At 69.4% G+C, this 56,157-nt stretch carries 24 protein-coding genes, 1 tRNA gene and 3 pseudogenes; 12 read left to right on the plus strand and 16 right to left on the minus strand.

Annotated features, from left to right (window positions below; all coding sequences use genetic code 11):
- Window positions 1-39 precede the first annotated feature (39 nt).
- Window positions 40-768 carry a polyprenol monophosphomannose synthase gene (locus U3653_RS28240; protein ID WP_195082944.1) on the plus strand — a complete coding sequence of 243 codons (729 nt, stop codon included), beginning with the start codon at window positions 40-42 and terminating at the stop codon, window positions 766-768.
- On the opposite strand, the gene U3653_RS28245 is transcribed toward U3653_RS28240, so the two are convergent.
- The 6 genes from U3653_RS28245 to U3653_RS28270 all read right to left on the minus strand — a co-directional run bounded on the left by U3653_RS28245 (window position 746) and on the right by U3653_RS28270 (window position 38,113).
- The gene (locus tag U3653_RS28245) at window positions 746-1,471 is read right to left on the minus strand and encodes an NAD(P)-dependent oxidoreductase (protein WP_195082945.1); all 726 of its coding nucleotides are present in this window, start codon (window positions 1,469-1,471) and stop codon (window positions 746-748) included. The genes U3653_RS28240 and U3653_RS28245 overlap by 23 nt on opposite strands.
- Window positions 1,472-1,583: 112 nt before the next feature.
- Window positions 1,584-2,000, minus strand: coding sequence for a cupin domain-containing protein (locus U3653_RS28250; protein WP_195082946.1), 417 nt, complete (start codon window positions 1,998-2,000; stop codon window positions 1,584-1,586).
- A gap of 16 nt (window positions 2,001-2,016) precedes the next feature.
- Window positions 2,017-3,762 (minus strand): thioesterase domain-containing protein, encoded by a 1,746-nt coding sequence (locus U3653_RS28255; protein ID WP_195082947.1) that lies wholly within the window; start codon window positions 3,760-3,762, stop codon window positions 2,017-2,019.
- A complete protein-coding gene (locus U3653_RS28260) occupies window positions 3,759-15,812 on the minus strand; it encodes an SDR family NAD(P)-dependent oxidoreductase (RefSeq protein WP_195082948.1) in 12,054 nt (4,017 codons plus the stop codon). Before U3653_RS28260 ends, U3653_RS28255 begins: the two co-directional genes overlap by 4 nt.
- A complete protein-coding gene (locus U3653_RS28265; RefSeq protein ID WP_195082949.1) occupies window positions 15,809-37,585 on the minus strand; it encodes a type I polyketide synthase in 21,777 nt (7,258 codons plus the stop codon). Before U3653_RS28265 ends, U3653_RS28260 begins: the two co-directional genes overlap by 4 nt.
- A 177-nt stretch (window positions 37,586-37,762) precedes the next feature.
- The gene (locus U3653_RS28270; RefSeq protein WP_195082950.1) at window positions 37,763-38,113 is read right to left on the minus strand and encodes a winged helix-turn-helix transcriptional regulator; all 351 of its coding nucleotides are present in this window, start codon (window positions 38,111-38,113) and stop codon (window positions 37,763-37,765) included.
- A gap of 144 nt (window positions 38,114-38,257) precedes the next feature.
- Here U3653_RS28270 and U3653_RS28275 point away from each other — a divergent pair, with 144 nt between their 5' ends.
- Together U3653_RS28275 and U3653_RS28280 are read left to right on the plus strand one after the other, a co-directional pair.
- Window positions 38,258-39,127 (plus strand): NAD(P)-dependent oxidoreductase, encoded by an 870-nt coding sequence (locus U3653_RS28275; protein ID WP_195082951.1) that lies wholly within the window; start codon window positions 38,258-38,260, stop codon window positions 39,125-39,127.
- 133 nt (window positions 39,128-39,260) lie between these two features.
- A tRNA-Leu gene (locus U3653_RS28280) sits at window positions 39,261-39,348 on the plus strand.
- Here U3653_RS28280 and U3653_RS28285 read toward each other — a convergent pair.
- Window positions 39,327-39,731 (minus strand): hypothetical protein, encoded by a 405-nt coding sequence (locus U3653_RS28285; protein WP_195082952.1) that lies wholly within the window; start codon window positions 39,729-39,731, stop codon window positions 39,327-39,329. The two genes, U3653_RS28280 and U3653_RS28285, sit on opposite strands and share 22 nt — an antisense overlap.
- Before the next feature lie 101 nt (window positions 39,732-39,832).
- On the opposite strand from U3653_RS28285, the gene U3653_RS28290 reads away from it, so the two are divergent.
- The 3 genes and pseudogenes from U3653_RS28290 to U3653_RS28300 all read left to right on the plus strand — a co-directional run bounded on the left by U3653_RS28290 (window position 39,833) and on the right by U3653_RS28300 (window position 43,601).
- On the plus strand, window positions 39,833-40,162 hold the full coding sequence (locus tag U3653_RS28290) for an LLM class flavin-dependent oxidoreductase (protein ID WP_195082953.1): 330 nt from the start codon (window positions 39,833-39,835) through the stop codon (window positions 40,160-40,162).
- A gap of 765 nt (window positions 40,163-40,927) precedes the next feature.
- Window positions 40,928-42,047 (plus strand): annotated as a pseudogene (locus tag U3653_RS28295) (IS701 family transposase); the annotation flags it as partial.
- Between the two features lie 363 nt (window positions 42,048-42,410).
- Window positions 42,411-43,601: a DUF3558 family protein gene (locus U3653_RS28300; RefSeq protein ID WP_324722485.1), complete on the plus strand. Its 1,191-nt coding sequence runs from the start codon at window positions 42,411-42,413 to the stop codon at window positions 43,599-43,601.
- 191 nt (window positions 43,602-43,792) lie between these two features.
- On the opposite strand, the pseudogene U3653_RS28305 reads toward U3653_RS28300, so the two are convergent.
- The 3 genes and pseudogenes from U3653_RS28305 to U3653_RS28315 all read right to left on the minus strand — a co-directional run bounded on the left by U3653_RS28305 (window position 43,793) and on the right by U3653_RS28315 (window position 45,482).
- Window positions 43,793-44,283, minus strand: a pseudogene (locus tag U3653_RS28305) (IS701 family transposase).
- A 21-nt stretch (window positions 44,284-44,304) separates the two neighbouring features.
- Window positions 44,305-44,592 carry a hypothetical protein gene (locus U3653_RS28310; protein WP_195082976.1) on the minus strand — a complete coding sequence of 96 codons (288 nt, stop codon included), beginning with the start codon at window positions 44,590-44,592 and terminating at the stop codon, window positions 44,305-44,307.
- A gap of 272 nt (window positions 44,593-44,864) precedes the next feature.
- Window positions 44,865-45,482: a TetR/AcrR family transcriptional regulator gene (locus U3653_RS28315; RefSeq protein WP_195082955.1), complete on the minus strand. Its 618-nt coding sequence runs from the start codon at window positions 45,480-45,482 to the stop codon at window positions 44,865-44,867.
- Window positions 45,483-45,605: 123 nt separating this feature from the next.
- On the opposite strand from U3653_RS28315, the gene U3653_RS28320 reads away from it, so the two are divergent.
- The 5 genes from U3653_RS28320 to U3653_RS28340 all read left to right on the plus strand — a co-directional run bounded on the left by U3653_RS28320 (window position 45,606) and on the right by U3653_RS28340 (window position 50,957).
- Window positions 45,606-47,018 (plus strand): FAD-binding oxidoreductase, encoded by a 1,413-nt coding sequence (locus U3653_RS28320; protein ID WP_195082956.1) that lies wholly within the window; start codon window positions 45,606-45,608, stop codon window positions 47,016-47,018.
- A gap of 34 nt (window positions 47,019-47,052) precedes the next feature.
- Window positions 47,053-48,207: a glycosyltransferase gene (locus U3653_RS28325; protein WP_195082957.1), complete on the plus strand. Its 1,155-nt coding sequence runs from the start codon at window positions 47,053-47,055 to the stop codon at window positions 48,205-48,207.
- Window positions 48,208-48,240: 33 nt separating this feature from the next.
- The gene (locus tag U3653_RS28330; protein ID WP_195082958.1) at window positions 48,241-49,665 is read left to right on the plus strand and encodes a transposase; all 1,425 of its coding nucleotides are present in this window, start codon (window positions 48,241-48,243) and stop codon (window positions 49,663-49,665) included.
- 212 nt (window positions 49,666-49,877) lie between these two features.
- Entirely contained in the window at window positions 49,878-50,189 is a 312-nt protein-coding gene (locus U3653_RS28335; protein WP_195082959.1) for a hypothetical protein, read from the plus strand.
- Between the two features lie 519 nt (window positions 50,190-50,708).
- Window positions 50,709-50,957, plus strand: a complete 249-nt coding sequence (locus U3653_RS28340; RefSeq protein ID WP_195082960.1) for a hypothetical protein — start codon at window positions 50,709-50,711, stop codon at window positions 50,955-50,957.
- Between the two features lie 65 nt (window positions 50,958-51,022).
- On the opposite strand, the gene U3653_RS28345 is transcribed toward U3653_RS28340, so the two are convergent.
- A complete protein-coding gene (locus U3653_RS28345) occupies window positions 51,023-51,853 on the minus strand; it encodes a phosphotransferase family protein (protein WP_195082961.1) in 831 nt (276 codons plus the stop codon).
- Between the two features lie 318 nt (window positions 51,854-52,171).
- Entirely contained in the window at window positions 52,172-52,372 is a 201-nt protein-coding gene (locus U3653_RS28350) for a hypothetical protein (protein WP_195082962.1), read from the minus strand.
- 902 nt (window positions 52,373-53,274) lie between these two features.
- Here U3653_RS28350 and U3653_RS28355 point away from each other — a divergent pair.
- Window positions 53,275-54,165, plus strand: coding sequence for an NAD(P)-dependent alcohol dehydrogenase (locus U3653_RS28355; protein WP_323124562.1), 891 nt, complete (start codon window positions 53,275-53,277; stop codon window positions 54,163-54,165).
- Between the two features lie 120 nt (window positions 54,166-54,285).
- Here the strand turns inward: U3653_RS28355 and U3653_RS28360 are convergent.
- The 4 genes and pseudogenes from U3653_RS28360 to U3653_RS28375 form a co-directional block, all read right to left on the minus strand.
- A pseudogene (locus U3653_RS28360) lies at window positions 54,286-54,411 on the minus strand (arsenate reductase/protein-tyrosine-phosphatase family protein); the annotation flags it as partial.
- A gap of 15 nt (window positions 54,412-54,426) precedes the next feature.
- On the minus strand, window positions 54,427-55,173 hold the full coding sequence (locus tag U3653_RS28365) for an aquaporin (protein ID WP_195082965.1): 747 nt from the start codon (window positions 55,171-55,173) through the stop codon (window positions 54,427-54,429).
- The gene (locus tag U3653_RS28370; RefSeq protein ID WP_195082966.1) at window positions 55,170-55,547 is read right to left on the minus strand and encodes an ArsR/SmtB family transcription factor; all 378 of its coding nucleotides are present in this window, start codon (window positions 55,545-55,547) and stop codon (window positions 55,170-55,172) included. Before U3653_RS28370 ends, U3653_RS28365 begins: the two co-directional genes overlap by 4 nt.
- A 77-nt stretch (window positions 55,548-55,624) precedes the next feature.
- Window positions 55,625-56,155 carry an ArsI/CadI family heavy metal resistance metalloenzyme gene (locus U3653_RS28375; RefSeq protein WP_195082967.1) on the minus strand — a complete coding sequence of 177 codons (531 nt, stop codon included), beginning with the start codon at window positions 56,153-56,155 and terminating at the stop codon, window positions 55,625-55,627.
- Window positions 56,156-56,157 lie beyond the last annotated feature (2 nt).

Here is a 56,157-nt window from a genome sequence, read left to right on the forward strand (position 1 = left end):
TTCGATTGCATGAGCGCGGCCTCCGAAAAAACTCTGGTAATGATTCCGACGTACAACGAGCGTCGCAACGTGGGCCCGTTGCTCGCTCAGATCCTGGAACAGGGCTCCGATTTCGATGTCCTGTTCGTCGACGACAATTCCCCGGACGGAACCGGAGATCTGCTCGATGAGCTGGCACGACAGCATTCCCCCCGCATCCATGTGCTGCACAGGGCCGGGCGCCAAGGCGTCGGCTCCGCGCACCAGGCCGGTATCCGCTGGGCGTACGAGCAGGGATATGCCCACCTCATCACGATGGATTCCGATTTCGCGCATCCGCCGTCGTATCTTCCGGCGTTGCGCGCCGCTTCCGACGGTTTCGACATCGTGGTCGGATCGCGTTATCTGAAAGAGGACAGCCTCGCCGACTGGACTCCCTTCCGCAAGGTCCTCACCCGGGTCGGGCATTTTCTCACCGTGACATTGCTGCGGATGCCCTACGATGCCACCGGCGCGTTCCGATACTACCGGTTGGGCACGGTTCCGGTGGCGGCTTTCGATCGCGTCCGTTCGACCGGTTACTCCTTCTTCTTCGAAAGTCTCTACATCCTCGCGGCCAATGGCTTCCGGATCGAGCAGGTGCCGATCCACGTCCTCAACCGCACGGCGGGCGCATCCAAGATGCGCACCCGCGACGTGGCGACCAGCGTGCGTTTCCTGCTGGTGCTGTGCGCGGAGAAGTACCTGCGCCCGCGCAGGCACCGGATCAGCTCGCCCGCGCACCGGTGACCCTCCGCTCGGCCAGCCAGTCGATCACCGCCGCCGCCTCCGGCCAGTCCGGCGCGGTGGCGGTGATCGGGAACTGGTCGTCGACAAGGTCTTTGGCGAACTGCGAGGCCGAACCCACCGCGTCACGCACCTCGGCCAGTGTCACGGTGGTGCGTGCGCCGACCTCGCGCAGGCCGGTCTCCTCGAGGTGGGTGGCGATCCAATCGGCGCACCAGTCCACCGGGGCGAAGCTCTGCCGGGAACGGCCGCTGGCGTACACCGGACGGTCGGCGGCCATGTCCGCCAGCACGCCCTTGCGGTAGTCGCCGCCGTACATCGGGCCGAGCCGGACGACGAACGTGTTTGCTCCCGAACACATCCGCTCGGCCTCCGCGCGATGGCGGCCGTAGACGGTGTCCAGCTGGGTTCGCGCGGAGATGCTGCTGATCTGCACGAACCGGTCCCAGCGCCAGTGCTCGCGCAGCATGCGCGTCTTGTCCACCGTCTCGCGCCGGTCGTCGCCGGGATGCTGCTCGGCCCAGAACCGCTTCGACGGGCAGGCGGCGTTGATCAGCACGTCGTAACGACCTGCCGTGCGCTGGGTTTCGTGATCGGCCCGCCCTACCGGCACCACATCCCACCGTCGGCTCCTGCCGAGCGCTTCGACGAGCGCGGCGCCGACGTAGCCGGTCGCGCCGACTACGGCCACACGTGATCGGTTCATCGCGCGCCCTTTCCGACGTGGACGGCGCCAGAAGACTTCCGCGCCGGGCCGCACGCAACGTGCGCGGCCCGGCAGACGGGTCGCACGGCGTGGGGCCTTCGGGTCGCATCGCTCACGCGCCGTTTCCTTCCAACGTGTGCGGCAGCGGCGCCACCTGCACGATCGGCGGATCGCACTCGTCCCACGGCTTGGTCAGCATGGCGACGAACGTCAGCGGGGTGATCGAGTACACCGTGTGCATCACCCCGATCGGCGTGCGGGTGCAGATGCCCTTGCCCACGTGGATGAACTCCTCCGGGCACTCCGGATCCTCGTGGTCGTCCTTGGTCACCAGCACACCGTTGCCCTCCACGAACAGCAGGTACTCGACGAAATGCGGGTGGTAGTGCAGGCCGCGCACCTTCCCGGGGTGCATGTAGATCAGGTTGAACTCGAGCAGGGGTTCCGGCGGGACCCAGGTGAAAATGCCGCCGCGCCCGTCGCGGACGGTGTCGAGGTTGCACGACGGGGTGAGGACTTCGACCTTCATTTACTGCATCCCTTCATCAGGCGGGTACCGCGTCGGGGCGGACAGCGGCGAGCTTGTCCGCGAGTGAGCCGAGCAGCGCGCCCCGCTGCTCGACGAGGAAGAAGTGGCCGCCGCGCAGCAGCTCGGTGGAGCGCAGTCCCGGCAGCAGGTCACGCCATGCCTCCAGCTGCGTGGCCGCGACCTGGCGGTCGTCCCGACCGCCGAACAGGTAGGCCGGGCACGACGGCGCGGCGGCGGGGGTGAACCGGTAGTCGTCGAAGATCTCGAAATCGCTGCGCAACGCGGGCAGGAACAGCGCCATCACCTCCGGGGTCTCGCGCACCTCCGGCGGTATGCCGCCGTAATGTCCCACTGCCGCGACGAACTCGTCATCCGGCAGCTCGGACAACCGTCCCGGTCTGGGCAGATGCGGCGCCACCGCGCCGCAGAGGAACAACGCCCGCGGCGCGTTCGTCTCGGGCAGGCGGCGGGCGACCTCGTAGGCGGCCAGCGCGCCGAGGCTGTGGCCGAAGAACGCGAACGGAAGATCGGTCAGCGGCAGCACCTGCGCCAGCGCGGCTTCCACCAGGTCGGTGAAACGGCGGATCGGTGTCTGCGCCAGATGCCGCTGCCGGGCAGGCAGTTCCAGCACGCACAGCTCCACCCACTCGGGCAGCTGGGCGCGCCACGGCGTGTAGGCCGCCGCTTTGCCGCCGGCGAAGGGGTAACAGAACAACCGCAGTCTCGGTGTGCCCGCGCTCTTGCGGTGGATGGTCAGGCGCTCCGGCTCGCGGCCCGAGTGTGCCGATGCGGCTGTCGAGGATGTCACCGCGACCGGAACAGTCGTAGCGGGTGCCGGTGTGTCTTCCGGAGCGGGCAGCGCGCGCAGATCGGCTACCGTCGCGATCCGGGTCACCGGGGCATCCAGCGTCGCGAAGAACTTCGACAGCGGAGCCGAGGGGCCCACCTCGTAACGCGGTGTGCCCGAGCGGAGCAACGCGCGCATGTTCGCCGTCCAGCGCACCGGGGCGGAGATCTGGCGGACCAGATGCTCGGCGAGGGTGTCGGGCCGATGGAACTCACCGGTGTAATTCGAGGTCACCGCGGCCGCGCGCTCGGCCCGCATGCGTGGGGCGCATTCGGCCAGATGTCCGGCGAACTCGGCCTCGATACCGCGCATCCACCGGGAGTGGAACGGCGCGCTCACCCGCAACGGGACGAACCGCAGCTCCGGAAACCGCTCGCCGAGCGCCACCCGTGCCGCCGCGACGGCATCACTGTGGCCGCTGATGACCAGCTGGTCGGTCGAATTGTCGTTGGCCACCTCGGCGCCCGCCTCGGCCACCAGTTCGGCCACCCCCGCCTCGGCGATGCCGGGCAGGATCAGCGCGGCCATCGCGCCCGCACCTTCGGGCACCGCGCGCTGCATCAGCGCGCCGCGCGTACGCACCAGCCGCACCCCGTCGGCGAGGTCGAAGACGCCCGCCGCCACCAGCGCGGCGTACTCGCCGAGACTGTGGCCGCCGAAAGCCACCGGTTGCCAACCCAGTTCGCGCGCCAGCACCCGGTAGACGGCGATCTCCATCGTCAGCACGCAGGGCTGGGTGTACTCCGTGCGATGCAGCCGCGGGTCCCGCTCGACGCAGATCCGCAGCAGGTCCTCGCCCACCGCGTCGCTCGCCTCGGCGAAAGTGTCGCGGGCGAGGGGGAATTCGTCGCAGAAGTCCGCCCCCATCCCGGTGCGCTGCGCACCCTGTCCTGGGAAGACGATCGTGCACCTCACCGCAGCACCTCCGCGGCCGGTTCCGCCCCGCGCGGTGCGGGGATGTAGCCCACCTCGGCGCAGTGCGCCAGATACACCCGCACCAGTTCCTCCGTCGGCGGACAGTCGATGCCCGCCGCGCCGAGCACCCGCCGGGTGTAGGCGCAATCGGCGTAGGAACTCTCCTCGTAGTGGATCGTGCCGAACAGCTCGATGCCGTACTTGAACATCTCCAGGGTCTGGCTGTCGTAGACCTCGTCGGTGCCGAGCCGGTAGATCTGCCGCTCGGTGGCCCTGCGGTGGAATTCCTCCAGCGGCACCAGCGCCACCTCGTACCCGGCGCGCTGCACGTAGCGGACCACGTCGTAGTAACGCCGGATGTCCGGGTTGGTCAGGTGGTAGGTCTCCCGGTAGGTGGCCCGGCGCAGGGCGATGTGCACGATCCCGGCGCTGACGTAGTCCACCGGGCTGATGTCCCAGTGCACCGGCGTCAGCATCGTCTCGCCGGTCTCGATCATCGTCTTGAGGATGTCGTAGTACGCGCCTTTGACGCTGACCTCGGAGAACGGGTACCGGCCGGTGCGGCTGTCGCCCATGATGTTGCCGGGGCGCACGATGTCCCACAGCAGTCCGCGTTCGCTCGCCGCCCGGATCAGCTTCTCGGACTCGTATTTCGTCTGCTGGTAGGGCAGATGGTCATAGCCCTGGCCCAGCTCGAGATCGCGCTCGGTGAACGGCGGATTGTTGAAGTTCAGCCGATCGCCCAGCGCGCTGAAACTCGACACGTACACCAGGTACTTGCCGCGGGAGCGCAGCGCGAATTCCACCGCGCGCCGGGTGCCTTCGACGTTGATCGGGGCCAGCGCGTCGTAGAAGGTGACCAGCGTGGTCCGGCCAGCGGCATGGATGGTCAGGTCCACATCGTCGGCGAGCCGCCGCCAGGTGACCTCGTCCAAGCCGAAACGGTCGACCGAGACGTCGCCGAGCACCGTGCTGACGCGCTCGGCGAACGCCTCGTCGAGGGTCGCCTCCGGGTCGTAGGTGCTCAGGAAGTGCTTGATCCTGCGTTCGGCCGCGGCCACGGTCTTGCCGCGCACCAGGCAGGTCACCCGCACGTCGCTCTTGGTGAGCAGATCGTGCAGCAGTTTGCCGCCCAGCACGCCGGTCACGCCGGTGATGAAGACCGACCGCACCGGAATCGGGGCGTCCATCGTCACCACGGGTATGTCCTGCTGGGTCGTCGAGGCCGAGGCGACCGCGGTGGGGCGCGGGGCATCGTGCGCCGCACCGCTGATGATGCCTTCGGCCACCAGGTAGCGCGACAGGGACGCGATCGTCGGATGCAGTTCGGTCGATTCCGCCGGAATCTTCACGTCGTAGTGCTTCATCAGCCGGTTGAGCATCCGCACCGTGGCCACCGAGTCGAACCCGAAATCGGCGAACTCCGCGTCGAGATCGAGCTCGGCCGGGTCGGACTTGGTCAGATCGGCGAAGATGTCGCGGATGTGCTCGGCGAGCCGGTCGCACAGCTCGCTGTCGAATTCTCCGTCGGCGGGCGCGATGGTGGCCGGTGCGGCGACGTCGGCGGGCGGTGTGGTGGCGTCGGTGGTGATGGCGGCCGGTCCGGCGACATCGGCGGTGTGCGCTTGGGCCGGTTCCGATGAGGTCGGAACGGTCTGATGCGCTGAGCCGTTCGGCGAGTGCCCGTTGCGCTGCTCTGATCGCGGTGGCTCGTTCTCCAGCGCGACCACGGTTTTCGCGACCACGTGGGCGCGTCTGCGGTAGTCCTCCGGCACGATCCAGTACCTGCGCCGGGCGAACGGATAACCGGGCAGGCCGACGATCCGCCCGAACGGGCGTTCGTAGCCCTGCTCCCAGTCCACGGTCCATCCGCCCGCCCACAGTTCGGCGACGCGCGGCAGATTGCCCGACCGCAGCAACGCGCGCACTTCGGCGCGGTCGACGTCCGACTCGCCGGGCAACTCGTCGAGATCGCGGTGGGTGCGGGCCACGCCGCGGAAGACCAGCAGCCCCTCGGCCGGCGCGGGTGCGCCGGCATCGGCCGCGCTGTCGAGCAGTTCGACCAGTTCGGCCGTCGAGGTGGCCACCACGGCAAGGCGATGCTCGAACGCGGCCCGGCCCACGGCCAGCGTCCACGCGACATCGGGCAGCGACAGCGGATGATCGCGCAGGTGGTCGGCGGTGCGGGCGGCCAGCTCCGCCAGCCGGTCGGCGTCGCGGGCCGACAACACCACGATCCTCGGCCGCCCGTCTTCCGGCGTCGCCTCGACGGCCTCGGCGTCGGTGAGGATCATGTGCGCGTTCGAGCCTCCCGCGCCGAACGAACTCACGGCGGTGACGCGCGGTGTGCCGTCATCGGGTCGCGGCCATGCAGTGGGCCGGTCGACGACGTGGAACGGTGTCGTCGCGAAATCGATTCCCGGGTTCGGCGGATCGCTGTGCAGGTTCGGCGCGATCGTGTCGTGACGCAGTTGCAGCAGCGCCTTCACCACGCCCGCCGCGCCCGCCGCCGCTTCCAGATGGCCGACACTGGATTTCGCCGAGCCGATGCCGCAGTAGCCACGCTCGGACGTCGAGCGCCGATAGGCCTTGGTGAGCGCCGCGATCTCGATCGGATCGCCCAGCGCGGTACCGGTGCCGTGGGCTTCCACATAGCCGATGTCGGCCGCGTCGACGCGGGCCGCGGTGAGGGCCCGGCCGATGAGGTCGGCCTGGGCGGCAGGGTTGGGGACGGTGAATCCGTTGGTGCGTCCGCCGTGGTTGACCGTGCTGCCCCGGATCACGCCGTAGACGCGGTCACCGTCGGCGCGCGCGTGCCGCAGTGGTTTGAGCACCAGGGTGACCACGCCCTCGCCCGGCACGTAGCCGTCGCCGCCCGCGCCGAACGACCGGCAGCGGCCGTCGGTGGAGGCCCAGCGGCCGTAGCCGAGCAGCAAATACTTGCCGGGGTGGATCGACACGTTCACCCCGCCGGCCAGCGCGTAGGCCGCTTCGCCGCGGCGCAGGCTCTCGCAGGCCAGATGCAGCGCGGTCAGCGACGCAGAGCAGGCGGTGTCGACCGCGAGCGAGGGGCCGGTGAAGCCGAAGTGGTAGGAGACCCGGTTCGGCACCGCGAAATACCCCGAGATCGGGACGCCGACGAACGCCTGGTACTCGGCGTAGCCGACTCCGGCGAAGACGCCGGCGTCGGGCAGACCGCGGGCCGCGGCGCTGCGGCGCACCCGATCGGGTGAGTAGCCCGCGTCTTCCAGGGCCGCCCATGAGGTTTCCAGGAACAGCCGCTGCTGCGGATCCATCTCCTCGGCGTCTTTGGGGGTGATGCCGAAGAAGCGGGCGTCGAACTTGTCCACGTCATCGATGAATCCGCCCCAGCGCGCGTAGGTGGTGCCCGGCTCGTCGGGGTCGTCGGACAGGTATTCGCGGTGGTCCCAGCGTTGCGGCGGAACTTCCACGATGCAGTCTCGGCCTGCGACCAGGTTGGCCCAGAACTCCTCGATGTCCCCCGCCATCGGGAACTTGCCCGCCATGCCGATGACGGCGATGTCGTCGGCATCGTGCGCGTCGCCGGAAGGTTCGGCGGGAACGGGTGCGGGCGCTACGTCGGCCGGGCGCGCCGTCGCGGGCGCGCCGGTTGGTGACGTCGCCGGATCGCCTGGTGCGGTCGTCGGAGCGCCTTGCGCAATCGCCGCGTCGCCGGGTGCGGTTGCCGAGTCCGCGGTGACGTCGGCCAGGCGCGCCCCGTGCTCGTCGGCGAGATAGCCCGCCAGGTCGCGCACGGTCTGGTACTCGAACAACAGCGTGCTGGGCAGCGGGCCGAAATCGGTTTCCAGCCGGTCGTTCATCTTGCTGATCAGCACCGAGTCGATGCCGTAGTCCTGCAGGGGGATTCGAGTGCGGATCCGCTGCGGGTCCAGTCGGCAATATTCGGCGAGCAGGCCTTTGAGGTATGTCTCGGCGGACTGTCGTCGCTGCGCGGAGTCCGGCCACGCAAGCGGGGTATCAGGACCAGCGTGTCCATCGTCCGCAGCGTTCCGGAGTGCGCTGTCGGTCCGGGGCACGGTCGCCATCCGGGCCGTGGAGACCGGCGATGCTTCGGAACGCTGCGGGTAAGCCGGAGAGGAGTCGGGTCTCGGCTCGGCCTGCGGTGTGACGGACGCCAGCTGTGCCGCCGTGCCAGGTGCGCGCATCTCTCGTGGCGCCCCGTCTGTCGATGATGTCGCGGCGCGCGGTGTTGCGAGGTCCTGGGCTTCGCCGACGGCGGCCGGATCGAGGTCGCGTTGCGGCGGACGCGCCGTGTGCTCGGACGCGGGGGCGCTCAGATCCGGCGCCCAGCACCGTTCCCGGTCGAACTCGTAGCCCGGCAGATGAACACGACGGGCAGCAGGATCGGCCCAGCCCGCGTACGAGACGTGCCCGCCATCGACCCACTGCCGTGCCACCGCCACCGGATCGTCCAGCACGGTGGCCGCGCCGCGCTCCACGTCGGGGGCATCGATCGTGCCGGTGTGGACCCCGGCGGGCCGGTCACCGTCGGCGAAAGCGGCAAGCCGGGCCGCGACCGCGTCCACCGAATCCCCGACCACCGCGAGCCGATGTTCGAATCCGCTGCGCCCCACCGCGAGCGTGCGGGCGACGTCGGCGAGCGACAGGTCCGGATGCGCGGTCAGATGCCTGCGCAGCGTGCGGGCCATTCTGGTCAGGCTCGTCGCGGTGCGCGCCGAGAGCACGATCACCTGCGGCTGCCAGGACGGCGCGCGCCGCGCTGCCACGACCGGTGCGCCGTCGACCACCATGTGCGCATTCGTGCCGCTGAACCCGAAGGAACTGATCGCGGCTCGCCGTGGCGCGCCCTCCCACGCGCGCAGTTCGGTGTTGACGAAGAACGGCGACTGCTCCAGTCCCAGCAACGGATTCACCGCGGCGACGTGCAGCGACGGCGGCAGCTGTCCGGCGCGCATGGCCAGCAGCACCTTGAACAGGCTCGCCATCCCCGCGGCATGCGAGGCGTGCCCGATGTTCGATTTCACCGATCCCACCGGGATGACGCCGACCGCGTCGGTGTAGCGGCGGAAGGCGGCGGTGAGCGCCTCGATCTCGATCGGATCGCCCAACCGCGTCCCGGTGCCGTGGGTTTCGACGTAGCCGATGGTGGAAGGATCGATCCCGGCCTCGCGATACACCGCCAGTTCCAGTTCGGTCTGCGAGCGGACGCTGGGCGCGGTGATGCCGTTGGTGCGGCCGTCGTGGTTGATGCCGATCCCGCGGATCACCCCGTGGATCGGGTCGCCGTCGCGTTCGGCGGCGGACAACGGCTTGAGCGCCACCACACCGACGCCCTCTGCGATCACGAAACCGTCGGCGTCGGCGTCGAAACTGGCGCACCGGCCGCGCGGGGAAAGCATGCCCATCGACGAGGCGAGCAGGTGGTATTCGGGTGTCACGAACACCGCGACGCCTCCGGCCAGCGCCAGGTCCGACTCCCCCGCGGCGAGGCTGCGGCAGGCCTGGTGCAACGCGACCAGCGCCGAGGAACACGCGGTGTCCAGCCCGAGGCACGGGCCGGTGAGATCCAGGTGATAGGCCACGCGAGCGGGCAGGATGGCCGGACTGTTGCCGGTGAACAGGTGATGGGAGCCGACCGTTCCGCGGTTGCGCAGCAGGGTGGCGTAGTCCGACCCCGGCGATCCCGCGAACACGCCGCATTTGCTGCGTCGCAGCGACTTCGGATCGATGGCGGCGTCGTCCAGCGCCAGCCGGCTGTGCTCCAGGAACAGCCGCTGCTGCGGGTCCATGTAGTCGGCTTCGGCGGGCACCATGTCGAAGAACGCCGGATCGAACTGGTCCACGCCGTCGAGGAAGCCGCCCCACTTGGAGTAGGTCGTGCCCGGCGTCGCCGGTCCCGGCTGGAAATGCTCGGCGATCGGCCAGCGCGCGGCGGGAACCTCGGTCACCGCGTCTCGTCCCGCGGCGAGATCGCGCCAGAACTCGTGGAGGTTCGCCGCGCCCGGGAACTGCCCGGACATGCCGATGATGGCGATGTCCATCGATGCTGACCTTTCGCTGGGTCGTGCGGGCGCTGTGGCGGTTCGAGGACTGGGAGCGGGCGTGCCGGAGACGGCGGTCGCGCCGCCGTTCGCGGTGGCGCCTTGTTCGGCCATGTGCCTGCTGAGCAGCCGCACCGACGGATGGTCGAACACCACCGTTGGCCGCAGCGTCAAGCCGTAGCGGGCGTTGACCCGGTCGATGATCTTGACCGCGAGAATGGAGTCGACGCCATAGTCCGACAGCGGCAGCTCCGCTCGCACCTCGCCGCGCCCGACCCCCAGGCCGTCGGCGACGAGGGCGACGAGCTCGGCTTCCAAGGCTGCCGCGCCGACCACGGTGGCCGGTTCCGCGTCCGGCCGCACCTCGGGGACCGGTGTCCGGGTGTTCGCGCGGCCGAGTTGCCCGGTAGAGGAAGGCTCAGCGGGCCGGGGCCGCTCGTCGGCCGGTGGTTGCGCGAGCTCGGGCGGTGTGGTGGCGCTGACCGCGGCCAGCAGCCGGAAACTGGGCTCCGGGTCGGTCGACAAGCCGGGACCCCACGCGCGGACGCCGGAGAAACCCGCGGCGGTCATGGCCTCCAGCCACTGCGCTTCCGACAGCAACGGCGAGTGCGGGATCCGCGCCCCGGGATCGCGGTAGGCGTGCCAGCCCTCCAGCAGCCCGAACGTCAGCGCGAGAACCTCGAGGTCGGTGGTCGCCTCGGTGCAGGCGAGCACCCCGCCGGGCGTGAGCAGCCGCCGGATGTTGCGCAGCGTCACGTCGATCGATCGCGTCGCGTGCAGGACGTTGGCGCAGATCACCAGATCGGCCTCGTGCGCGGGGAACCCTTGCGCGACCGGATCCGTCTCGATGTCCAATACACCGAACCGCACGTGCGCACGCGCCCCGAAGGTGCGTCGCCCGTGCGCGACGAAACTGTGCGAGACGTCGGTGTAGTGGTAGTCGAACGCGATCCCGCGCTCGGCGAGCGCGTCGAGCACCGCGTGCGTGGAACCGCCGGTGCCCGCGCCGATTTCCACGATCCGCACCGGCCGGCCCGCGCCCTCTCGCTGCGCGACCGCCGATACCAATCCGGCGAGCAGGCCGTTGGTGAAGTCGTAGGCGGCGTTGCCGCGATAGATCGCGCCGACTAGGTCCAGATCGCCGCCGGGGAACAGCACCTCGGTCGCGGACAGCTCCCCGCGCAGGACGCGCGGGTACGCGGCCAGGCAGGCGTCGAGCAAGGCCACGTACGGCTCCGTTTCGGGGAACCGGGCCAGCAGATCGGCGCGCATCCCGCTGGTACCCGGCGGCGGGCCGGGAACCTCGATCCGGTCGCCGTGCCGGCGCACCAGTCCGTGTCGGCGCAGGATGTCCAGGCAGCTGGTGCGCAGCCGGTCGAATTCCGGACGCACACCCAGGCGCGCGTCCAGCGACTGCGCGGTCCACTCCCCCGGCGTGAGCCCCATTCCGGCCAGGGTCGCCAGCAACAGCATCGCCGCGTAGCGGCCCAGTTCGGCCTTACCCGGCTCCACCGTGCCCGCGGGCCGGACGGACGCTTCGAACCGCTCCACGGCGGTGTCGAACCCCGAGCGCGGCGGTGCGATGATCCAGAAGTCGGTGCGCTCGAACGGATAACCGGGCAACGGGATTCGCCGCCGCGGGCCGCCGCGCCCACGCCAGTCGACATCGGCGCCCGCTACCCACTGCCGGGCCAGTTCTCGGTCATCCGCCGCAGGGGTGACCAGCGGTGGCCGGGTGTGCGCCTCGACCGTGCCGGTGACCACAGGGCCGGGCTCGTGAGCGCCGAACCGATCCAGTGCGTCGGCCACCTCGAGCGGCGAGGACGCGACCACCGCGAGACGGTGTGCCAGCGCGGGCCTGCCCACCTGCAAGGTGCGCACCGCGTCTCGGAAATCCGCGGGATCGAGGGCACGGAAGTGCCGCGCCATGAGTTCCGCGTAGCGGCGCAACCGCTCCGGCGTGCGCGCCGACAGCACGAAGACCTCGGGTTCACCGGTCGCGGCCGGCGGCACCCGGTCGTCGATGAACTCGGCGAGCACCACATGGGCGTTCGCGCCGCCGGCCCCGAAGGCGCTGATGCCCGCGTGCCGTGCCACCGCGACGCCGTCGACGGTGCGGCGGGGCCAATCCTCCAGTTCACGCGGCAGGCGCAACGGCACCGAGTCGAACGTGATGGCCGGATTGGTCTCCGCCGCATGCAAAGTGGGTGCGATCCGGCCGTGCCGCAGCTGCAACAGCACCCGGGTCAGGCCCGCGATGCCCGCGGCCGCCTCCAGGTGGCCGATGTTCGACTTCGTCGACCCCAGTGCGTGGGAGCGGCCGGAGCTGCCGAAAGCGGCGGCCAGTCCGGAGATTTCGATCGGATCACCGAGCGGTGTGCCGGTGCCGTGCGCTTCGAGGTAGTCGATCATGGCGGGATCGACCCCGGCCGAGCGCAGGGCTTCGCCGATCACCTCGGCTTGCGCCCCGGGATGCGGCACGCTGTATCCGGAGGTCTGCCCACCGTGATTCACCGCGCTGCCGAGGATCAGGCCGTGGATGGTGTCGCCGTCGGCGCGGGCGGCCGACAGCGGCTTCAGATACAGCGCGCCGACGCCTTCGCCGGGCACGTAGCCGTCGGCGCCCGCGGCGAAGGGGCGGCACCGGCCGGTCTCGGACATCATGCCCAGGCTGTGCAGCAGCAGGAATTTGTCCTCGTGCAAAAGGAGGTTCACCCCGCCGACGATGGCCGCCTCGCATTCGCCGTCGAGCAGGCTGCGCCGCGCCAGATGCAGCGCGGTCAGCGACGCCGAACACGCGGTGTCCACGGTGAGGCTGGGCCCGCGCAGGCCGAGGGTGTAGGAGGTGCGGTTGGCGATGGACGACGGGATCGAGGCCACCGCGACCGGATCGCCGTCCCGGCTGGCCGCGACGCCGAGCAGCCGGTAGTCGCTCCAGGTGGCGCCGACGAACACACCCACGCGGCGATCCCGCACGGCCGGGTCGGTGTGGTGGTAGCCGGCGTGTTCCAGCGCCGCGTACGCCTGCTGGAGGAACAACCGCTCCTGCGGGTCCAGCAGGGGCGCTTGCACCGGCGGGATGCGGAAGAACTGCGGGTCGAAACCGCCCACGTCACGCAGGAATCCGCCGATCATCGGGGGTGCGCCGGGAGTGCCTGCGGCGGCGGTGAGCCACCAGCGTTCGGCGGGGACCGGGCCGACCGCGTCGTGCCCGTCGCGCAGATTGCGCCAGAACTCCTCGATGTTCTCCGCGTCGGGGTAACGGCCGCTGATTCCGACGATCGCGATGGGCTCCTCGACGGCCGCGCGCGACTCATGGACCGGCACGGGTGCGGCGGCCGGGACGTCGGGCTGCGGGGCCGCCGGTTGTAGTCGTGCTCGCAGAGTGTCGGGGTCGCCCCATACCGCTGCCAGTTGCGCGCGGTCGAGGCTCGCGCAGGACAGCAGCAGGTCCAGTCCGGTCGCGGTGGGCAGCAGTCCCACACCGGCCCGCCGCAGCGCTTCGATCTGTTCGGCAGGCGGACGCATGCCGCCCTCGGCCCACAGCGGCCAGCCGATGCTGATGATCCTGCTTCCGGCCCGGTCGCGCTGTTCGGCCACGATGTCCAGATAGCGGTTGGCGGCCGCGTAGTCGGCCTGCCCGGGATTGCCCAGCACCGCGGAAACCGACGAGAACAACACCGTCAGGCGGGTCTCCGGCAGCGCACGCGTCATATGCTCGACACCGTTGATCTTCGGTGCCAGAACATTTCTCGCGTCGTCGCGGCTGCTGCCGGACAGCAGTCCGTCGCGCAACTGTCCCGCCCCGTGGTAGAGCACGTCGACCGGCCCGAAGGTGGCGTGGGCGATCGCGGCGACGCGTTCGGCGTCCGCGGCCACCGAGACGTCGGCGCGCACGTGCACGGCTTCCGCGCCCAGTTCGCCGAGTTCGGCAAGCAGTCCCGCGGCCGACGCGTCGAGCGGACGGCGCGATACCAGCACCAGCCGGGCGCGGTAGCCGGCGGCGAGGCGGCGGGCCAGATGACGGCCGATCCCGCCGAACGCTCCGGTGACCACGACCACCGCACCCTGCCGCAGCACCGCGCCGCCGGCATCCGCGCCGGCGGTGGTGAGCGTGCGCGTCCGGCGGATCTGGCGTGTCGTGCCGTGGTAGCGGATCTCGGTGGCGGAGTCGCGTTCGTCGATGCCCAGTTCGGTGGCCACGATGTCACCGAGCGGCCGTACGGTGTCGCGCTGGACGGCCCGCAGCACCGGGTGCGGCTGCTCGAGCCGCAGTGTGCGGGCCGCACCGCCGAGTAGGGCGCAGCTCGCCGCACCCGCCGGTGTGGCGGGCGTGAGAGCCAGCACCAGGCGCACCGGCGGCTCGGCTGTCCCCCCGAGCGCGCGCACCAGATCACGCACCGGCAGGTACACCCGCTCGAGCAACGCCTGCGGGTCGTTGCCGGTCGCCGCTTCGGGCCACAGGTACACCGCGGCGTCGAAACGTGACCGCCGGGCCGTCAGCTCGGCGACCAGCAGGTCCATATGCCGCGCGTCCGCCGGGTCGACCACGAAGGCATCGGCGCCGGAGTGGAATTCGCTACCGGGCCGGACGCGGACGATCGTGCCGGCCTGCGGGTAAGGGTGCTCGACACTGTCGAAGACGAGCAGGCTGCTGGGTTCCCGACGCGGATGAACGCTGGTGTCGGGCTCCCAGTCGAATCCGAAAACGACGAGTTCGTGCGCCGCTTCTGGGGTAGCAGTCGGGTTGGCTACCGGCGGCGCCTCAACCGGGGCCGTTGCCGGCGGTGGCGCGATCACGGCGGATTCGGTGGGATCGGCCTGGGCGAAGTCGGCGGGGCGGTAGCTCGCGCCGACGGTGTCGGCGAGATGTCCGGCGAGTGCGTCGATGGTCTGGTACTCGAACAGCAGCGTCGGATACAGCGGTTCCCCGACCCTGGCTTCCAGTTCCGCCGTCAGCCGCAGCAGGCGACCGGAATCCAGACCGAGTTCGTAGAACCCGACGTCGGTCGCGATGCCCGCGGCGTCGGCGCCGAGTTCACCGGCGACCAGAGCGGCCACATCGGCGGTGATCACCGCACGCGGATCACCGGAAGGAACGGTCGTGTGGGCGGACGAGCGTGGCGTGGCCTGTCGAGGGGATGGCGCCTCCGGCCGCGTCAGCAATCGCTGGATATCCGCGCTGCCACGCACACGCTTGGACGTCAGCCGGTACCGCGCCACCGGCGCCCCGTCCCGGTCGTAGAGCGCGACCTCGGCTTCGAGCAGGTCTCCGCCGTGCCCGCCGCCGCGGACGGCGGCCCGCACGAACACCTCTTCGGGGGTGGCCCGCCAGGCGCGCACGTCACCGAAGTAGATCGGGATGAACGCGCTGTCGTCGTCCACGCCGAGCCGGTGCGGATCGATGAACGGCACGATCGTGGAGGCATCCAGGAACGTGGGATGCAGCAGGAAACCGGGCAGGTGCGCCGCCGCTTCGGCGCCGAGCCCCAGCGTCGCGGTGACCACGTCGTCGCGACGGGCGAAATGACCGGTGGCGCGCATGAACCCGCGATGGTCGATACCGCGGCTTCCGGTCTGGGCGTACAGCTCGGCCATACCGCGCGCACGCGCCGCATCCCGGAACTCCGCCACATCGATGCGCACCGGCTCGTCCAACGAATCCGACCGAACCACAACGCATTCCGCGACCGGATCGATCGGTCCCACCGGCATGCCCGCCGCGTCCAAACCCTGCACGTCGATGGCGACCCGGCCGGTAGGGCGATCGACGCGGAACGCGATGCGCACCGCACCGTCGTCGGCGAGGGCGACCGGGCGCTGGAACAACGCCTCGCGGATCGTCAGCTCGCCGGGCCGGTACCCCGCCGACATCGCCGCGCGCAGGATCATGTCGAGATACACCACACCCGGCAGGATTCGCACACCGTGTACGCGGTGATCGCGCACCACCGGGTCCTCGGCCCGCAGGGTGGTGGCGAAGCTGTCCAGTTCGATCCCGCTCATCGCAGCGGCTCCACGCGGAGGAACGACGGTGCGGGCGTGCTGATCGGTACCACGATCCGCGGCGCGGGCTCCGTCGATGGGCTGGGAACCGTTTTCGGCAGCATGAAGCTCCTCTTGCGGAAGGCGGGTGGATCCAGGGGGTGGCGCGTCGGCCGGTACCCGTCGGGCGCCTGTTCGACGACGAGATGGGCATTGGTCCCGCCGAAGCCGAACGAGCTGATGCCCGCGGCGCGTGGCCTGCCGTCGGCCGGCCGCCACGGGCGCAGTTCCCGGTTGACCTGCAGCGGCGAACCGGCGAACTTGAAACGCGGGTTGAGGTTGTCGCAGTGCAGCGACGGTGGCAGCGCCGCGTGGTGCACGGCCAGGATCGTCTTGACCGCCCCGGCGATGCCCGCCGCCGAGAGCAGATGCCCGATATTGGTTTTCACGCTGCCGACCGCGCACGGCTCCTGGCCGCGCGAGCGGTCGCCGAGCACGGTGGCCAGCCCCTTCAGTTCGATGGGGTCGCCGATCATGGTGCCGGTGCCGTGCGCCTCCAGGTACGACAGCGCGTCCGGGGACATGCCCGCCACTTCCAGCGCCGCGGTGACCACTTCGATCTGCGCGCGCATGTTCGGTGTGGTGATGCCCATGGTGTGCCCGTCGTTGCCGATCGCGGATCCGCGCAGCACCGCGTAGACCCGGTCGCCGTCGGCGAGCGCGTCGTCGAGCCGCTTGAGCAGCAGCAGCGCCGCGCCCTCTCCGGGCACGAAACCGTCGGCGTCCTCGGAGAACGTCGCGCACCGTCCGTTCGGCGACAGCACACCCGCCGCCGACAACGTGACGAACAGCATCTCGTCCAGCAGCACTTCCACGCCACCGGTCAGCGCGGCGTCGACCTCGCCGGCCCGCAACGCCTGACACGCCAGATGCACCGACAGCAGCGACGACGAGCACGCGCTGTCGAGCACGACATTGCCCGCGTGCCAGTCGAAGTAGTCGGAGATGCGCGCGGCGATGAAGTTCTGCCCGATGCCGATGATGGTGTGCCGGTCGGCGACCGGGATCCGGTTGAAATAGTTCGCCGCCCGGCTGCCCGCGTACACGCCGACTCGCTTGCCCGCCAGCTCCTCGCGCCGGTAACCGGCGTCGGAGGTGGCCAGCACCGACGTCTCCAGCAGCAGTCGCTGCAACGGGTCCATCTGCCAGGCCAGTTCGTCGGTGACCCCGAAATACTCCGGGTCGAACAGATCGACGCCGTCGATGAAACCGCCCCATTTGCTGTTGGTCAGACCGGGTCCGCCGCCAGGGCGGTAGAACCGGGCGGGATCCCAGCGAGCCGGGTCGACTTCTCTGATGCCGGATGCGCCCGTGGCCAGCAGGCGCCAGAACGCGTCCGGGGTGTCGCCGCCGGGCAGGCGGCAACCGATGCCGACTACGGCGATGGGCTCGGCTGCTCGTCCGCCGCGGGCGTCGGCTGCCCAGGTCGCCGCGCCGGGTCTGGCCGCTCCGGTCTCCGGTGTGCGCGGTCGATCAGCCTGCGCCGGTTGCGGGTCGGCCGATGGCTCCGGCGGCGCTTCGGGGGCGAAACGTTCCGGGAACTGCTCGGTCAACAGACCGGCCAAGGCGTCGAGGGTCGGGAACTCCAGCACCAGCGCCGGATCGAAGGGCGCTTCGACGACCTGTTCGATCCGGCGTACCGCCGAGGCGATCAGCACCGAGTCCGCGCCGTATTCCTCGAACCGTTTGTCGCCCTCGAACCGTGCCGGGGCGAGTTTGAGTTCGTCGGAGAAGATCCGCAGCAATTCCTGATACGCCGCCGCGGACCCGTTCGCCGTGGTGGGCTGCGCGCTCGGCGCGGTGGCCGCCTCCGCCGGTCGGCTCTTGCGCGTCGAAAGGCTCAGTGCCGCACCGTGGTAGGGCAACACCACCGGCGCGGACGTCCCCAGCGCCGCGTCGAGCAGTTCGAATCCTTCCGCGGCGCTCAGGGTCGGCAGGCCGGTGGCGCGGTAGGCCGCACTGGTCACCTCACCGAAACCGGTGTCGCGGAAGGACGGCCAATTGATCGACCGGAACCACGGCCGTCCCTGGGCGTGCTGGGCCTCGGCGAAGCGGTCCAGGTGCGCGTTGGCCATCGCGTAGTCCGACAAGCCCACCGACAAGCCGGGCAGCACGGCCGACACCGACGAGAACAACACGAAGAAGTCCGGACGGTCGGCGGCCAGCACGTCGGCGAGGACGGCGGTGCCCGCCAGCTTGGGCGCGAGCACGGTGGCGATGGCCGCGCCGGTCTTGCGCACGAACGCCGGGCTCTCACCGGACACACTGCCCGCGCAATGCAGCACACCGCCGATCGGGCCCAGCTCGCTGCGTACCTGGCCGAAGAAGCCGGACAAGGCGCCCTCGTCGGTGAGGCTGCCGAAGTAGGTTCGCACCGCGACGCCGCGATCGCGCAACCGCACCAGTCGCCGAACCTTCTGCGCCTCAGGGCCGGACCCGGCGGCCACCCGGTCCCACTCCGATTGCGGCGGCAGCGGTTCGCGCCCGAGGACGGCCAAGCGCCGCGCGCCGCGCTCGACCAGCGCCGCCGCGAACGCCGCGCCGAGCCCGCGCGTGCCGCCGGTCACCACGTAGGTGCGAGACGGGTCCACCACCAGGCCGTCGCGTGCCGTCGTGTCGGTCAGTTCGACGGCTTCGCGGATTCCACCGCGATACCGCACCCGCGGCGCGCTGTCCTCGGTTGCCGTGCACTCCGCGCCGAGAATCGTCAACACTCGCCCGGGATCGGCGCACACCAGTGCGCGCTCGTCGGCCACGTGGACGCTGCGGGTGCGCACATCGCGGATCTCCTCGGCGAGCGCGGCGACCAGACCACCCAGCGGCGCGGACTCCGGGCCGTCCGCGCCGGGGTGTCCTGCGGCGACGTGCAACAGCGTGAGCGAACCGGCGCGCCCCTCGATCACACCCTGGTAGAAGCCCATCCGGCCGAGATCGCCGGTCGGTCTGCCTGCCGGGGCGGGCACGAGATCGCACAGATCGATGACGCACTCGGTATCCGGGTAGCGGGCCGCGATCGCCCGGCCGAGCGCCGCGCCCGTTTCGAAGTCGTCGCGGTGCAGATCGCCCGGCGCTTGCGACAGCCGCACCAGACGACCCGGATCACCGGCGGCGACTTCGAGCGCCTCCGCCAGGTGCCGCGGGGTCCGCGTGTCGTACACCAGCAGAGCGCGGCGGGAACGCAGGTCGCCGCCGGGCAACGGAGCTTCTCGCCAGAGCGGGACCAGCAGCCGTTGCGGTGCTGCGAGTCGGCGGGTCGTGGCGGGAGTGGGATCCATGGCCTCGGCGGACTCCAGCGACCCGGCCTCCGTTTCGATGCCCCCCGCCGAGAGCCGCGAATCGGGCGTCGGCCACTGCGCGGATGCCGATTCCGACCCGGATTCCCCTGTTGGCGTCGCGCTTCCATTCAGAGCAGGTTGCGCGGCCGGGCTGGGTGCTGGCGTCGTCGGAGGCTGTGTGAGCGAGGCAACCTGCGAACTCGATGCGGACGGCTGTCCCGGCCCGGCAACGAGTTGCGCGCCCGGCGTGACGTCCGGGATCCAGTACCGCTCCCGGGCGAACGGATAGGTCGGCGCGGGAATACGGCGTCGAGGCCCGGGATCGCGAACGGTGGACCAATCGATGTCCGCACCGCCGAGCCAGCGCGCGATCCGCGAGTCCTCCGCCGCCTCCCGGCACGACCGCGCGCCGGGCACGTCGTCGACCCAAGCGCGGACGGAGGCGCGCAACTGGCCGATGTCGCGCGCGACGAACGCTGCCCGCGTGCTGCCCGCCTGCCGGCCCACCTGCATCGTGAAGGCCAGATCGGCGAGGTTCGGCTGCTGCCCGGCGAGGAAACGATCCAGCGCGGCGACATACTCCGCGAGCCGCTCACCGTCGCGAGCGGAAACCGGGACGACCTGGCCGCCGCTGAACCGCGTCTCCGGCCTGCGGTCGACATACTCCTCGATCACCACATTGGCGTTGGCCCCACCCGCGCCGAACGAACTCACGGTCGCCCGGCGCGGGCGCGCCGGATCTCCGCCGGGCCACGGCAGCGGCCGGGCCGGGATGTGGAACGGTGTGGCCGCGAAGTCGATGTTCGGATTGGGTGGCGTGGCGTGCAGCGACGGCACGATGGTGCCGTGGCGCAGTTGCAGCAGCACTTTCGTCAGCGCCGCGACACCGGCCGCCGCCTCGAGGTGGCCGACATTCGACTTCACCGAACCGATCGGCAGCTCGGTGCCGCCGGAGCGGCCGAATACCTTCGCCAAACCGGCGATCTCGATCGGATCACCCAGCGCGGTGCCGGTGCCGTGCGCCTCGATATAGGACACCGACGCCGGGTCCACGTCACCGGCGCGCAGCGCCGAGCGGATCACCGCGGCCTGCACGTCGGGATTGGGGACCGTGAAACCGTTGACCCGGCCGCCGTGATTGATCGCGGTGCCTTTGATGACGCCGTAGATGGTGTCGCCGTCGGCTTCGGCGTCGGCCAGCGGCCGCAGCACCAGCGCCCCGACGCCCTCACCGGCCACATACCCGTCGCCCCCCGCGCCGAAGGAACGGCAGCGGCCGTCGGTGGAGGCGAATTGCCCCTGGCTCAGTGCGACGAATTTGTACGGGTGCAGCGACAGATTGACGCCGCCGACCACCGCCAGCCTGCATTCGCCGGTCCGAATGCTCTGGCAGGCCAGGTGCAGCGCGGTCAGCGAGGACGAACACGCGGTGTCCACCGCCATGCTCGGCCCTTGGAAGTCCAAGGCGTGCGAGACCCGATTCGGGATGCTCCAGAACGTCGAGCCGGGCAGCGTGCCGCGCCCGAGCCGGGATTCCTCGGCCCCGAACATCTGGTAGGTGCCCCACATGACGCCGACGAACACACCGGCCTGCTCGGGTCGCAGACCGCCGCGGGCCAGGTCGGCCCGGGAATGGCCGGAGTCTTCCAATGCGGCCCAGGCGGTTTGCAGGAACAGCCGCTCCTGCGGGTCGAGGATCTCCGCCTCGCGCGGGGAGATGGCGAAGAACAGCGGATCAAAGCAGTCGACGTCGTCGAGGAAGCCGCCCCACTTGGTGTAGGCGGTGAAAGGGTTGTGGCGGTCGGGGACGAAATAGCGGCTGTGGTCCCACCGGTGGCGGGGGATCTCGGTGACGCAGTCACGTCCCTCGAGCAGGACACGCCAGTACTCGTCCAGCCCGTCCGCGCCCGGATAGCGTCCGCTCACACCCACGATCGCGATGTCACCCGCCGTGTCGGTGTGGCGATCGGCATTGGAGAAGGCGATCGGCGTCTCGAGGTCGGCCGCCGCCCCCCGAGCCACCTGCTGAGAGGCGCTGGGCACGGTCGTCCTCGCGCCTGGGTCTGCCGATTCGTGCGGAGTCACCGGCTGCCGGTCGGCCGAGGCCGCCGCGCCGTTCGTGCCCGTGCTGTGGGTGCGCACGGCGGGCGTGCGCTGGTGACGGGCGCTGGGCACGGTCGACGTCGCGCCTGGGTCCGCCGATTCGTACGGAGTCACCGGCTGCCGGTCGTGCGCGGCCGACCGGTCGGCCGAGGCCGCCGCGCCGTTGGCGCCGGTCCACCGGGTGCCGCCGGTGGGCGCGCTGTCCATTCCCTGCGGCCACACGGGCACTGCACCGTTCGACGTGGGCATGGTGACGCCCGTGGCATTTTCGGCGTTCCGCGTGGGAGCGGGTGTCCGTGCCGCCGTCGGATCGGAGGAATCGCCATCGTTGTCGATCGACGGCGGCACGGACGGCGTTGCCACGGAGCTCAGCCGCACCAGCAGGCCGACCACCGCGCACGGGGTGGGGTACTCGAACGCCAGAGTGGCCGGCAGGCGGTGACCGCTGGAGCGCGACAGCTCGTCGCGGATCTCCAGGGCCGCGACCGAGTCCAGCCCCAGTTCGTGCAGCGGACGATCGAGATCAGCGTCGGGCGCCAACCCGAGGCAGCGGCGCACCAGCGCCTCCATCCGCGCGGCCAGATCGCCGGAATCGTCTGTCGTGGAGACTTTTTCGGCTGCGTGCGCAACCGAATCCAGCAGCACATCCGGCACGTCGGCGTCCGGCACCCCGGTCAACGGCATCGTGGTAACCGCAGCGGTGGCGGTTCCGATCAGGCGGTCCAGCGTGTCGAAAGCATCTTCGGGGCGCAGCAGACCGTAGCCGCGGCGGGTCAGCCGTCGCACCGCGTCGCTACTGAGCCGCTCGACCATTCCGGTGTCCGCCCACGGGCCCCACGCGATCGACAGCGCGGGCGAGCCCGACGCGTCGCGCGACTCGGCCACACCGTCGAGGAAGGCGTTGGCGGCGGCGTAGCCGGCCTGACCGGGCAGGCCGACCACCGCCGCGGCCGAGGAGAACAGCAGGAAGAAGCGCAAGGACCGGCCCGCCGTGAGCTCGTGCAGATGCCATGCTCCGAACGTTTTCGGCGCCAACACCCGCCCGACCCGGGCGGCCGTCTGCTCGGCGATCACGCCGTCATCGAGCACCCCGGCCAGGTGCGCCACTCCAACCAGCGGCGCAAGCTCCCGGTCGATCCAATCCAGCGTCGCCGCCACGGCCGTCCGGTCGGCGACGTCGAGCGGCCGGACCTCGATCCGTGCGCCGCGCCCCCGCAATTCGGCGATGACGGACTCCGCTCGCGCATCGGGTGCGGATCTCCCGGCGAGCACCACGTCCCGCCAACCACGCTCGACGAACCAGCCAGCCAGCCGCAAGCCGACCCCACCGAGGCCGCCGGTGATCAACACCGTTCCAGCAGCTCCGGACGCGGCCGTCGGATCGCTGGGCACGCTCGTCAACGGCACCAGCCGCGGTACCCGGCGAGCTCCACCGCGCAGTGCGAGTTGCCGCGGCGCCGAGGGCGTCACGAGCGTGTCGACCACGACACCGGCACCGGTGAACTGATCGAGATCAATGACCCGACAGCCTATTTCGCGGTACTCCAGTTGCGCGCCGCGGGCGAAGCCCCACAGCGCCGCCTGCTGCGGCGCCACCCGGTCGGAAGGTACGACCCGCTGACCGTGACGGGTGAGCAGCCACACCGCCGGTTCCCCGGCCAGTGCCGCGGCCTGCACGAGATGCAGCGCACCCACCACCAGGCGTTCCGCCGCCACAGGCGCGGGTACGTCCTCGTCCGACAGCGCGATCGCGGAGACGATCCCGCGCAGCGGTGCGCGACCGTCGTCCACCGCGCCGAGCAGTGCGCGCACCGCCGCGGGCACACCGAGATCGATCTCGAACTCGTCTTCGGCGCGGAAGCTGAAACCGGCTCCGGGCCTGGCCAGTACACATTCCCCGCCGCGCGCCCGCAATTCGCCCGCGAGCTCGTCGGCGAGGCTTCCGCGCGCGCCGATGATCAGCCAGCGGCCGGTCGCCGAGACCGGCGCCACCGGTCCGGCCTCCCGCCAGTCCACACGGTAGGTATCCGCGACCGCCTGCGAGGCGGACGACTGGCCCGCCGACTGCGGCATCGGCGCGGGTATCACTCGCAATCCGTTCGCGACCAGCACCGGAGAACCCTCCTCATCGAGCAGACGAACATCCGCGACACACAACTGCGGCGTCTGCTCGAGCACGCGCACATGGCCGAATCGAACGGTGCCCGCCGCAGCCGAAACGAGCACCTGGTCCACCGCGAACGGCACCCACGTCTGCTCGTCCCCCTCTGACGACATCGCCGCATAGGTGGCTTGGAATGCCGCGTCCAGCAGCACCGGATGCACCCCGGCGGTATCGGTCTCGGGATCCGACAGCGTGGCCAAGGCCTCGTGCCGCCCCAGGCGCAGGCCGACGACACGGCGGAACGCCGGTCCGTACGGCAGACCGGCGCCGGCCAGCCGTTGGTAGAACTCCACTGCGGCGAGGTGTTCCGGGCAGCGGCCCAGGATCTCCGCCAGGCTGGACCCGTCCGGGACCTGGCGCCTACCGCTACGGACATGAGCTCGCGCGTGCAGGCCCATGGTTTCCGTCTCGACCTGAACCGCCAGCCCGTCCGTGGCCGGCTCGAAGCCGATTCGCACCGGCTGCGGGCCGTTCAGTGGCAGACCGTTGGTGATCACGAGGTCATCGATCGCGACGACGTCACCGGCGACCAGTCCGCGCGCGAGGTCGGCGATCGTGGCGACGAACCATGCGCCCGGCACGACGACAGCCCCGTTCACGACATGATCAGCCAGATAGCGCGGCGAATCGGGTTCGAGCGTCAAGTCGAAACAGCTCTTGCGGTCGTGTGATACCGAATTCAGCGGCCGTTCCGCCGCCTGGCCGTCACCCGTAGCGGACGACCACTCCCCCGACGCTCCCGGCAGCGCGGCCGGTGGATATCCGGAATCGCGCGTTGCGCGACGGTGCGCCGTTCCATTTCCGCCTTGCGCAGGAAGAGCCGGGTAGGTTGCGGTTTCCACGTCGGCCGGCGCAGGCAGCGCACCGAGATTCGCTAGCGGGTCACCCGAAGGCATCGACACGGACGAGTGCGTGGCGTCGTCCTGAGGCTGTGGAAGGGCTGGGCTGACGGCCGCTGGTGCGAAGGCGGCGCCGGGCATCGATGCGGCGCGGGACTCGAAGGCGCCGTTGGAGCGTCTCGGGAAATCGGGGTACCGGGCGGCAGTGCCGCTCGAAACCGCAAGAGCGGGTTCCGATTGCGAGGCGACCCAATACCGTTGTCGCTGAAAAGGATAGGTCGGGGCCAGCACATGCCGACGTTTGTGCGGCCGATGCACCTGCTCCCAGTCCACCGGCACGCCGGCGACATACAGGTGACCGAGTGCCGTCATCATCGTCTCGCGATCACCGCGGCCGCGACGCAGCGACGCGACGAACCGCGCCGAGTCCCCCAGCACTCGGTCGCCGAGGGCGGACAACGTCGGATGCGGGCCGATCTCGAGGAATCGGTCGATGCCGAGCTCGGCGATGGCCCGCAGGCCCTGCGCGAACCGCACCGGCTGACGTGCGTGGCGGGCCCAGTACCGGGGGTCGAGTTCTCCCGGGCGCAGCACGGCACCGGTGAGATTCGAGATCAGCGGAATCGTGGGATCGGTCATCGTCGCCTTGGCCGACGCCGCGGCGAGGTCGTCGAGAATCGGGTCCATCGCCGCGGAGTGGAACGCATGCGAGACGGTCAGATCAGCCGACCGTATGCCGTCGGCCGACAACTGCTCGCGCAGCAGATCCAGTGCCGCACGCGGTCCGGCGACCACCACCTGCGCCGGTCCGTTGTATCCGGCGATCGACACCGCGGGCTCGAACCGTGCGACCAGCGGGGAGACCCGCTCGGCGGCAGCGTCGACCGCCATCATCCCGCCACCGTCCGGGAGGCGCTGCATCAGGCGGCCGCGCACGGCCACCAGCCGCATGGCGTCCTCCATGCTCATCGCGCCCGCGGCGCAGGCCGCGACGAATTCCCCGACGCTGTGGCCGAGCACCGCCGCCGGGGCGATCCCCCACGACCGCCACAACTCCCACAGCGCCCACTCGACGGCGAACAACACCGGCTGGGTGAACACCGTGCGACGCAGCAACTGTGGCCCGTGATCGCCGTACACGGCCTCGACCAGCCCGATCCCGTCCGCGATCGGCCCCAGCACCGCGTCGCAGCGCCGCAGCGCGTCACGGAAGACCGGCTCGGAGTCGAACAATTCCCGTGCCATGCCCGGGTACTGCGACCCCTGCCCGGTGAACAGCAGCGCCACCTTCGGGCGCGCCGCGCGCTCCACCCGGCCCCGGATCTGGTTCGGCGCACGCAGCTCTCGCGCCGCGGCGGCGCGGGTGTCGGCGACCACCGCGAGTCGTTGTTCGAAATGGGTGCGTGCGGTCGCGGCCGTGTAAGCCAGGTCGCCCAAAGACCGCTGTCCCGCGTCCATTTCGTCCGCCCAGCGCCCCGCCAAGTCGGCGAGGGCGGTCTCGTCGCGCGCAGACAGGACGAGTACCTGCGCGGCCGGTGCTTCCGGTCGTGGTGGGGGCGCCGGATCGCCTGGCGTCAGGATGACGTGCGCGTTGGTGCCGCTCATCCCGAAGGAGCTGATCCCGATGGCCGGTTCGTGCCCGGTGTGTGGCCATTCCCGGGCCTCGCCCACGACTTCCACCGGCATCGCGGCCCAGTCGATCAGCGGATTCGGCGTGTGGAAATGCAGGCTCGGCGGGATCCGGCGGTGCCGCAACATGAGCACGGCTTTGATGACCCCGGCGACACCCGCGGCGGCCTCGGTGTGCCCGATGTTGGTTTTGACCGACCCGATGAGCAGCGGCTGCGTGCGGCCCGCGCCGTACACCTCGGCCAGCGCGGTGGCCTCGATCGGATCGCCGAGCGGGGTGCCGGTGCCGTGTGTCTCGACGTAGTCCACCGCGTCCGGCCGCAAGCCCGCCCGCTCCAGCGCGTCGGCGATGACGCGCTGTTGGGCCGGGCCGTTGGGCGCGGTCAGGCCGTTGGATCGTCCGTCGTGATTCACCGCGACGCCGCGCACGATCGCCAGCACCTGATCGCCGTTGCGCCGGGCCCGCGACAGCCGGGTCAGCACCAGCACGCCGCAGCCGTCGGCACGGACGTAGCCGTTGGCGTCGGCGTCGAACGCCCGCGAGCGTCCGTCGGGCGACAGCGAGGCCAGACGGCAGAAACCGATCGTCGTCTCCGGAGCCAGCTGCAAGTTCACCCCGCCCACCAGCGCCAGATCGCAACGGCCCGCGCGCAGCCCGTCCGCGGCCGCCTGCAGCGCCACCAGTGACGAGGAGCAGGCCGTGTCCAGTGTCATCGCCGGGCCTTGCAGCCCGAGCACGTAGGCCAAGCGCCCGGCCGCGACGCTCGGCGCCGAACCGATCACCGAGTAGGCGCCGATCGCGGTCGGATCGGCGGCTCGCGTCGGCGTCGCCGGATACTCGCTGAAGCACAATCCGACGAACACACCGGTGCGACTGCCCGCCAGCGTGCCGGGCGCGCGCCCCGAGCGTTCCAACGCCTCCCAGCTGGTTTCCAACAACAGGCGTTGCTGCGGGTCCATCGCGCGTGCCTCCGCCGCGCCGATACCGAAGAACGCGGGGTCGAACTCGTCTGCGCCGTCGACGAAGCCGCCCCAGCGGGTGTACATCGCGCCGAGCGCTGCCGGGTCGGGGTCGTAGTAGGCGTCGATGTCCCAGCGCTGCGGCGGCACCTCGGTGATCGCGTCGCGTCCCTGCCACAGCAGGTCCCAGAAGTCCTCCGGTGTGCGCACCCCGCCGGGGAAACGGCAACTCATGCCGACGATGACGATCGGGTCGTCGTCGGGCTGGTCGCTCCGGAAGTCGGTACCGGTCAAAAGGGGCTGTTGCGCAGGCTGTTCCGTCGACTCCGATACCGGATACCGCGGTGTGTGCGCGACAGTGGACACGTCGGTCGCGACCAACGACACGTCTGCGGCGACTGGAGGCATGTCGATCGCAGCCGATGGCACGTCAGCCGTCAGCGGGGTCGCATCGGGGCCGAAGGTGTGAACGTCAGCTGCCAGCGGGGTTGTGTCAGCGACCAGGGGGGCCGCGTCCGCCACGAGGGTGCGCACGCCTTCGGCGATGTCGCCCACGCCTCCAGTGGGAGCGGATGCGCCTTTGCGTTGCAGGAACCGCGCCATCTCACGCACGGTCGGATAGTCGAAGACGAGCCCGGCGGGCAGCGGCATTCCGGCTTCGGCGGCGAGCGCGGCCCGCAGCTCCATACCCGTCAGGGAGTCGACTCCCGTGTCGTGCAACGGCAGTTCCGGATCGAGTTCTCCGGCGCGATCGAGCACCCGCATCGCCACGCGCTGGACGAGCGCCTCCCAGCCTGCGAGATCGTCGGACGCCTGCCGCGCTCGCGCCGCACCGGTGGTGCTCGGTTGGGTCGGCGGAGGGGCGGCCGTCGTGACCTGCCGCGTGCGCTGCGCGTACCACCGCTCCGGCACGAATTCGAAGACGCCCGGCGCCGCGCAGTCGTGCTGAACAAGGTGATCCAGCGCCGCCACCGCGTCGCCCGTGCGCAGCGGAGGCAGTCCGCGCCGCACGAGTCGTGCGGTGACCTCGGGCCGGTCGGCGGCCATGCCCACATCGGCGAACGGCCCCCACCCGATGCTCAGCGCGGGCAGTCCCTCCGCACGCCGCCGCCAGGCCAGCGCGTCCAACGCCGCGTTGGCCGCGCCGTAATTCGCCTGGCCGGGGGTGCCGAGCACGCCCGCAACGGAGGAGTAGGTGACGAACAGTTCCAGCGGCTGGTCGCGGGTGAGCTCGTCCAGGTGCCGGGCCGCGAGATATTTGGGGCCGAGCACGGTCTCGAACCGCGCCCAGGTCTGCTCGCCGACCACGCCGTCGTCGAGAACTCCCGCGCAGTGCACCACGCCGCGCAGTGGCGGAAAGCCGGATTCCGCAATGCCTCGCAACAGTGCGGCAACGGCGGCCCGGTCACCGACATCCGCCTGCCGCGCCGTCGCCTGGGCGCCGGCGGCGCGCAGCGATGCCAGCAACCGCTCCCCCGCCGGATCGGGCGCGCGCCTGCCCACCAGCACCAGATGCCGGGCTCCGCGGCGGGCCAGCCAGCGTGCGGCCTCGGCGCCGAGTCCGCCGAAACCTCCCGTCACCAGGTAGGTGCCATCGGGCAACCGGTCACCGCGCGCGGCGAGCGGGACCTCTGCGCCGACCAGGACGACCCGGCCCGGATGATCACGTTCGGCCATCGCGCGGAATGCCTCGGCGGCGCGATTGATGCCGTATGCCGCGTGCGGCGGCGCGGTCAAGGCATGCTGCTCGAACAGCGCCATCACGTCCCGCAGGATCGCGCCCGTCCTGCCTGCGTCGACAGTGGCCGGATCGAAGGCCCGATGGTCGACATCCGCGCTACGCCGCGCCACGCGGGTCTGCACCGAATCCACGACCTCGACGAATCTGCCTCCCGGCCGCAATATTTCGGCGGCCTGCGCGGTGACGTCGACGCCCGAGGCGTGCACCACGACGTCCACTCCGTGCCCCGCGGTCACCGCCCGGACCCGTTCGCCCAATTCGTGGCTACGCCAGGTCTGGATCTGCGTGACCGGCAGCCCGGCGTTGCGGGCCCAACGGCACAGTGCGGCGGTCGCGTACACCTGCGCTCCCGCCTGCGCGGCGAGCTGGATCGCGGCCATGCCGATGCCGTCGGCGGAGCCGTGGACGAGCACCCGGTCTCCGGCGCGCAGACCACCGAGGTCGAACAGCGCGTACCAGGCGGCGGTGAAGGCGTATGGCACGGTCGCGCCGTCGGTGAAGGACAGATGATCCGGCAGCCGAGTCACCAAGCCCTGGTCCACCGTCACGTGGCGGGAGAAACTGTCACCCGCCAAGGCGACCACCCGATCACCGACCTCGAACCGCTCCACTCCGGAGCCGACCGCGACGACCCGGCCCGTGCATTCCAGACCCAGCGATTCCGCACCGTCCGGATGAATACCAGAAGCCACCCACAGGTCGTGGGCGTTCAGGCCGGTGGCGGCGACGACGATCTCGACCTCCCCTGCCGCCGGCGCGCGCCGGATACCGGGCTCCAACCGCATCCGCTCGAAATCGCCGGAACGGTGCGCGACCAACCGGTAATCGTCGGCGGATGCGAGGCCGTCGGCAATGCGCGCGGTGAGCCAACCGCCGTCGCGCACGGCGAATTCCCCTGCGGCGCGACCGCTGAGCAGCTCCTCGGCGACCAGCGCGCCGTCCACGACGGATTCCGCGGGCAAGTCCAGCAACCGGCAGCCGAACTCGGGATGCTCGGTGGCCAGCGTCCGTCCGAAACCCCACAGCAGAGCTTGCTCGGGGTCGGGGCGGTCGGTGGGGATGACGCGCTGGGCGTTCACGGTCACCAACCACAACGCGTCCGGTCCATGCCCCGCCGAGTCCAGTGCGCGCGTCAACCGCAGAGCTGCTTCGACGCGCGTCCGGGCGGACGTCGCCGTCCAAGCGAAGACGATGCCGCGAAACGGACGCGCGGCGTCGGAAAACGAGAACGGATCGGTCGCGTCCTCAGGGCGAACGACCACGATGTCCGCGCCGCGCGCGCTCAATCCGGCGGCGACAGCGTCACCGACCGGACCGTCACCGAAGATCAGCCAGCGTCCCGCCGGTCCCTCGCGCAGACCGGCCTCGACCGGAACCCATTCCAGGTGGTGCAGCAGATCCGCGAGCCTGGTCGAGTCGGATTTCGGCGCGGCATCGACGTTCGCAGCCAGGAGGCTCACGCCTTGCACACTCGCGAGCGGGCGCCCGGACGCCGAGTACAGCGTGGCGTCACCGACGATGACCCGCTTTCCTCGCTCGGTCACCCGCACTCGGCACCGGACCGTCGCATCCTCGATCACAGGGTTGCCGAAGAATCGGACACGATCTATCTCCGAGGGCAGGAACAACTCCCCGCCCCCGGTCGCCGTCACCACGATGCTGTGCAGACAGGCATCGAGCAGGACCGCGTCGAGCGCGGTGCCGCCACCGGCCGACCGGAACACTGTCTCGGCCTCGGTGTCGCTGATCCGCCGGAACTCGAGGGCACAGCGGTAATCGGGACCCAGATCCAGGCCGAGCCGAGCGAGAGCGTCGTAGTAGGCGGGCCACACGTGCGCCTCGGAATCACCGGTCACAGCCGCGAGCGATTCCACCGAATCAGCTTGTGGCGGCGTAAGTTTCGCCTCGGCGTATGTCGCCTGGCCATCGCCGGAGCGGATGAAGCGCACAGTGTGGCCGTCCTGTGAGGGTTCGGCCACGGCCCGCACCGCGGCTCCGGTGACCTCCAGCGGCGTGATCAGCCGCAGCCCCGCGACGTCCCATGATCCGGGCAGTCGCGTGGCGATCTCGTGCAGCTGAACGCACAGCCACGCCGCGGGCACCGTCGGCACACCACGTAACCGATGGCCGGCGAACATCTCCGAGGTGAGCGGCAAGGTACGCGACGACTGGGTCTCCCGCGATGGCGGTGTGAGCTCCAGCCAGTGCCGTTTGCGCTGGAACGGATAGGTCGGCAAATCGACATGGCGCCACCGGCGGTCGGCATAGACCGCATCCCAATCGATGTCACCGCCATCGACATACCGCCGAGCCGGATCGACCAGTCCGCTCGACATCTCGACGACCGACTTGCCCACGATGCCCCCGGAGGCGACGTTCTCCAGCGCGGCGCGCAACTGCGCGGCGGTGTCGAAGCAGATCGCCACGCGCTCGCCGAAGTGTGTGCGGCCCACCGCGGCATTCGCGCACAGATCCACCAACGCGGTCTCCGGGCGGGCGGCCAAGAGATCGCGGTAGCGGGCCGCCAGTTCGCGCAGGGCATCGGCGTTCTTCGCCGACAGAACCAGCAGATGCGGCCCGGCGTCGTCGGAGGAATCCGCCTCCGACATCTGCGGCGGTTCTTCGATCACCACATGCGCGTTCGTGCCGCTGATCCCGAACGCGCTCACCCCCGCCCGCCGGGGCCGCCGCGAACGCCGCCACGGCCGCTCCTCGGCGACCACGCGGATCGCGACCGAGTCCCAATCGATGTGCGGATTGCCCGAACGGAAATGCAGCGAAGCGGGAATGCGATCGTGCCGCATCGACTCGATCACCTTGATGATGTTCGCGATGCCCGCCGCCGCCTGGGTGTGCCCGAGATTCGACTTCACCGATCCGATCCACAGCGGCGTCGCCTCGGTTCGGCCCTTGCCCAGTGCCGCGGCCAGTGCGTTCACTTCGATGGGATCACCGAGTGCCGTGCCGGTGCCGTGCGTCTCGACGTAATCGATGTCCTGCGCGTCGAGGGCGGCGTCCGCCAGCGCCGCGCGGATGACCCGTTCCTGCGCCGGACCGTTGGGTGCGCTCAATCCCTGGCTGCGACCGTCGGAGTTGACCGCGGACCCACGAACCAGCCCCAGTATCCGATCGCCGTCGCGCCGCGCGTCCGCCAGTCGTTTGAGCACGAGCATTCCCGCGCCGTCGCTCCAGACCACACCGTCGGCGCGCGCGTCGAAACTCTTGCAGCGGCCGTCGGCGGCCAGGCCGCGCGCCCGCGCGAAATAGATGTCGAGCGAGGGCGTCAGCACCACGGTGGCGCCACCGGCCAGCGCCAGATCGCATTCGCCGCTGCGCAGGCTGCGCACCGCCGTGTGCACGGTCACCAGCGACGACGAGCACGCGGTGTCGATGGTGAGGCTCGGGCCCTGCGCACCGAGGAAATACGACAGCCGACCGGACGCGACGCTGGAGAGATTGCCGGTGCCGAACCAGGCATCAGGCGCGACATCGGCACGCGCCATCCGTTCGGCGTAGTCGTTGGACATCACGCCGACGAAGACCCCGGTCCGGCTGCCCTCCAGCCGGCTCGCCGGGTATCCGGCGTGTTCGAGCGCTTCCCAGGCGGTTTCGAGCAGCAGACGCTGCTGCGGGTCCAGCATCCGCGCCTCACCGACGGAGATGTCGAAGAATCCGGCATCGAAATCCTCGACACCATCGACGAAACCGCCCCAGCGCGTGTAGGTCTTGCCGTCGGCATCCGGGTCTGGATCGTAGAAGGCGTCCACGTCCCAGCGGTGTGCGGGCACCTCGGTCACCGCGTCGGTTTCGGTGGCCAGCACCCGCCACAGATCGGCGGGCCCGCGGACCCCGCCGGGGTAGCGGCAGCCGATGCCGACGATCGCGATCGCGTCGGCGTATTCGTCGGCGGCAGCGCCGGTTTCGGTCGTTGTGAACTGCGACACGTTCGGTGTAGTAGGTGTAACCGGAAGTTCCGCCGGGTACACCGGGGAGGTGAGCTGCTCGGGGACGCGCGTGGTCGATTGCTTTTCGGCCTGTTTCGCTGCCGTGCGGCCGGTGGCGCCGAGCCGGGCGATCTCCTCCGACACCGCGGCGACCGTCGGATGATCGAACAGCAGGGTCGCCGGCAGTCGCACCCCCAGCTCCGCGGAGAGGGCGTTGCGCAGTTCGACCGCCATCATCGAATCGAGCCCGAGTTCCCGCAGCGGCGTGCGATCGGGAACGGCGGCGGTGCGGCCGAGTGCGGACGCGGCATGGGTGCGTACCAGTTCCAGCAGCTCCGCCGGATCGCCCGGTTCCTGGACTTCGACCGGGTCCCGCTCCGCCGTGGCTTCCGTGACGGCGGGGAAGACCGCGACGGCTCCCTCCGCCGACAGCAGCGAGCGCAGCGCTCGGGCGCCGTCCTCGGCATCCAGCTCGCCGACGCCGTGGCGCACCCACGCCCGGCGGGCGGCGTCGCTGAGTCCTTCGGCCATGCCGGTGCCCGCCCACGGCCCCCACGCGATGCTGACGGCGGGCAGTCCCCGGGCGGTGCGCAGGAGGGCGAGGGCGTCGAGATACGCGTTCGCCGCGGCGTAATTTCCTTGTCCGGCGGTGCCCACCCGGGCGCTGACCGACGAGAACAGCACGAACAGATCCAGCGGCCGTCCCGCGGTGAGCTCGTGCAGGTGCCACGCGCCCGCGACCTTCCCCGCGAACACCCGGTCGATGTGTCCTGCGGTCTGTTCCAACAACACGGCGTCGTCCAGCACACCCGCGCAGTGCACGATCCCGGCCAGCCTCGGCAAATCCACGCCGAAGCGGGCGAGCAGCCCTTCCACCGCATCCCGGTCTCCGACATCGGCCACCACGGTCTCGACTCGCGCCCCCAGTGCGGCGATCCGCGCTATTTCCCGCTCGTCTCGCGGGGTGGGGCCGCTGCGGCCGGCCAGCACCACCGTTCCCGCACCGGCCTCGGCCAGCGTCCGAGCGGCGGTCAGTCCCAGCGCGCCGCGTCCGCCGGTGACCAGATACGCACCACCACGGTCCAGCTCGGCCACCGCGCTCACTTCGTCGGTGGGCTGCATCCGCATCGTATAGCGGTGACGCCCGCGCAGAGCTATGACGGAATGATCTGCGGAGGAACGTATTTCGTTCACCAGTCGGTGGTCGTCGCAACGAGCGTCCACGGGCAGATCGATCAGGCGACAACGCAATTCGGGCAGTTCGGTGCGCACCACCGCGCCCAGTCCCCACAGGGCCGCGGCGGCCGGGCGCACGGGTTCACCGGGCAAGGCCGCCGTCGCCCCCATCGTCACGACATACAGCGGTGCGTCGGACACCGTGCGGGCCATGCGCTGCACCACGGCGAGGGCGAATCGCGTTTCCACCTGCGCCGTTTCGGCGCTGTCATCGGCCTCGGCATCGGCGAGGTAGATCACCGCCCGGTCGCCGCCGGGCCACACTTCCGGATCGGCAGTACGCGCCACCGCCACCGCATCGGTGCCCGCGGCGCGCAACGCGGCGGCAAGCTGGCCCGCCTGCTGCCCGACCCCGATCACCAGCGCGGCGGCGTGCGCCCGTGCGGTGGGCGACCCCACGGCGGGCTCCCAGACCGGACGGTGGGTGAGGCCGGACATGCGATACCGATCCTGCGACTGTCCGGGAGTCCCGGACTCGGCGAACCATACGTCGTCGATATCGCAGACGACCGTGCCCGCGGTATCGAAGATCGTGAGCCGAACCGTCCGGCCGGTGCGCTCGGCCAGCGCCCACGCCGTTTCGCCCGCATCCTGGCCGGACAAGCGCAGTCGGCCGATACCTACCGGCAGTCGAGCCGCGCCGCCGTTTCCGGACACCAGCGCCAGACCGGTCTGGATCGCGGCGTCGAGCAGACACGGCAGCCAGGCGTCCGGTTCGTCGGCCAGTTCCGCGGGACGCCGCAGTTCCGCGAGCAGGGCGCGCTCGCCGGACCGCAGCCGCGTTATCCAACGAAATCGCGGGCCGAAGGTCAATCCCGCGTCCGCGCAGCGACGGTAGAAGTCCTCGACGTCTTCCTCGGTGGACATCACCCGTCGTGCCGCGGACAGTTCACCGGCATCGCGCGGCCGAGCCGAGACGGGTCGAACCGCGGCGGACACCGCGGCGACATCGCCGTTCTCGACGTGGAACCGCACTTCGGTGTGATCGCCCGCATCGGTCACCAGCGGCTCGGCCAATTCCGCCAGCGGCACCGGTCGCGCGGCGACGAAGTCGATCAGCTCGTGGCCTGCGCCTCCGGCCGCACGCAACGCGCGCAAGGCGAGGTCCGCCGCGGGCACCACCGCTCGGTCGCGGAACCGATGCTCGGCGAGGTATCCGGTACTCGACGACGCGCTCCCGATCGGCACAGACACCCGCTCTCGTTCGAAGGGGTAAGTGGGCAGGCCGTTGCGCCTGCGCGCGTCCCCGGGAATCACCGCGGTCCAGTCGATGTCGGCGCCCGCGCGATACAACGCGCCGACGCCGGTCAACAGCACCTCGTCGTCGGTGGATGTCCGGCGCATGCTCGGCACCCACAAGGCGTCGGGGTCGGTGTTCCGCCCGAATTCCAGCAGCACCGGATGCGGTCCCACCTCGAGGTAGACGTGCACGCCGGACTCGGCGGCCGCGCGCACGCCCTCGGCGAAACGAACCGTGCCGCGCGCATGCGCACGCCAGTACGCGGCATCCATCGGGCCATCGACCCGCGCGCCGGTCACGTTGGACACCAGCGGAATCGTCGCCGCGCGTGGGACGGGCGCCAACTCCGCGACCGTGGCCTCGAAGTCGTCCAGCACCGGATCCAGCAGGGGCGAATGGAAGGCCGTCGTCCCGGGCAGCCGCACCGCACGGATCGACCGTTCCTCGGCAGCCCGCACAACTCGACCCACCCCGTCCACCGCTCCGGACACCACGAATTGGCCGGGACTGTTGACCGCGGCCACCGACACACTCGCCGCGAGCTCGTCCAGCAGATCGTCGAACTCGACGGGCGCGGCGAACACCGCCGCCATCGCCCCTCGCTGCGCTACCGCCTGCATCAGCCGGCCCCGTTCCGCGGCCAGACGCAAGCCGGTGGCCAGGTCGAACACTCCCGCGACGGTCGCCGCGACCAGTTCACCGAGGCTGTGCCCCAGCACGACATCGGGGCGAACGCCGAACGACGACCACAGCGCGGCGCATGCCCATTCCAGCGCGAAAAGGGCCGGCTGCGCGTACTCGGTGCGAGCCAGCAAGTCGTCGTCAGCGGCGAACAGCACCGACCGCAGACGCAATCCGCCGGGAAGCGGCCCCAGCAACTCGTCGCAGCGGTCCAGCGCCGCACGGAAAGCCGGATACTTGGCGTCCAGCGCCGCGCCCATCCCGGCGTACTGCGCGCCTTGGCCGGTGAACAGCATCGCCACCCGCGGCTTACCCGGCCCCGGTTCGATCGTTCGCCCCGGAGACGCCACGAGTTCGCGCGCCGCCTCCTCGGCTGTCCTGGCCACGACCGCCCGCCGGTGCGCGAAATGCGTGCGTCCCAGCGCCGCGGTGGCGGCCACATCGGCGAGCGGCATCTCCTGCCTGCCCAACTGCTCGGCGTAGTCGCGGGCCAGTGTGTCGAGGGCTGAGGAAGTACGGGCCGAAAGCGCCAGTAACACAGGACCCTTCGGATCCACACGCGCCGTCGGCTCAGGTGCTTGCTCCAGCACGACGTGCGCGTTGGTGCCTGCGAAACCGAACGAACTCACCCCTGCCATTCGCGGCTGCGCGGTGCGCGGCCAGGCGAGATCGTCGGTCGGCACCGCGAGCGACGTGCCGTCCAGCTCGATCTTCGGGTTCATGGTGGCGAAATCGTGCTGACGTGGAATTCGTTCGTGCTGCAGTTGCAGCACCACCTTGATCAGCCCGGCGATGCCCGCGGCCGCTTCGAGGTGCCCGATCTGCGACTTCACCGAACCCAGCAGGCACGCGGACCCGTCCGCCCGCGTCGCGCCGAGCACCTGCGACAACGCCTCGATCTCGATCGGATCACCCAGCGGCGTGCCCGTGCCGTGCGCCTCGACGTAGCCGATCCGGTCGGCGGCGCACCCGGCGTCGGTCAGCGCGGCGCGCAGCAATTCGCGCTGTGCTGTCGGATTCGGCGCGGTCAGCCCCATGGAACGACCGTCGTGGTTCACGCTCGAGCCTCGGACGAGCGCTCTGATCTCGTCGCCGTCGGCGATCGCCCGCGAAAGCGTCTTCAGCACAACGACCCCCGCGCCCTCGCCGCGCACATAGCCGTTCGCGCGCGCGTCGAAGGGGCGACAGCGCCCGTCCGGAGAGAGCGCCCCCATGCGAGCCAGCGCCTCCGATGTCAGCTCCGATTGCAGCAGGTTCACTCCGCCCGCCAAGGCGACGTCGCACTCGCCCGAACGCAGACTGCGGCACGCCTGATGCACGGCTACCAGCGACGACGAGCACGCCGTGTCGATCGCCACCGCGGGCCCGCGCAGTCCGAGCACGTAGGACACCCGTCCGGCCACAATGCTCGACATCGTTCCGGTGAGCGTGTGCGCGTCCACCGAACTCACCCAGTCGGGAGTGATCGTGCGCTGGTACTCCTGCCAGCTGACCCCGAGGAACACCCCGGTGCGGGCAGCGGCCGAACCGCCCGGCGCCAGAGCGGCGTCTTCCATCGCCGCCCAGGCGACTTCGAGGATCAGCCGCTGTTGCGGATCCATCGACGCCGCTTCGCGCGGCGCGATCCCGAAGAACTCCGCGTCCATGGCGTCGATCGGACCGGCCAGCAGCCCGGCTCGCCGCCGCGCCCGACGAGGCCCGGAATCCGCTACGGGCCACCGGCTTTCCGGCGCATCGACGATGGCGTCGCGGCCCGAGCTCAGCAGATCCCAGTACTGCCGCGGGGATTCCGCGCCGCCGGGAAAGCGGCAGCCCATCCCCACGATGGCGATCGGCTCGCGCTGCGGCCGCGCCTCCAACTCCTGAATCCGGCGGAGTGCCCGCGTCAGCAAGACCCGTAGGTCATACCCATCATCCGACATCCGCAAAGCCACCCACATCTTGCAAAAGTTGTGACGTGGAACATACGACGGCCCCGGTTAGGCGTCAATTACACGACGGATGCACAAAAGTAACTAAAGTTACCAACTAGTAGCTTGATCTTCCGCTCAATGGTGTTGCCCGGGTGAAACATTCACTTTTGAAGGATTCACTTTTGGTCACTGATGCACCCGCTCCGCCCCGATCCGATCGATCCGAGCGCGCCCCCATGCCCCCAGCGGCTCGAGCGCGGCGTTGAGCGCTGTGCCGATCTCGGTCAATCGGTACTCCACGCGCGGCGGCACTTCGCGGTAGACGGTTCTGCCGACGATGCCGTCCTCCTCGAGCTCCCGCAGCTGCTGGATGAGCATCTTCTCCGAGATGCCCGGCAACCCCTTGCGCAGCTCACCGAAGCGCCGAACCCCGTGGTTCTCCAGCTCCCAGAGGATCAGCGCCTTCCACTTGCCGCCGACGACATCCATCGCCGCGTCGATCCCGCAGAAATACGGCCCCGATCGCTTCGCACCCATCCTTCAGCCTCTCCGCCTTTTCACAAACCAATTGGTAAGTACCGGACAAAATAGTAGGTACTTGCCTCCGCGCCGGTCACCGAGCAGTCTGGAGCGCAGCGCGCTGACCAGGACCATTCCAATTTCTGAGGAGTTGAACCCGCAATGGCGGAGACCATGAAGACCCCGGTGACCATCCTGGGACTCGGCGCGATGGGCCGGGCGTTGGCCACGGCCTTCCTGAAGGCGGGCGTACCGACAACCGTCTGGAACCGCACTCCCCGCAAGGACACCGAACTGCTGGCCGCAGGGGCCGTCAGCACAACAACGATCGCAGAAGCGATCGACGCCGAGGGTCTCATCATCGCAGTGCTGCTCGACCACGCTTCGGTGCACGCCACCCTCGACCCGGTAGCCGACCGCCTGGCCGGACGGCAGCTGCTCAACCTGACCAGCACCGCCCCCGACGAGGCCCGCGAACTCGCCGCCTGGGCCGCCGAACACGACTGCGACTACCTCGACGGCGGCATCATGGCGGTGCCGCCCATGATCGGCCAGCCGGGCGCCTCCATCCTCTACAGCGGCTCCCGCGCGATCTTCGACTCGCATCGCGAAATCCTCGAATCAATCGCCGCTGCAGAATATTTCGGCGACGATGCGGGCCTCGCCTCGACCTACGACTTCGCCCTACTCGCCGCCATGTACGCCATGTTCGGCGGCTTCCTGCACGGCGCCGCCATGATGCGCTCCGTCGGCGTCCCCGCCGCCGATTTCGGCCGCCGAGCCGCCGCCTGGGTCAGCGCGATGGCCCAGTCCCTCCCGCACCAAGGCGCCGTCATCGACACCGCCACCTACACCGACCCCATCCAATCCATCGCCTTCCACAAAGCCGCCCTCGACGCGATCACCCGCGCCAGCCGCGCCGCCCACGTCACCCCGGACTTCGTCGCACCCCTGAAAACCCTCCTCGACCGCCAGGTAGCCGACGGCCGAGGCGCCCTTGGTTTCGAACGCACATTCGAAGAAATCCTCTGAATCGTCCGCGGGCCGCGCCACTCCCTCCCGGCGCGGCCCGCGCACTCCCCTCTGCTGAACGCTCAAGTTTTCCGAGGTCAGGCCGCGATTTGGTTCATCTGGAGTTGATCCGATAATCTTGCTGGGCACACCGGTCCGGGTGGCGGAATGGCAGACGCGCTAGCTTGAGGTGCTAGTGCCCTTTATCGGGCGTGGGGGTTCAAGTCCCCCTCCGGACACCAGTGCTAACCCCACAGGGGGCGGCATCAACGATTGCGAGTTGCTGTTGGTGCTGGTAGCGCACTTCTAAGGCCAGGGCTCGGTACAACCGAGTCTTCTCGGCCGGATCCCCCGCAGCGAGCACCGCGCGGATATCGCCCAGCGAGTCGATCAACTTTCGGATCTCGATACCAGTGAGTCGATTGATCTTGGGCAGGCTCTTCAACTCGGCTTGAGCTGCCGCTTTGTCCGCCTGTGCCGCGTTCATGGCCGTGACGAGGGCTTGCGGATCGACTCCGGCCTCGATGGCGGCGAGGTGACGCGCGAGTCGGGCCTCGGCGTCCGTGATCCGTTGTCGAAGCGTGCGTCGCTGAACGACGGTGTCATCGGTGTCTTGGGCGGCCACGAGCGCCGCGATCGAACGATGCGGTGGGTGGGTGTCGTCGTCGGGCCGATCGACCGCTGGCTGGCGAGCCGGCTCCCATCACGCAGCGGTCGAACGCGCGCATGGCGCTGCGTAACAGCGTCGAACTGGCACAGCTGGTCGACGACCTCGACTATCACCGGTACTGGGTACCCGAGCACCACGGAATGTCGGGCGTGGCCAGCGCGGCACCGGCAGTCGTCGTCGAACGCATCGCCTCGCTGGCACAGCGGATACGGGTCGGACACGTCGAGGGAAAGGATCCGCAGCTTCAATCCGTCGGATGCCCAGAGCGCTACTCGAGTTGCTGCTTCGAGGCATCGCGCCAAGGACGGTTGGCAGGCCGGAACGGTTGCCGCGATCCTGCGGCCGCATCATCTGTCAGCTCGGGCTTTCGGGGCAAACAACTCTGATGATGCCAGGCCCATCGCTGCCGTGGTTAACGCATCGGTTGCTGGGGCTAGCGCACACAATCGGCTCCCCCGCGCTTGAAGCATCCAGCGGGACAAAAGATTGCTGGGCGTCCAGCATGCCCAGAGCCAACTCGAAAGACTCGCAACACGTCTGGTACAGCGGGCGAAACCGCCATAGCTGTACCGGTTCTCGGACGAGTGGCCAGCACTAACCGGCCATCAGTGCACAGTCGGGCAGTGTGGCGGATGAATGGTCGGAGCCAAAGTCGTATACGGAATGTCGGAACTGTTGGCACCCGCAATCCGAGACCGTGTCTATCGTCCTCGCGATTCGCATTGGCGGATGAGCAATGACAGATCGGCGTCATGATGCGCGTGATCTGTTGCGACGGAACGTGGGCATGTCAGGCTCCTGACCACCCGTCCGCGATTCTCCCACCTTTCAGGCTATCTAACGCCGGGCGGCGCGATCGGCTACAGGAATCTCTGCACTCGAACACCCATAGCAGTCAGAGAAGTCAGAAAGCCATTGCGGGTGTCCCCTCTCGCGCACAAATTCCCGTCAGTCGTGACTACGCTGCACGCAACATGCACCGAAGCCGAGTTAACGTCAGCGAGGTCCGGCCAACCTGTACTCCGCACTGCCACCCGGGAGACTGGATTGGCAGGATTTGCCTTGGGTTCGGTAGGAGCAAGTAACTTTGAACTCCGATGCGCACACCGGGCCTAGTACTGCAACGGCAGTCAGTCCGGTAGCTTGCTGGGGTGGTCGTGGATGTTGTTGCAGCGGAGTTGGATTCGTTGCACGCGAGGATCGGTGGCCGTTTCGCCCGGTCGGAGCCGCGGGGCCGGGCGCGGGAGTACGTGACGGGGTTGGTGGCGCGCCGGGAGCGGAAGAACGGGTGGACGCTGGCCGAGCAAGCTGGTGAGGTGAGCCCGGACGGTATGCAGCGGTTGTTGCGGTGGGCGGATTGGGACATCGACGGTGTCCGTGACGACGTGCGCTCGTAGGTGGCCGAGCGGATCGGTGAGAAGGATGCGGTGCTGATCGCTGATGACCCGGGGTTCCTGAAGAAAGGCCTGCGGTCGGCGGGAGTGCAGCGCCAATACTCCGGCACGGCCGGACGCACGGAGAACTGCCAGATAGGGGTGTTCCTGGCGTATGCCTCCCGCCACGGCCACACCTTGGTGGATCGGGAGTTGTATCTACCGGAGTCCTGGACCACCGACCGCGACCGCTGCCGCGCGGCCGGGATTCCCGACGAGGTCGAGTTCGCGACCAAGCCGCGGCTGGTGATGGCCATGCTGGAACGGGCGGTGTCGGCGAAGGTGCCGTTCGGGTGGTTCACCGCGGATGAAGCCTATGGTCAGGTCAAATACCTGCGGGTATGGCTCGAACAACACGACATCGCCCAGGTGCTGGCCACTCGCCGCAACGACACCCTGGTCACGGGCATGTTCACCGAGGCCCGCGCTGATGAGCTGGTCGCCGCGCTGCCGGCACGAGCATGGCAGCGGATCTCCGCCGGTGCCGGTGCGCACGGACCCCGCGACTACGACTGGGCGCGGGTGCCGATCCGTATCGGCTGGGAACCCCGGGCGCGGGCACTGGCTGCTGGCGCGGCGCAGCATTACCGACCCCGCCCAGATCGCCTACTACGTCTGCTACGGGCCACGCCGGTCCACGATCGCTGATCTGGCGTGGATCGCGGGGTCGCGGTGGCGGATCGAGGAGTGTTTCCAGCAGGCCGAGAACGAAGCCGGGCTGGACCACTACCAGGTCCGCAGCTGGCGGGCCTGGTATGCCCACATCACCCTGTCCATGCTCGCCCTGGCCTGGCTCACCGGGGCGAAAGCCGTTGCCGCAAAAGGGGAACCACTGCCAGCGAAGAAGGCATATCGGCCTCACGCTACCGGAGATCCGACGCCTGACCATCGCTCTGGCCCTGGGCAGCGCTCGCTGCGCCCGCCACGTGTGGGCCTGGTCGAACTGGCGCCGACGACGACAACACCAAGCCCGCTTATCCCACTACCGACGACGAGTGCACCCACTCACCTGACTGCCGTCACAGTATTAGAAGGCCGTGCTTATCATCGGAACGATTGGTTTTGTTTCTGTATGAAAGGTTCTCATTGCACGTCCGCCTTTGCCTGAATCGGTTTTCGGTTGCCGGACAGGGCTGATACTGTGCGCTGATACCGGGGATGACACGCCTACGGTGACGATCGATATCGAGGCGGGTTCAGCATGTTCGAGAAGCTGATGAGGGCCGGATCGCGATCACAGCGAGGCATCGCGGTCATAGGGGCCGTAGTCGCCGTAAGTTGCTCGTGTGGCGGTACGACCGGGCCGCAGGATCCGTCCGGATACTCGGCACTACCCACATCGTGCGCTGAGATCGGCACCGCGGCGGGCGATGCGCTGCACCAATTCGCGGGCGCTCTGCCGACGGTGGATGCGCAGCCTGTCACCACGTCCAAGCTCGACAACGCGGCCGGGCAGACGCTCACCTGCACGGTCACCTACGAGGATCCGATTCCCCACCGCGGCAAGGCGTCCACACCCGAGCCTCTTTCGCGCACGGCGAAGATCGATCTCTGGGTGTGGACAACCCCAGCCGTGGTCGGGCAGACCACGACGTCCACCCAGACCGAACCCACCTCGGCAAGTGGAGCCCCGACACCCATACGCGGCATCGGCGATCACGCCGACATCATGACCCTGCCCCTGGGGAAGAACCAGGTTGCGGTGGCGGTGCGGACCAGGCTCGGAAACCTCGCCGTCAACGTCCACACCCGAGGCCTGAACTGGTCCGGGTCAAGTGGTACTCCGCCCACCGGCGACTCACCGGGATTGCGTAACGACCTCGCCTCCGGCGCCGAATCCATCGCGGCCGCACTCATCCACAATCTTTCGGCGAGCCTGCCGCGCAAGACGTTTCGGCCCGAGTCCGCGACCACCTCCGCTTCCGCCGTGACCACGGCCCCGGACCCCACGACACCCACTGCGCCCCGCCCGGTCTGGGATCCGTGTACGATCCCCGACGCCGACGTCACAGCAGCGGGCCTGAATCCACAGTCCAAGAAGACGGACATCCCGTACCCGGAGGCGAAACAGTGCCGGTGGACCGGCCCATCGTACGATGTGGCCGTATTCACCCGGGACAGTCGGTTCACAGACTGGGCCTACGAGGTTTTCACCCAACACCGGCCGGTCATGGTGGGCGATCGGCGTGCCTTGCTCGCCGTGCCCCGCGACGTACCCGGTGCGTCCTGCACCCTCCTGCTCGACATCCCCCAGGGCACACAGGATGGCATCAAGACCGGCGTCGTCGAGGTGCGCGCATCGACCGAAACCTCGGGCAACCTAGGCACCCTGTGCACCGAACTCACCCGCCTGGCAGTCCCTCTGACCCAGCACTTCCCCGTCGGCCGTTGACCCGGACACCGCACTGCGCGTGGGTCCAGCGGCTGAACATCGGCAACCAGCTGTGACAGAACAGGCAGTCGCAGAATCACAACATGCTCTTCACCTGCGCCACCCGATGACCCGAAAACACCGCCACCCATTACTGCAAGACATACCGGTTCATGGACGTCATGTTGGGGTACATCCAACCCGCACATCGACTACGGCCAGACCGAGGATCCGGCGTCATTGCGGGCGATGTCGTGTTGTTCGAGCCATACCCGCAAGTATTTGACCTGACCGTAGGCTTCGTCCGCGGTGAACCACCCAAACGGCACCCTCGCTGCCAGCACCCGTTCCAGCATGGCCATCACCAGACGCGGCTTGGTCGCGAACTCCACCTCGTCGGGAATGCCGGCGGCGCGGCAGCGGTCGCGGTCGGTGGTCCAGGACTCCGACAGATACAACTCCCGATCCACCAGGGCATGTCCGCGGCGAAAGGCATAGCCGAGGAACACCCGATCTGGCAGTTCTCCGTCCGCCCGGCCGTGCCGCAGTACTCGCGCTGCACCCTGGCCGAGCGGATGCCCTTCTTCAGAAACCCGGTGTCATCAGCGATCAACACCGCATCCCGGTCGCCGAGCCGCTCGGCCACATAGCCACGCACGTCGTCACGTACTCCATCGACGTCCCAGTCCGCCCCCCGCAACACCCCGCTGCATCCCGTCCGGACTCACCTAACCAGCCTGACCGCGTGCGCGGCGAGCAGGAACGCACGGCCACACCATTCGAAGATCAGGTACGGGAAACTGCTCGCGCTGTTCGAGGCGGACAACGGGGGTGGGCGAGTGGCGGCGGTGCCCGCAGTGGGCACAGACCTGAAATCTGGATGCTCGGCAGCGGTGACCACACCGCCCGGATCGCTGGGAGACTGGTGCTCCCGTTTGTTGCCGCCCATCATCTGAAGCCGCTGAATCCGTTGCAGCAGCTCAGACTTACCTGCGAACGCTTCAGCCGTCATCGCTGTACCCGGCTCCGCGAATCTCGATCAGTGTGGCGGTTATCGTCGCCGAGACCGACGAGCGAGCCCAATGGCTGGCCGGATCACTGAGGATGAAGAGCGCTCGGCGACGACAGGGCCGAGCGATACAACTGCCCAGCCCGGAAACCGCTGAAGCACATGAATATACGACGTCTGGAGACACGAACGACGAGCTGACCGGCGTGGTCGTCGGCTAACCCGCAACTGTGCCACCGGAATCAGCAGGCTGCCCGCGGGTTTTCGATCCGAACTCACTCCGTTGAGCGCCTGAGTGCGGCCAGCGCCTGCTCGGCGAGCCAGCGTTCGGCTCGGTCGAAGGTCCAGTCGTTGTCGTCGACCAGGGTGAAATAGCCGGAGTAGCCGAAGTAGAACCACAGAATGTCGGTGGCCTGTTCGACCGTGGTGTCCGGCGGCAGGCCGCCCACGTCGTTCAGCCGGAGCGCCAGCGCGGCGATGGCGTCGCGGTATCGCTTGGTGGCGATCCGCAGCGCGTCGCCCGCTTCGGCATTGTGCGGCGCGGTGGCGAGCACCACCCGCATGATGTCCCCGTAGTTCTCCCGCATCGATCGCACGGTGGCTGCCGCGTGCCGCACGATCTCACCCGGGTCGGTCAGCGTCTCCTGCCGCTCGAGCGTCTCGGCGACGACCGGCGCTTCACTCCACAGATCCACCAGCGTGCGCAAGAGGCCCTGCTTCCCGCCGCCGACCGCGTAGACGGTGGCGGGAGCGACGCGGGCCTGCTTGGCGATCTCGTCGACCGTGGTCGCGAAATAGCCCTGCCGGGCGAACAACTCGCGGGCGGCATCGATGATCGCGGCTCGGGTCGCTTCGGCGTACTCGGCCCGCCGGGACTTCGCAGGTTCGGTCATGGTCGCCTCAGCATAGCTCATCCCCAGATAACCGAGCCGTAGCTCATTGATCAGAGCTTGACTCTGATGAATATATCCTTACTCTGGAGCCTGCATCGGCCATCGCAAGATTCGAGGTGAATCGTGATCACACCGTCTCCGTTTCCGCTCGATCCACTTCTCGAGGCGTTGCACCGCACGGTCACGTCCGGGCAGGTCGCTACCTCGGGCGCCGGTTACGACGCCGGATGCGTCGTCTGGAACGGCGCCGTGCGGCATCGTCCCGCCGTCGTGCTGCGCTGCCGGACGCCCGCTGACGTGCAAGCGGGCGTCCGCGCGGCCCGCGACCATGGTGTGCCGCTCTCGGTTCGCGGCGGCGGCCACGACTGGGCCGGACGTGCACTGACCGACGGTGGCCTGACCCTGGACCTGTCGGACATGCGGCAGGTGCGGGTCGACCCGGACGCACGGGTGGCGTGGGTGTCCGGTGGCGCGAGCAGCGCCGAGGTCGCCGAAGCCGCGCACGCGTACGGCCTTGTCGCGGTCACCGGCACGGCGGGCTCGGTCGGGATGGTCGGCCTGTCCCTCGGCGGTGGATACGGTCCGCTCAGCGGGCGTTTCGGCCTCGCGGTGGACAATGTGCTTGCGGTCGACGTCGTGCTCGCCGACGGCTCGCTGGTGACGACGGACGCCGAGCGGGAGCCGGAACTGTTCTGGGCGGTCCGGGGCGGGGGCGGCAATTTCGGCGTCGTCACCGGGATGCGGATCCGGCTGCACGCCGTCGCTGCGCTGTTGTCCGGCATGATCATGTACCCCGCCGAGCAGGCGGGCACCGTGCTGGCCGGGCTCGCCGAGTACCTTCCCGCCTGCACTCCGGACGCACTAACCGTCCAGAGCGGCTTTGTGACCGGGCCGACCGGTTCGCCCGCCGTGTTCGTCGCGCCGACGTGGTGCGGCGCAGCCCGGACGGGCGAGCACGAGGTCGAAAGTTTCGCCCGCCTCGGTGATCCGCTCCTGGTCCACATCGGTCCCGTCACCCTCCCCGACCTGATGGCAGGCACCGACGCGCTGTTCCCGCCCGGCAGGCACATCGAGATCGATACGCGGACAGTCCCGGAACTGAGCCCCGCGGTACGCGACGTCCTGCAAGCCGGTGGTGGCGCGGCGACCTCACCGCTGTCCGCGGTCGCCTTGCACACGCTGCACGGCGCCGCCGCTCGAATCCCGGTCACCGACACCGCTTTCGGTAACCGCCACCCACATCTGACGGTCGAGGTGATCGCCGCGTGGGAGCCCGGCGACGCGGCCGAGCCGGCGCATCGCGCGTGGGCGGCGAACCTGGCGGACGCTCTGACGCCGGACGCACTGCCGGGCGGTTACCCCAATCTCCTCGGCCCCCGCGACACCGCCCGGATCGCCCACGCCTACGGCCCGAACACCACCCGGTTGCTCGCCGCCAAACGGCGGTACGACCCAGACGCCCTCTTCCACTCCATTCCCCTGCCCGCAGACGACCCGGACAGCACAGCATCGGCCACGCGCGTGTGCGCAGGCTAGCCGCCCGAATCGATCCGATTAGACAAAGGTTCTCATGCGTATTCTCTTCAGCGGCGTGCCCGCCTACGGGCATCTCCTGCCGCTCGCTCCCCTGATGGGCGCAGCGCTCGACGACGGCCACACCGTCGCCCTTCTCACCAGCGCCGGGATGGCCGACATGATCGCGGCCGAGTTGCCCTGCGGCGTGCAGCATCTGGCGGCCGGCCCCATGCCCTTGCAGTTCGCGGAGGAGACGGCGGAACGCACCGGCGCGGACGTCTTCCACCCCACACCGGCGACGATCGGCGAGATGTTCGGCGGCACCCGGTTGGATCGGACCGCCGACGCCGCGACGTCGGCCGCCCGGCGGTGGCGCCCCGACGTCATCCTGGCCGACGCCTTCGACACCGTGGGTCCCCTGCTCGCCGCGACCTTGGACATTCCGTGGCATCAGGTCGGTCTCGGTCCAGCTCTGCCCACCGTGATCGTCGACGAGATCGCCCGAACCGCCGCCACCCGCCATGCCGCCCGCGGGCTGGAACCGGTCGCCGCCCGCGGCTATATCGACCCCTGCCCGTCCGTCCTGCAGGAGCCCGGCTGGACATCTCCGATTCCCCGGCTACCGCTGCGCCCCCGAGCGCATCGGCGCCCGGGCGAGGCCACCGTACGGCTCGATCCGCCGCCCGCCGGACTCCCGCGCGTGCTCGTCACCTTCGGGACCATCTTCTCCGAACCGCATCTGCTGGACGCCGTCGTCGAGGCGGTGCGCCCGCAGCAGGTGGATGTCGTGGTGACCGAGGGGTTGTCGATCCACGATCCGGCGCGCGCAGCGCGGGAGGTCAGCAGCGAGCCGGTCGGCGACGCGGCGGGCACGTCGGTGCACCGCATCCCGTTCACTCCCCTGGCCGACTTGCTCCCCGACACCGACATCGTTATCAGCGCCGGCGGCTCCGGCACGGTACTGTCCGCCCTCACGCATGGTCTCCCGATGATCTTGTGGCCACAAGGCGCGGACCAGACGATCACCGCCGCCCGGGCCACCGCCGGCGGTGTCGCCCGCACCGTGCAAGATCCCGCGGAGATCACAACCGCCCTCGCGGCCGTGCTGGGAGACGACTCCTATCGGAATGCCGCGAGGAAAATCGCCGCCGAGATCGAGGACCTGCCCGGCCCGCGCGCCGTCCTCGCCGCAGTGCTCGACGCCCGCTGACCACCACGGCGCGCACACGAGAGCAACGTACAGGTGTTCGGTGCGTGCCGCTTCGCCCGCGCTGAATCGGCCGATGAGCTGCTGGTCCACAACCGCACCGGATACCGCATCAGCCTGCTCGAGGCATACAACCCTGACCTGTATCGACGGTGGAACGAGGGCTGCGCCAACGCAACTCGGCTATTCGAGGAGATCAGGACACACGGCTATCGGGGCAGCGAGAAGATGGTGCGCAACTACCTGCAGCCCTTCCGCGCCCTTGCGCACATCCCGGCCCCGCCACCCAAGCCACCGACCGTCCGGAAAGTCGCCAGCTGGATCATGACCGACCCCGACGCCCTCGCTCCCGGGCATCGGGCCCGCCTCGACGCGATCCTGGCCGCCAGCCCGCAACTTGCCGCGTTGACCGGGCATGTCCGCGATTTCGCCGAGATCATGGCCCAGCGGCGCGGGCGAGATCTCGAACAGTGGATGACCGCCGTCGACAACGATGACCAGCCAGCCCTGCACTCGTTCGTCCGAGGCTTGCGCCGCGACCAGGACGCGGTCACCGCCGGGCTGACCATGTCTTGGAGCAGCGGAACAGTCGAAGGGCACGTCAACCGCATCAAGAATGCTCAAACGGCACGTCATGTGGTGGCATCCGAACGAGTGAGCGCGATGCAGCGGCTGTTGGTGGGACACGTCGGGTTGAAACATGGTCTGGTCTGGGTCGCCGACGATGGTGACGCGGTGGCGGTGTGGACTGATCCCGACACGGAACGGGCTGCGGCTATCGGCGCAAGGCAGGGGTTTGGTAACGCCATCGTATTGCCCGGCATGAAAGCCGCCGAGCAGGCCGGTGTCCCTAACTTTTTAAAAATCTCGGATGAGCGCAACCTCCGGTTCTACCGGCGGCTCGGCTTCGAAGTGACTGCCGAGGTGGCCGCGACACACGGGCACCTGACCTTGCACCGCGTGCGCGTCTGTGGTCATGAAACCCCAAACTTCGGGAGGTCGCCGGGTTCAGGAATGAGTCGGCGGAATATGGAAGCGCTCGTGATTGTGGAAGCGGCTGTGGTCATGAATGCAACTGGGGTCACTGATGCGCAACCCGTTGCGTACGCGCGTCTTCTCATCGATGCAAAAGCCGTCATCCCGAGTCGGCGGCGCCTCGGCAGTCGCCGTCACCGCGCTCGGCGCCCCGATCGCGGCGGCAATCAGCGCTACAACCAGGGTGCGGCGTACCGGCGCGGCAGTCGCGGGAATCGTTCGCCCCATTGGGTTCCTTCCGTTGCGGGATCTCACACCGTTCTATCAGCGCAGGCAGCATGGCAACACCCGCCGATTCCAGGGGCGACTCGACGATCATCGACCGCGGCCCTCCCCATCGACCGGTCAGATCCCCCGTCCAGTACGGCGAGTTGGGCTCGCACTTGTGCCTACAGCGACGAATCTCATTCCAGCGAAGCTGGATAGGCCGTCCACGTCGCGGCCGTCTTGTCGGAACAACGGCTTTGGCTCGCTTTCGGTGGCTCGAGGTGATGGTCTGACGGCACGATGCCTTGGTCGATCGGTACCAGCGGGGCACCACCCGGCTGACCGGTCAGGTGCGGGCAGTCGTGAGCGCAGCCGCGCAATGGTAATTGGACTACAGCCTCGTCGAAACCGGGGAAAGGAACTGGGCGGGCATGTGGTCACGTGACACCGGCGGGCGCAAGCCGACCGGCCATCGTGTCCTGCTCGGGGTCTTCCGGCGCATCACAATCCCGCGCGCCGACCCCACCGCCCCCGCAGTACTGAACCCCACCAACCACCGTGACCTCGCCATCATCCTCGACAACATCCGCACGCAGACAACAGGCGCGCACATCGGCGACGCGATCGACGCGGCCGGACTGACCCACAGCCCGCGCTCCGGCGTCCAGACCACCGCAGGCGCATCAACCACCTACGGCGCCGCCGTGTCGCAGAACGCGCCGGATGTAAGTCTCGACGCCTGACCGCAACCTGCACACCCCCGCCCACGGCGCGGCCTCGCTGCGGCACTGTCGGGTCGTGCATGGAAGTTCCACCAACCTCTCGTCTGGCGTTCAGCTCGACAACCGATCGGGGCGTCGTGCGCTCCAATAGCCAGTCCGCCAGTGGCACTCGGCCTGCCCCATCCGGCGTCCATCCGCCAGCCACGACCATCAGGCCGCCATCGAACCGCCCGACCGACCGGCGCCGCGACACAGCCGACAACCCCGCAACCCGCCACAGCCCATCCCGCGACGCAGACGCCCCACACCACTGGCCCCGCGAAACCCGCGCAGCAAATGAGCGGCGGAGTCATCCCGGCATGCACGGAAAACTGGTCTGCCCACGCGCACGTCACCACGCTGTCGCTGGCCGAGATCGCCGCGGAACAGATCCCTCGACAGTGCCCTCTTCCCGCAACGGCCACAGCACACCCCGCAGTTCCTACGACACCACCGGACAGACGTACCGGGGTGATCATCTTGCGGTGCTGACAGCGCGCCGTGCACGCACTCATCACAGCGCTCGACCACGAAGGGCTCATCCCACTACCGCCTGACTGCACCATCCCGGCGGACGCTGCCCTTTTCAATCATCCCATCGGCTTCGACCATGAACTCTCCCCAGCCGTCGCGCCCGCGATCTCGCAGATCACAGCACAGATGCACCGTGAGATCACCGACCACATCGCCGCCGGTACCGTCCCCGCATCGGTATCGACCTGCGGCACCTTCGGTGCCATCTCGACGTGACCGCGCTCGCGCGCGGTTGTCAGTGGCCAGTCGAGAATCCCCACTGGCGGCCACTTGGTGGGAAGCTATCTGACCACCGAAGCTATCGTGCGGCGCCGGTCTGATGACGGAGTGCGGCGTGACCGGATGTCGCGTTCTCGTCGATCTCGCATCGCCTGGGTTCTCAGCACGTCGACTTCGCAGCCTGGCGAGGTCGGGTCGAAGCCGTGCTCGACTAGCCAGCGGACCCCCAGCAGGCTTCGCAACGACCACCATGCGCGGATCACATCGAGGTCGACGTCGGTGCCGTAGCCGGCGACGACGTCGGCAAGGCGCTCCTCGTGTCCGAGCGTCAAAGTGGCGAGGTCGTAGAGGGCATCGCCCTGGCCCGCCTCCGACCAATCGATCACGCCGGTGATCTCGTCACCGATGGCGAATACGTGGCTGACTTGCAGATCGCCGTGCGTGAACACCGGGGTCCACGGCCTGAGCGCGGCTTCGGCGGCTCGGCGGTTACGTGCGACCAGGTCGGGGGGAAGGACGTCGTTCGTGACGAGCCACGCGCATTCGACGTCGAGCTGCGCCGCCAACTCGTCGAGACCCCGGCCGCTGTGGCCGGGCCAGGGTGGCAGCGGTGCGTCGTGCAGCCTCCGTATGGCGGCACCCGCGGCGGCCCATGCCGCCGGCGACGCGGCCGACGGCTCGCCGAGGCGGCCGAGTGCCCTTCCTGGGATGGCGGCGAGCGCGAGCACAGGCGGTTTACGCCACAGGATCTCTGGGGTTGGGATCGGCGCCCTGGCCATCGCTTCGACCTCTGCGTCGGTGCGTGTCTGATCGGCGTCGATCTTCAGGAAAACGTCGCCGGCGCGCAGGGTCGCGCGCTCGTGATGGGCGACGATAACTTCGACCTCTTCCACGCTGGAGATTGTCATGGCGGTGACCCCTGATGTCGCGTGGTTTGTGTTTCAGGTGACCGGCCGGGCTTCGCGGAGAGCGGTCCGAAAGACGGCCTGCAATGGGCATCGCCGAGCGTTGCTAGCAGTGTGCCGGATCGCGCCAGCTGGCCACCTGTGAGGATTCGGAACAGGCCGTCCATGGGAACTCTCGCTGGCCGCTTCCACCGGATCTGACCACGGCATGTGTGCAGTTGGCCGGCGAGCCTTTGCCCGAGATCATCGACGCCGTCCCCGTTCTGCTGGATGTGTGGGTGCGCGCCGGTCGCCCCACGGTGCTGGTCACCTCGATCCGCCCCAGGCCCGCTCGCCGAGCACGACACCGACATCGAGTTGAGCAACGGCGTCCGGATTCTGGCGACCGACGGTGGTGTCCTGGTCACCAGCACCGACCATCGAGTCTTGAGCTTCCTCGACGTGATCGACCCCGACCATCTCGACCTCGCGATCGACCCGCCGACCACCCCACGCACTGATCCACACCCTCTGTCCCCCACTGCGCCGTGCCGCTGAGCTCGCTGTCGCTGCAAGAGGCTGCTGTGACGGCGAAACCACCTGTCGCAGCCGCAGATTCTTCGCTGATCCATCATTCAGGAGGCCCTGTGCCGATCGCTTCTCCCGCCGCCCTGCGCCTCTCCGTCGCAGTGCGCGATCTGCTCACCATGCACCCGAGCCTGCACTGCCCGAACCTGTGGATCGGGTCCACCGCCCACAGCCTTGTCGGATGTGTCGAGGATGGACCGCGCTGCTCGACGGTGCCCGCCCGCACTCCGCGGGCCGGTCGCGGTGGCGCAGTGGCTACCGGTTCGTTTCCGTCATCGGGCCCAGCGGCGCGCCGATCTTGATCCGCGACTATTGCACGACACGGCTGGGACTCGACCGTGGCGAACGCGACCGGCTGCTCAGCGAGCCCGAGACCACCACCGGCGCATTGAATTACCTGAACTCACTCATCGTCTCCGCAGAACACCGGCTCGAGTGCCCCCAAACGACGACTGACCGTGCGGCTGCGTGCTGGTGTGCAGAGGTGTCCATTGGTTGGCGTCGATTCCGAATTCGCCTCCGGGCCCGATCATGAATCCGTAGCCCATGGATACGCGGCAGTCGCCGGCCGGAAAGCACCACCCGTCCGTGCCCCGGTCCTCGGGGAAGCCGGCTTCGAGAACACGCGGGCCGCCCTCCCTGAGAACATGAGATGCGTTATGTCGCAAAGATCTCGCTCGCGCCGAATGCCGACGCACAGTTCGCCGGTCGCGGGGCGGCCCGCCGACTAGACTTTCTCACGTGTCACGCTGTCGCTCGATCCTCCGCGCCGGTATCGCATGAGGGCCGTCGTGTACGACCGCTACGGCGGCCCCGAGGTGCTATCGATCGCGGATACCCCAATGCCGTCTCCGGCGCCGAAACAGGTTCTGGTCCAGGTGCACGCGACGTCGATCAACCTCTCCGACTGGGAGACACTGCGGGGGACGCCGCTGTATTCGCGCATCGGCGGCCTCCGGACTCCCGGTCGCCCGGTTCTCGGATCCGATATCGCCGGACGGGTCGAAGCCGTCGGCTCCGAGGTCACCCTGTTCGCACCCGGTGACGAGGTCTACGGCGACAATCTGATGCTCAAGGGCGGATTCGCTGAATATGCCGTGGCTCCTGAATCGGCGCTGGCCCACAAACCGGCGTCGCTGAGCTTCGCCGAAGCATCGACCCTGCCCCAAGCCGGGGCGATCGCACTACAGGGCACGGCCGATATCGCTGCCGGAATGTCGGTGTTGATCAACGGAGCGGGCGGCGGATCCGGAGCGTTCGCAATCCAGTTGGCCAAGAACGCCGGTGCGCACGTGACCGCGGTCGACAACGCCGACAAGCTGGCGTTCATGCGCACGCTCGGCGCAGACGAGGTTATCGACTATCGCGTCGAGAACTTCACCCGAACCGGACCATACGACCGAGTACTCGACCTGGTCGCCCACCGGTCGGTCTTCGCCTACCGCAGGTCGGTCGCCCGCGGCGGCCGGTACCGCTGCGTCGGCGGCACCACAAGCGCGTTGCTGCGGATGACGACGGTCGGCGTGCTCGCCGGATTGGTGACCGGGCGTTCTCTCGGAGTCCTCGCGGTGAAGGAAGGGCCCGCGCACTTCACACCCCTCGCGGAGGCATGTGTCGCAGGACGGATCGGAATCCACATCGACCACACCTTCCCACTCGACGAGACCGCCAAAGCGCTGTCCCACGTAGGTACGGGACGCGCCCTCGGCAAAGTAGTGGTCCAGATCCGCTGATTTGCGGGTGCTGCTGCTTCAGGGATGTCCGGTTTGATCAATTCGTTGGCGCCCGATATTCGGCATGAGCGCGCACTCGAGTTCCCTTCTGCCTGCCGCTAGGCTGACGCGGGTTCGTCGTGGTGCGGAGCCGGTGAAGCGGACTTCGACGGCGTCGCCGGCGAGGTGGGTGAGGAAGGCTTGGGCCATTTGTGAGCGTCCGGCGTTGTGGACGCAGACGAACAGCACGCTGGGTGTGGGGAGCATTGCCGGAGAGGGCCTTCAGTCGGCGACGGTCGGCGTGGTGGTGGTGTCGTGGGGGACGACGGCATTGTCGGCGCCGGCCGCGGTCGCGGTGGTCGGATAGAGGGCGGCGATCAGCGCCAGGCCCAGGAGCGCGCCGAGGATTTGGGCGGTGATGAATCCCGGCGCGGAGGTGGGGGCGATTCCGGCGAAGGTGTCGGTGAACACGCGTCCGATGGTGACGGCGGGGTTGGCGAAGGAGGTGGAGCTGGTGAACCAGTAGGCCGCCCCGATGTAGGCGGCGACCGCCGCGGCCGAGAGCGCGGCGCGGCCGGATCGGTCGAGGGCGAAGACGACCGCGATGAGTCCGGCGGTGGCGACGACTTCGCCGAGCAGGTGGCCGCTGGTGATGCGGTGATGGGTGGAGATCTGTAGGGCGGGTTGGTCGAACATGGCGTGGGCGAGGGCCGCGCCGAAGACGGCGCCGATGGTTTGGGCGGCGAGGTAGCCGCCGAGGTCGCGGCCGGTCAGTCCGGTGCCATGGTGGCGGCCCAGCAGCCAGTCGGCGGCGGAGACGGCGGGGTTGAAGTGCGCGCCGGAGACGGGTCCGAAGACCACGATCAGCACCGCGAGCCCGAACACGGTCGCGGTGGAGTTCTCCAGCAGCTGCAACCCGACATCCCCCGGCGAAAGCTGCTGGGCGGCGATGCCCGAGCCGACTACGACGGTGACCAGCAGCGCGGTCCCGACGAACTCCGCCAGCAACCGCCGCGCCCGGTCGTTCATCGGGTGACCGCCGCGGGGGCGGTGCTGTCGAGCAGCTGGGCGAGCTCGCGTAGAGCGGCGGGTTCGATGCGGTAGTAGACCCACGACCCGCGCCGCTCACTGCTGAGCAACCCGGCCTCACGCAGGACTTTCAGGTGGTGGGAGATGGTGGGTTGGCCGACGTCGAAGCCTGCGGAGATGTCGCAGACGCAGGCTTCCTGCCCGGCGTGGCTGGCGATCACCGACAGCAACCGCAACCGCACCGGATCCGACAATGCCTTGAAGACGCCGGCCAGCTCGGTGGCGGCCTCGGCGGTCAGTGGTTGGCGGACCAGGGGCGTGACCTCACACGAGGATGAGGTCACGCCGATCAGCGGCAACTTCGGTTTCGACACACATCGATATTGATGGATATCGAAACCGTGGGCAAGCGAACACCTGGTGAACTCCCCGGCAGCCGCCGCGCCAAGGATCAGCTGCAGCAGGTGGCACCCGAGGCGATCGCTTCCTTCTTCGCCGCCGGGGTGCAGCACGCGCCCTCGGCCGCGGCTTCCTCGGCGGTGCCGCAGCACGCCTGGACCGCCTCGGCGTCCGACGGTGTGGCCGCGCCGGTGAGTTCGGGCGCCGTACCGAAGGTTTCGCTGTCGGCCAGGACGGTGTAGACCTCCCAGCGCTCCTTGTCCGGTGCGGTGATCCAGACCTTGTGCTGGGTGGCGAAGCAACAGGTTGTGGCGAGCTGTTCTTCGGTGAACAACCCGGCTTCGGACAGGCGGGCGATCTCGGCGTGCACCTTCTCGGAGGTTTCGACCTCGACGCCGAGGTGGTTGACGCTGCCGCCGTGGCCGGGATTCTCGATCAGCACCAGTTTCAGCGGTGGATCGGTGACGGCGAAGTTGGCGTAACCAGGCTTGCGTTTGGCGGGCTCCGTCGCGAACAGGGTCGAGTAGAACGCCACGGCCTGGTCGATGTCGTCGACGTTCAGGGCGAGTTGGATGCGGGACATGA

Source organism: Nocardia implantans (genome assembly GCF_035544775.1).
Lineage (GTDB): Bacteria > Actinomycetota > Actinomycetes > Mycobacteriales > Mycobacteriaceae > Nocardia > Nocardia implantans.

What these genes read in the sequence shown, in the direction of transcription:
- U3653_RS28355 (WP_323124562.1), top strand. Translation starts at nt 53,275, where the DNA reads ATGCCGTCTCCGGCGCCGAAACAGGTTCTGGTCCAGGTGCACGCGACG.
- U3653_RS28315 (WP_195082955.1), bottom strand. Translation starts at nt 45,482, where the DNA reads ATGACCGAACCTGCGAAGTCCCGGCGGGCCGAGTACGCCGAAGCGACC.
- U3653_RS28325 (WP_195082957.1), top strand. Translation starts at nt 47,053, where the DNA reads ATGCGTATTCTCTTCAGCGGCGTGCCCGCCTACGGGCATCTCCTGCCG.
- U3653_RS28310 (WP_195082976.1), bottom strand. Translation starts at nt 44,592, where the DNA reads ATGACGGCTGAAGCGTTCGCAGGTAAGTCTGAGCTGCTGCAACGGATT.
- U3653_RS28240 (WP_195082944.1), top strand. Translation starts at nt 40, where the DNA reads ATGATTCCGACGTACAACGAGCGTCGCAACGTGGGCCCGTTGCTCGCT.
- U3653_RS28290 (WP_195082953.1), top strand. Translation starts at nt 39,833, where the DNA reads ATGGCGCTGCGTAACAGCGTCGAACTGGCACAGCTGGTCGACGACCTC.
- U3653_RS28260 (WP_195082948.1), bottom strand. Translation starts at nt 15,812, where the DNA reads ATGAGCGGGATCGAACTGGACAGCTTCGCCACCACCCTGCGGGCCGAG.
- U3653_RS28300 (WP_324722485.1), top strand. Translation starts at nt 42,411, where the DNA reads ATGTTCGAGAAGCTGATGAGGGCCGGATCGCGATCACAGCGAGGCATC.
- U3653_RS28365 (WP_195082965.1), bottom strand. Translation starts at nt 55,173, where the DNA reads ATGAACGACCGGGCGCGGCGGTTGCTGGCGGAGTTCGTCGGGACCGCG.
- U3653_RS28270 (WP_195082950.1), bottom strand. Translation starts at nt 38,113, where the DNA reads ATGGGTGCGAAGCGATCGGGGCCGTATTTCTGCGGGATCGACGCGGCG.
- U3653_RS28275 (WP_195082951.1), top strand. Translation starts at nt 38,258, where the DNA reads ATGGCGGAGACCATGAAGACCCCGGTGACCATCCTGGGACTCGGCGCG.
- U3653_RS28250 (WP_195082946.1), bottom strand. Translation starts at nt 2,000, where the DNA reads ATGAAGGTCGAAGTCCTCACCCCGTCGTGCAACCTCGACACCGTCCGC.
- U3653_RS28245 (WP_195082945.1), bottom strand. Translation starts at nt 1,471, where the DNA reads ATGAACCGATCACGTGTGGCCGTAGTCGGCGCGACCGGCTACGTCGGC.
- U3653_RS28335 (WP_195082959.1), top strand. Translation starts at nt 49,878, where the DNA reads ATGTGGTCACGTGACACCGGCGGGCGCAAGCCGACCGGCCATCGTGTC.
- U3653_RS28375 (WP_195082967.1), bottom strand. Translation starts at nt 56,155, where the DNA reads ATGTCCCGCATCCAACTCGCCCTGAACGTCGACGACATCGACCAGGCC.
- U3653_RS28265 (WP_195082949.1), bottom strand. Translation starts at nt 37,585, where the DNA reads ATGTCGGATGATGGGTATGACCTACGGGTCTTGCTGACGCGGGCACTC.